50 protein-coding genes are annotated in these 50,925 nt (G+C 63.2%); 38 read left to right on the forward strand and 12 right to left on the reverse strand.

Annotation, left to right across the window (positions count from 1 at the left end; translation table 11 throughout):
• Positions 1–1,589 (forward strand): response regulator (locus QZ609_RS04220; RefSeq protein WP_295491496.1); only part of this gene is annotated, 1,589 nt, incomplete at its 5' end.
• A gap of 79 nt (positions 1,590–1,668) precedes the next feature.
• Here the strand turns inward: QZ609_RS04220 and QZ609_RS04225 are convergent.
• Positions 1,669–2,337: a hypothetical protein gene (locus tag QZ609_RS04225; protein ID WP_295491498.1), complete on the reverse strand. Its 669-nt coding sequence runs from the start codon at positions 2,335–2,337 to the stop codon at positions 1,669–1,671.
• A 123-nt stretch (positions 2,338–2,460) separates the two neighbouring features.
• On the opposite strand from QZ609_RS04225, the gene QZ609_RS04230 reads away from it, so the two are divergent.
• From QZ609_RS04230 to QZ609_RS04260, 7 genes are all read left to right on the forward strand, one after another.
• Positions 2,461–3,213: a 16S rRNA pseudouridine(516) synthase gene (locus tag QZ609_RS04230; protein WP_295491501.1), complete on the forward strand. Its 753-nt coding sequence runs from the start codon at positions 2,461–2,463 to the stop codon at positions 3,211–3,213.
• An 82-nt stretch (positions 3,214–3,295) separates the two neighbouring features.
• Complete coding sequence (locus QZ609_RS04235) at positions 3,296–3,868, forward strand: YqgE/AlgH family protein (protein WP_295491503.1); 573 nt, start codon at positions 3,296–3,298, stop codon at positions 3,866–3,868.
• Complete coding sequence (ruvX, locus tag QZ609_RS04240; RefSeq protein WP_295491505.1) at positions 3,861–4,295, forward strand: Holliday junction resolvase RuvX; 435 nt, start codon at positions 3,861–3,863, stop codon at positions 4,293–4,295. The genes QZ609_RS04235 and ruvX overlap by 8 nt, the downstream gene beginning before the upstream one ends.
• Positions 4,292–4,810, forward strand: a complete 519-nt coding sequence (gene pyrR, locus QZ609_RS04245; protein WP_295491508.1) for a bifunctional pyr operon transcriptional regulator/uracil phosphoribosyltransferase PyrR — start codon at positions 4,292–4,294, stop codon at positions 4,808–4,810. Before ruvX ends, pyrR begins: the two co-directional genes overlap by 4 nt.
• 54 nt (positions 4,811–4,864) lie before the next feature.
• The gene (locus QZ609_RS04250) at positions 4,865–5,836 is read left to right on the forward strand and encodes an aspartate carbamoyltransferase catalytic subunit (RefSeq protein WP_295491511.1); all 972 of its coding nucleotides are present in this window, start codon (positions 4,865–4,867) and stop codon (positions 5,834–5,836) included.
• A gap of 8 nt (positions 5,837–5,844) precedes the next feature.
• Positions 5,845–7,122 carry a dihydroorotase gene (locus QZ609_RS04255; RefSeq protein ID WP_295491513.1) on the forward strand — a complete coding sequence of 426 codons (1,278 nt, stop codon included), beginning with the start codon at positions 5,845–5,847 and terminating at the stop codon, positions 7,120–7,122.
• Positions 7,109–7,921, forward strand: a complete 813-nt coding sequence (locus QZ609_RS04260; protein ID WP_295491515.1) for a 1-acyl-sn-glycerol-3-phosphate acyltransferase — start codon at positions 7,109–7,111, stop codon at positions 7,919–7,921. The genes QZ609_RS04255 and QZ609_RS04260 overlap by 14 nt, the downstream gene beginning before the upstream one ends.
• A 10-nt stretch (positions 7,922–7,931) precedes the next feature.
• Here QZ609_RS04260 and QZ609_RS04265 read toward each other — a convergent pair whose 3' ends face one another.
• Complete coding sequence (locus tag QZ609_RS04265) at positions 7,932–8,783, reverse strand: symmetrical bis(5'-nucleosyl)-tetraphosphatase (protein WP_295491518.1); 852 nt, start codon at positions 8,781–8,783, stop codon at positions 7,932–7,934.
• A gap of 212 nt (positions 8,784–8,995) precedes the next feature.
• Between QZ609_RS04265 and rfbB the strand changes: the two genes are divergently transcribed.
• The 22 genes from rfbB (at position 8,996) to rffA (ending at position 31,816) form a co-directional block, all read left to right on the forward strand.
• On the forward strand, positions 8,996–10,060 hold the full coding sequence (rfbB, locus tag QZ609_RS04270; RefSeq protein ID WP_295491520.1) for a dTDP-glucose 4,6-dehydratase: 1,065 nt from the start codon (positions 8,996–8,998) through the stop codon (positions 10,058–10,060).
• Positions 10,050–10,964, forward strand: coding sequence for a dTDP-4-dehydrorhamnose reductase (gene rfbD / locus QZ609_RS04275; protein WP_295491522.1), 915 nt, complete (start codon positions 10,050–10,052; stop codon positions 10,962–10,964). The genes rfbB and rfbD overlap by 11 nt, the downstream gene beginning before the upstream one ends.
• Before the next feature lie 12 nt (positions 10,965–10,976).
• A complete protein-coding gene (gene rfbA / locus QZ609_RS04280; RefSeq protein WP_295491525.1) occupies positions 10,977–11,855 on the forward strand; it encodes a glucose-1-phosphate thymidylyltransferase RfbA in 879 nt (292 codons plus the stop codon).
• 15 nt (positions 11,856–11,870) lie between these two features.
• Complete coding sequence (rfbC, locus tag QZ609_RS04285; RefSeq protein WP_295491528.1) at positions 11,871–12,422, forward strand: dTDP-4-dehydrorhamnose 3,5-epimerase; 552 nt, start codon at positions 11,871–11,873, stop codon at positions 12,420–12,422.
• Positions 12,423–12,589: 167 nt separating this feature from the next.
• Positions 12,590–13,633, forward strand: coding sequence for a hypothetical protein (locus tag QZ609_RS04290; RefSeq protein WP_295491532.1), 1,044 nt, complete (start codon positions 12,590–12,592; stop codon positions 13,631–13,633).
• Positions 13,634–13,821: 188 nt separating this feature from the next.
• Positions 13,822–15,099 (forward strand): flippase, encoded by a 1,278-nt coding sequence (locus QZ609_RS04295; protein ID WP_295491534.1) that lies wholly within the window; start codon positions 13,822–13,824, stop codon positions 15,097–15,099.
• Positions 15,089–16,267, forward strand: a complete 1,179-nt coding sequence (locus QZ609_RS04300; protein ID WP_295491537.1) for an O-antigen polymerase — start codon at positions 15,089–15,091, stop codon at positions 16,265–16,267. The genes QZ609_RS04295 and QZ609_RS04300 overlap by 11 nt, the downstream gene beginning before the upstream one ends.
• A 29-nt stretch (positions 16,268–16,296) precedes the next feature.
• On the forward strand, positions 16,297–17,517 hold the full coding sequence (locus QZ609_RS04305) for a glycosyl transferase (RefSeq protein ID WP_295491539.1): 1,221 nt from the start codon (positions 16,297–16,299) through the stop codon (positions 17,515–17,517).
• 64 nt (positions 17,518–17,581) lie between these two features.
• A complete protein-coding gene (locus QZ609_RS04310) occupies positions 17,582–18,724 on the forward strand; it encodes an NAD-dependent epimerase/dehydratase family protein (RefSeq protein WP_295491627.1) in 1,143 nt (380 codons plus the stop codon).
• The gene (locus QZ609_RS04315; RefSeq protein WP_295491542.1) at positions 18,721–19,281 is read left to right on the forward strand and encodes a serine acetyltransferase; all 561 of its coding nucleotides are present in this window, start codon (positions 18,721–18,723) and stop codon (positions 19,279–19,281) included. Before QZ609_RS04310 ends, QZ609_RS04315 begins: the two co-directional genes overlap by 4 nt.
• Complete coding sequence (locus tag QZ609_RS04320; protein WP_295491545.1) at positions 19,278–20,294, forward strand: hypothetical protein; 1,017 nt, start codon at positions 19,278–19,280, stop codon at positions 20,292–20,294. Before QZ609_RS04315 ends, QZ609_RS04320 begins: the two co-directional genes overlap by 4 nt.
• 15 nt (positions 20,295–20,309) lie before the next feature.
• Positions 20,310–20,870, forward strand: coding sequence for a sugar transferase (locus QZ609_RS04325; protein WP_295491548.1), 561 nt, complete (start codon positions 20,310–20,312; stop codon positions 20,868–20,870).
• Positions 20,871–20,878: 8 nt separating this feature from the next.
• Positions 20,879–22,858, forward strand: a complete 1,980-nt coding sequence (locus QZ609_RS04330) for a nucleoside-diphosphate sugar epimerase/dehydratase (protein ID WP_295491552.1) — start codon at positions 20,879–20,881, stop codon at positions 22,856–22,858.
• 163 nt (positions 22,859–23,021) lie between these two features.
• The gene (locus QZ609_RS04335; RefSeq protein ID WP_295491556.1) at positions 23,022–23,390 is read left to right on the forward strand and encodes an EamA family transporter; all 369 of its coding nucleotides are present in this window, start codon (positions 23,022–23,024) and stop codon (positions 23,388–23,390) included.
• Positions 23,387–24,268 (forward strand): class I SAM-dependent methyltransferase, encoded by an 882-nt coding sequence (locus QZ609_RS04340; protein ID WP_295491558.1) that lies wholly within the window; start codon positions 23,387–23,389, stop codon positions 24,266–24,268. The genes QZ609_RS04335 and QZ609_RS04340 overlap by 4 nt, the downstream gene beginning before the upstream one ends.
• Positions 24,269–24,464: 196 nt before the next feature.
• Positions 24,465–25,202: a WbqC family protein gene (locus QZ609_RS04345; protein ID WP_295491630.1), complete on the forward strand. Its 738-nt coding sequence runs from the start codon at positions 24,465–24,467 to the stop codon at positions 25,200–25,202.
• Positions 25,199–25,816 (forward strand): class I SAM-dependent methyltransferase, encoded by a 618-nt coding sequence (locus QZ609_RS04350; protein WP_295491559.1) that lies wholly within the window; start codon positions 25,199–25,201, stop codon positions 25,814–25,816. The genes QZ609_RS04345 and QZ609_RS04350 overlap by 4 nt, the downstream gene beginning before the upstream one ends.
• 3 nt (positions 25,817–25,819) lie before the next feature.
• A complete protein-coding gene (locus QZ609_RS04355) occupies positions 25,820–26,494 on the forward strand; it encodes an acetyltransferase (protein WP_295491562.1) in 675 nt (224 codons plus the stop codon).
• A gap of 14 nt (positions 26,495–26,508) precedes the next feature.
• Entirely contained in the window at positions 26,509–27,417 is a 909-nt protein-coding gene (locus QZ609_RS04360) for a hypothetical protein (protein ID WP_295491565.1), read from the forward strand.
• Positions 27,418–27,462: 45 nt separating this feature from the next.
• A complete protein-coding gene (locus QZ609_RS04365) occupies positions 27,463–28,452 on the forward strand; it encodes a glycosyltransferase family 2 protein (protein ID WP_295491568.1) in 990 nt (329 codons plus the stop codon).
• Positions 28,416–30,539 carry a hypothetical protein gene (locus tag QZ609_RS04370; RefSeq protein ID WP_295491571.1) on the forward strand — a complete coding sequence of 708 codons (2,124 nt, stop codon included), beginning with the start codon at positions 28,416–28,418 and terminating at the stop codon, positions 30,537–30,539. The genes QZ609_RS04365 and QZ609_RS04370 overlap by 37 nt, the downstream gene beginning before the upstream one ends.
• 128 nt (positions 30,540–30,667) lie before the next feature.
• Complete coding sequence (rffA, locus tag QZ609_RS04375) at positions 30,668–31,816, forward strand: dTDP-4-amino-4,6-dideoxygalactose transaminase (RefSeq protein WP_295491573.1); 1,149 nt, start codon at positions 30,668–30,670, stop codon at positions 31,814–31,816.
• Between the two features lie 83 nt (positions 31,817–31,899).
• Here rffA and QZ609_RS04380 read toward each other — a convergent pair whose 3' ends face one another.
• The 5 genes from QZ609_RS04380 to QZ609_RS04400 form a co-directional block, all read right to left on the reverse strand.
• Positions 31,900–33,183: a sugar transferase gene (locus QZ609_RS04380; RefSeq protein ID WP_295491576.1), complete on the reverse strand. Its 1,284-nt coding sequence runs from the start codon at positions 33,181–33,183 to the stop codon at positions 31,900–31,902.
• A 35-nt stretch (positions 33,184–33,218) separates the two neighbouring features.
• Positions 33,219–34,343 carry a glycosyltransferase family 4 protein gene (locus QZ609_RS04385; RefSeq protein ID WP_295491579.1) on the reverse strand — a complete coding sequence of 375 codons (1,125 nt, stop codon included), beginning with the start codon at positions 34,341–34,343 and terminating at the stop codon, positions 33,219–33,221.
• A 107-nt stretch (positions 34,344–34,450) separates the two neighbouring features.
• Positions 34,451–35,551, reverse strand: a complete 1,101-nt coding sequence (locus tag QZ609_RS04390; protein ID WP_295491582.1) for a glycosyltransferase — start codon at positions 35,549–35,551, stop codon at positions 34,451–34,453.
• On the reverse strand, positions 35,548–36,765 hold the full coding sequence (locus QZ609_RS04395; RefSeq protein WP_295491585.1) for a hypothetical protein: 1,218 nt from the start codon (positions 36,763–36,765) through the stop codon (positions 35,548–35,550). The genes QZ609_RS04390 and QZ609_RS04395 overlap by 4 nt, the downstream gene beginning before the upstream one ends.
• Before the next feature lie 27 nt (positions 36,766–36,792).
• The gene (locus QZ609_RS04400) at positions 36,793–37,599 is read right to left on the reverse strand and encodes a glycosyltransferase family A protein (RefSeq protein WP_295491587.1); all 807 of its coding nucleotides are present in this window, start codon (positions 37,597–37,599) and stop codon (positions 36,793–36,795) included.
• Positions 37,600–37,864: 265 nt separating this feature from the next.
• Here QZ609_RS04400 and QZ609_RS04405 point away from each other — a divergent pair, with 265 nt between their 5' ends.
• From QZ609_RS04405 to QZ609_RS04420, 4 genes are all read left to right on the forward strand, one after another.
• On the forward strand, positions 37,865–39,253 hold the full coding sequence (locus QZ609_RS04405) for a phosphomannomutase/phosphoglucomutase (RefSeq protein WP_295491590.1): 1,389 nt from the start codon (positions 37,865–37,867) through the stop codon (positions 39,251–39,253).
• Between the two features lie 39 nt (positions 39,254–39,292).
• Positions 39,293–40,291: a lipopolysaccharide heptosyltransferase I gene (gene waaC / locus QZ609_RS04410; RefSeq protein WP_295491593.1), complete on the forward strand. Its 999-nt coding sequence runs from the start codon at positions 39,293–39,295 to the stop codon at positions 40,289–40,291.
• Positions 40,291–41,607 (forward strand): lipid IV(A) 3-deoxy-D-manno-octulosonic acid transferase, encoded by a 1,317-nt coding sequence (gene waaA / locus QZ609_RS04415; RefSeq protein ID WP_295491596.1) that lies wholly within the window; start codon positions 40,291–40,293, stop codon positions 41,605–41,607. Before waaC ends, waaA begins: the two co-directional genes overlap by 1 nt.
• A gap of 100 nt (positions 41,608–41,707) precedes the next feature.
• Entirely contained in the window at positions 41,708–42,433 is a 726-nt protein-coding gene (locus QZ609_RS04420) for an META domain-containing protein (RefSeq protein ID WP_295491599.1), read from the forward strand.
• A 7-nt stretch (positions 42,434–42,440) separates the two neighbouring features.
• Here QZ609_RS04420 and QZ609_RS04425 read toward each other — a convergent pair whose 3' ends face one another.
• From QZ609_RS04425 to QZ609_RS04440, 4 genes are all read right to left on the reverse strand, one after another.
• Positions 42,441–43,865, reverse strand: a complete 1,425-nt coding sequence (locus QZ609_RS04425) for a TolC family outer membrane protein (RefSeq protein WP_295491601.1) — start codon at positions 43,863–43,865, stop codon at positions 42,441–42,443.
• 101 nt (positions 43,866–43,966) lie between these two features.
• Positions 43,967–44,299: a rhodanese-like domain-containing protein gene (locus QZ609_RS04430; RefSeq protein ID WP_295491603.1), complete on the reverse strand. Its 333-nt coding sequence runs from the start codon at positions 44,297–44,299 to the stop codon at positions 43,967–43,969.
• A gap of 25 nt (positions 44,300–44,324) precedes the next feature.
• Positions 44,325–44,975, reverse strand: coding sequence for a protein-L-isoaspartate O-methyltransferase (locus QZ609_RS04435; protein WP_295491605.1), 651 nt, complete (start codon positions 44,973–44,975; stop codon positions 44,325–44,327).
• Positions 44,976–45,070: 95 nt separating this feature from the next.
• Entirely contained in the window at positions 45,071–45,814 is a 744-nt protein-coding gene (locus tag QZ609_RS04440) for a TetR/AcrR family transcriptional regulator (RefSeq protein ID WP_295491607.1), read from the reverse strand.
• A 188-nt stretch (positions 45,815–46,002) separates the two neighbouring features.
• On the opposite strand from QZ609_RS04440, the gene QZ609_RS04445 reads away from it, so the two are divergent.
• The 4 genes from QZ609_RS04445 (at position 46,003) to QZ609_RS04460 (ending at position 49,178) form a co-directional block, all read left to right on the forward strand.
• Positions 46,003–46,260, forward strand: a complete 258-nt coding sequence (locus QZ609_RS04445) for a YkgJ family cysteine cluster protein (RefSeq protein ID WP_295491611.1) — start codon at positions 46,003–46,005, stop codon at positions 46,258–46,260.
• Positions 46,261–46,267: 7 nt separating this feature from the next.
• Positions 46,268–46,882, forward strand: a complete 615-nt coding sequence (locus QZ609_RS04450; RefSeq protein WP_295491614.1) for a DUF1439 domain-containing protein — start codon at positions 46,268–46,270, stop codon at positions 46,880–46,882.
• Between the two features lie 176 nt (positions 46,883–47,058).
• On the forward strand, positions 47,059–47,940 hold the full coding sequence (locus QZ609_RS04455; protein ID WP_295491617.1) for an undecaprenyl-diphosphate phosphatase: 882 nt from the start codon (positions 47,059–47,061) through the stop codon (positions 47,938–47,940).
• 125 nt (positions 47,941–48,065) lie between these two features.
• Complete coding sequence (locus QZ609_RS04460; RefSeq protein WP_295491621.1) at positions 48,066–49,178, forward strand: NADH:flavin oxidoreductase/NADH oxidase; 1,113 nt, start codon at positions 48,066–48,068, stop codon at positions 49,176–49,178.
• A 25-nt stretch (positions 49,179–49,203) separates the two neighbouring features.
• On the opposite strand, the gene trmB is transcribed toward QZ609_RS04460, so the two are convergent.
• On the reverse strand, positions 49,204–49,977 hold the full coding sequence (gene trmB, locus QZ609_RS04465; protein WP_295491624.1) for a tRNA (guanosine(46)-N7)-methyltransferase TrmB: 774 nt from the start codon (positions 49,975–49,977) through the stop codon (positions 49,204–49,206).
• Positions 49,978–50,925 lie beyond the last annotated feature (948 nt).

Below are 50,925 nucleotides of genomic sequence, written 5' to 3' on the forward strand. Positions count from 1 at the left end.
CCGAGTCCGTCAACGACGTGGCGACGGTGCAGCAGAACTTGTTCCGCGGTTTCGACCAGGCTTCGCTCGATCTGGAAACGCAGGCGCGCCTCACGCGTGGCTTGCAGCGCAGCCTGATGCGTGCGCGCATGGTGCAGTTCGACACCGTGGCTGATCGTCTGTACCGCGTGGCTCGCCAGGCCGCGTCCGAGACCGGCAAGGAAGTCCGCCTGTTCATCAAGGGCGGTACGGTGGAACTGGACCGCAGCGTGCTGGACCGCATGGGCGGCCCGCTCGAGCACATGATCCGCAACTCGGTCGCGCACGGCATTGAGCTGGCCGACGAGCGCCGCGCCAAGGGCAAGTCGCCCGCCGGCGAGCTGACGCTCGAAGTGCAGCAGGAAGGCAACGAGGTCGTGCTGCACTTCGTCGACGATGGTGCCGGCCTGAACCTCGAGCGCATCCGCGCCCGCGCGCTGGAGCGCCAGCTGCTGGCCCCGGACGAAGAGGCGAGCGACGCGCGCCTGACCGAGATGATCTTCACGCCGGGCTTCTCCACCGCCGAGCAGGTGTCGGAGCTGGCCGGCCGTGGCGTGGGCATGGACGTGGTGCGTGCCGAGACCGTGGCCCTTGGTGGCCGTATCTCGCTGCAGACCACGCCGGATGTCGGCACGCGCTTCACCATCCACCTGCCGCTGACCACCGCAATTACGCAGGTGCTGCTGGTGCGTGTGAGCGAGCGTGTGTATGCGATCCCGTCGGGCATGATCGACCACGTGCAGCAGCTGCGTCCGCAGTCGCTGGCGGAAGCCTACAACGCGGCCCAGCTGCAGTTACCGGCCGGCCCGGTGCCGTTCCACTACTTCGGCGCGCTGCTGGAGGAGGGCAAGGTCGTCGCCGGCGGGCGCAAGTATTCGCCGGCCGTGGTGGTGCGCAACGGCGCCGAGCGCGCCGCCGTGCACGTGGACGAAGTGATCGGCAACCGCGAAGTGGTGGTCAAGCACATCGGCCCGCACCTCGCGCGCCTGGAAGGCATTGCCGGCGCGACCACGCTGGGCGACGGCGAGATCGTGCTGATCTACAACCCGGTGGTGCTCACGCAGCGCTTCGAGCGCGAAGCGGCCGCCCTGGGCCTGCCGCAGAACGCTCAGGAGACCACCGGCGCGGTGGCCGAGCTGCAACGCAACGGCAGCACCGATGCCGTGCCGGGCCTGGCCACGCAGCCGATCATCATGGTGGTCGACGATTCGCTCACGGTGCGCAAGGTCACGCAGCGCCTGCTCACGCGTTCGGGCTACCAGGTCGTGCTTGCGCGCGACGGTGTGGACGCCCTGCGTCAGCTGCAGGAAGTCACGCCGGACGCCATGCTGGTCGACATCGAGATGCCGCACATGGACGGCTTCGACCTCACGCGCAACGTGCGCGCCGACGAGCGCATCGGCGCCACGCCGATCATCATGATCACCTCGCGTACGGCGGACAAGCACCGCCGCTACGCCGCGGACATCGGCGTGAACGTCTACCTCGGCAAGCCGTACAACGAAGAGGAGCTGCTGCAGCACCTGCGCAACCTGATCGGCGCACGCGCGCCGGCAGCCAACGCCGGCTGATCGCGCCAACCGCAGAAAACACGACGGGCCGGTGCGATACCGGCCCGTCGTGTTTTCGGGGGGCGCCTGCGTCAGGCGATCAATTCGGCCTGGCCAGCTTGGCGCCGCACTCCCAGTTGCGCTCGCGCAGCTTGCCGATCTGCTCGACGGGCGGCGAGCGCCATTCGGCGGGCAGCGTGCAGGCGCGGTGCGAGGGGCGCTTGCTGTGCGTATCACCGGGTTCGGGCTCTTGCGGCGGGATGTAGTCGTTGCGGATCTCGCCGGAGAGGGCGTTCACGCTTTGCGTCTGCGTCATGCCGGTCATGGTGTCGGCGGAGAGGATGTCCCACCCGGCGACGATCCAGCGGCCCTCACGCTGCGTGAGCACCCACTTGTCGCCCCATTTGTCGCGCGAGCCGCCGTAGTTGCCGGCAATCAACGAGCCGCGCTTGATCTCCAGCGTCTCGAACGGGTCGCCGTACACGCCGCCGCATTGCTTGCACAGGATGATGTCGTCGCTGGCCAGCGCCAGCTTGTCGCCGGTGTAGATGCGCAGGCGGCGCCCGGCGTCCGGGTCGGTCTTGGCGCTGAGCACGTCGATGCAGGCATCGACCGCGTCGGGCTTGCCGATCGGGCCGCGCACGCTGCGCTCGATGGTGTAGCCGGTATCGGGTGCGGCACACGGCTTGGCGCTGTCGTCAGCGCTGGCGAGCAGCGGTGCCATGGCGAGGCAGGCGGCGGCAAGACGGATCAGGAAAGTGGGGCGCATAGGGCAACCGACCGTGAGATCACAAGCCTTGCAGTATGGTGGCCCCCGCAGCCGATTGCCATGGCTTTGATCGGAGGGCATACAATCCGCCCGGTTTCTTCAATCTTCTATCTTGTTGCTGTCATGACTGCTGCTTCCGCCCGTCTTCCGCTGTACCGCATCCTGCAATCCCAGGGTTTCGGCACGCGCCGCTATTGCAAGGACCTCGTGCTGGCGGGGCTGGTGTTCATCGACGGCGTGGAGATGGAAGACCCGGACGCCCAGGTCGACACCGCCGGCCTGGTCTTGGACGTGGATGGCGACCGCTGGACCTACTACGCGCGCGCCTACGTGATGCTCAACAAGCCGGATGGCGTGGAGTGCTCGCAGAAGCCGAAGCACCATCCGAGCGTGTATTCGCTGCTGCCGGTGCCGCTGCGCGAGCGCGGCGTGCAATGCGTCGGCCGCCTGGACCAGGACACCACCGGCTTGCTGCTGCTGACTGACGACGGCCAGTTCGTCCATACGCTCACCAGCCCGCGCCACCAGGTGCCCAAGGTGTACGAGATCACCACCGCCGAACCCGTGACCGACGCGCAGATCGCCCAGTTGTGCGCCGGTGTGCTGCTGGCCGACGAGAATGAAAACGTTGCCGCGGCCTGGGCCGAGCGCGTGGACACGCACCATCTGCGCATGGCCCTCACGCAGGGCAAATACCATCAGGTGAAACGCATGGTCGCCGCGGCAGGCAATCACGTGGCGGGGCTGCACCGCAGCGCCATCGGCGGCCTGTCGCTGGGCGAAGATCTGGCCCCGGGCGAGTGGCGCTGGCTGGAGGCCGCCGACCTGGAAGCGCTGAATACCACACCGGTACACATCGCCGGGTCGGGTGCTTAAGCCACCACAAAAAGCCCCACGAAGGTGGCGACTCCTCCAAATGAAAGGGCCACCTGCCGGGGGCTTTTGGTAAACTAACCGCATGGCCTCGCCGGACGCACACATCAATCTCACGAATCAGTTCCTGATCGCTATGCCCGGCATGGCGGATTCCACGTTTTCGGGCACGGTGGTGTACCTGTGCGAGCACAACGAGCGCGGCGCGCTCGGCCTCGTCATCAACCGGCCCATCGATATCGACTTGGCGACGCTGTTCGACAAGATCGATCTCAAGCTCGAAATCCACCCCCTCGCAGAACAACCCGTGTATTACGGCGGCCCGGTGCAGACCGAGCGCGGCTTCGTGCTGCATGACGCGATGGGTGCGTATTCGTCGTCGCTGGCGGTGCCGGGCGGGCTGGAAATGACCACTTCCAAGGATGTGCTGGAGGCCGTTGCCCACGGTGGCGGGCCGCAGCGTTTCATCCTGACTCTCGGGTACGCCGGCTGGAGCGCCGGCCAGCTGGAAGAAGAAATCAGCCGCAATGGCTGGCTGACCGTCCAGGCCGATCCCGACATCATCTTCAACGTGCCCGCCGAGGGGCGCTTTGCCGCCGCGCTGAACCTGCTCGGCATCAGTCCCGCCATGCTGTCGGGCGAGGCAGGGCATGCCTGAGCCGGCACGTCCGGCGATCGCCTCCGTGCCCGCAGAAGGCACCCTGCTGGCTTTCGATTACGGCGAAAAGCGCATCGGTGTGGCGCTGGGCAACTCCATCACGCGCTCGGCGCGGGCGCTGGAGACCATCCCCAACCGTTCGGTCGACTTCCGTTTTGCGCAGATCACGCGGCTGGTGAGCGAATGGCAGCCGGTCGGCTTCGTGGTCGGCATGCCTGTGCACCCCGATGGGGAAGAGCAGCCGATGATCAAGCTCGCCAAACGCTTCGGCAATCAGTTGCACGGCCGCTACGGCCTGCCTGTCACCTGGGTCGACGAGCGCTATTCGTCGATCGCCGCGCAGGACGCCGGCGCCACCGATGACGTGCTCGACGCCGAGGCTGCCTGCATCATCCTCCAACAATACTTCGACGAGTCACACGCATGACATCGCAACAGATCGATGCCGAGGCGCTTTACCAGAGCCTCGTCGCGCAACTGCGCACGCGGATGGCCGGTGGCCACACGTGGTCGGTGGCCGGAATCGTCAGCGGCGGCGCCTGGATCGCCAAGCGCCTGGCGCACGACCTCGGCCTGCCGGAATACGGCGTCGTCAACGTGTCGATGCACCGCGACGACTACGCCAAGAAAGGCCTGCACGCCCAGGCCCAGCCGACCACGCTGCCGTTTGACGTGGCAGACAGCCGCATCCTCCTGGTGGACGACGTGCTGGCCAGTGGCCGCACCATCCGCGCGGCCATCAACGAGCTGTTCGACTACGGCCGCCCGGCCGCGGTGGAGCTGGCCGTGCTGGTCGACCGCGGCGAGCGCCAGTTGCCTGTTGCGCCCGACTACATCGGCGAGCGCATCACCTTGCCGGCCGACGAGTCGCTCGTGCTGAGCCAGGCGGGCGAGGGCGCATCGGCCCGCTTCACCTTCACGCGCGAGCCCAAGGGTGCCTGACCCTGTGCGCCGCACCGCTTTTGTTTTGATCGCTTCCGTTCGCCCACGTCTGTCATGACCAAGACTTTCGCCAACCCGCAGCTCACGAAAAACGGCGAGCTCAAGCACCTGCTGTCGATCGAGGGGCTGTCGCGCGACATCCTCACGCACGTGCTGGACACCGCGCAGCAGTTCGTCTCCGTATCGGATTCCGACCGCGAGGTGAAGAAGGTGCCGCTGCTGCGCGGCAAGAGCGTGTTCAACCTGTTCTTCGAGAACTCCACGCGCACGCGCACTACGTTCGAGATCGCGGCCAAGCGGCTGTCGGCGGACGTGATCAACCTGAACATCAACGCGTCGTCCACCAGCAAGGGCGAATCGCTGCTGGATACGATCAACAACCTGTCGGCGATGCAGGCCGACATGTTTGTCGTGCGGCATGCCAGCTCGGGCGCGCCGTACCTGATTGCCGAGCACGTCGCGCCGCACGTGCACGTGATCAACGCGGGCGATGGCCGGCATGCGCACCCCACGCAGGGGCTGCTCGACATGTACACCATCCGCCACTACAAGAAGGATTTCTCCAACCTGACGGTGGCGATCGTCGGCGACATCCTGCACTCGCGGGTGGCACGCTCCGACATCCATGCGCTGACCACGCTGGGCTGCGCCGAGGTGCGCGCGATCGGCCCGCGCACGCTGCTGCCGACCGGCCTGGAGCACATGGGCGTGCGCGTCTTCCACAACATGGAAGACGGCCTCAAGGGCGTGGACGTGGTCATCATGCTGCGCCTGCAGAACGAGCGCATGAGCGGCGCGCTGCTGCCGTCCGCGCAGGAGTACTTCAAGGCGTACGGCCTGACGCAGGAGCGCTTGGCGCTAGCCAAGCCGGACGCCATCGTCATGCACCCGGGCCCGATGAACCGCGGCGTGGAGATCGACTCCGCCGTGGCTGACGGCGTGCAATCGGTGATCCTGAACCAGGTGACCTTCGGCATCGCGGTACGCATGGCCGTGATGGGCATCGTGGCTGGCAACAACGACTAAGAAGATCGATGAAACTGCATATCAAAGGCGGCCGCCTGATCGACCCGGCCAACGGCATCGACGCGCAACAGGATCTGTATATCGCTGCGGGCAAGGTGGTCGGTGTCGGCCACGCGCCGGCGGATTTCAACGCCAACAAGACCGTCGACGCGACTGGCCTGATCGTGTGCCCGGGGCTGATCGACCTCTCCGCCCGCCTGCGCGAGCCGGGCTTCGAATACAAGGCGACGCTCGAATCAGAAATGGCCGCGGCGATGGCCGGCGGCGTGACCTCGCTGGTGTGCCCGCCGGATACCGACCCGGTGCTGGATGAGCCCGGCCTGGTCGAGATGCTCAAGTTCCGCGCGCGCAACCTGAACCAGGCGCACGTGTATCCGCTCGGCGCGCTCACCGTCGGCCTCAAGGGCGCGGTGTTGACCGAGATGGCCGAGCTGACCGAATCGGGCTGCGTCGGCTTCTCGCAGGCCGATGCGCCGATGACCGACACACAGGTGCTGATGCGCGCGCTGCAATACGCGCAGACCTTCGGCTTTACCGTCTGGCTGCGTCCGGAAGACCCGTTCCTGGGCAAGGGCGGCGTGGCGGCAAGCGGCCCGCTGGCCTCGCGCCTGGGCCTCTCGGGCGTGCCCGTCATTTCCGAAACGGTGCGCTTGCACACGATTTTCGAACTGATTCGCAGCACCGGCGCGCGCGTGCATCTGTGCCGCCTGTCGTCGGCTGCCGGGCTGGAGCTGGTGCGCCGCGCCAAGGCCGAGGGCCTGCCGGTCACCTGCGACGTGAACGTCCACCACATCTCGCTGACCGACGTCGACATCGGCTACTTCAACTCGCAGATGCGCTTCGTGCCGCCGCTGCGTGCCGGCCGCGACCGCGACGGCATCGTGCGCGCGCTCATCGATGGCACCATCGACGCGATCTGCTCCGACCACACGCCGGTGGACGACGACGAGAAGCTGCTGCCGTTTGCCGAGGCTTCGCCCGGTGCCACCGGCCTGGAGACGCTGCTGCCGCTGACGCTGCGCTGGGCTACCGAGCACAAGGTCGAGCTGCCAAAGGCGCTGGCCCGCATCACCAGCGAACCGGCACGCGTGCTGGGCTTGCACGCCGGCTCACTGGAAGTGGGCGCACTGGCCGACGTGTGCGTGTTCGATCCGAACGCAACGTGGAAGCTGGAGCCGCGCAGCCTGCGCAGCCAGGGCAAGAACTCGCCGTACCTGGGCTTCGAGCTGGCCGGCCGCGTGCGCGCCACGCTGGTCGCCGGCCACCTCGCCTATGACGGGCATTGACCAGCGCGCGCAAGGCGCGCCGGCCGAGATGGGCGCGCAGTCGCCATCTCAACCGCAACGCAAGCACGTGCTGCGCAAGCTGCGCCTGCTGGTGCATCTGGCCGAAGGTATTGCCACCTGCGCACTGCTGTTCTGGTGGGTGCGGCCGCGCGCCAAGCAGGCGCTGATCCAGCGCTGGTCGCGCAAGCTGCTGGCGTTGTTCCGCGTCTCGCTGGTGGTGCATGGCGAGCCGGTGGGCCCGGCTGACCTGGCCGGCTCCATGCTGGTGTCGAACCACGTGTCGTGGCTCGATATCTACGCCTTCAATGCCTGGCACCCGCCGCGCTTCGTCGCCAAGTCGGAGATCCGCCAGTGGCCGGTGATCGGCTGGCTATGTGCGCAGACTGGCGTGCTGTTCGTCGAGCGTGGCCGCAAGCGCGATGCGCACCGCATCATGCACGTCATCGCTGACGCGCTGCGCAGCGGTGAGGCGATCTGCGTGTTTCCGGAGGGGACGACCTCCAGTGGCATGCAGCTGCTGCCGTTCCACGCCAATATGTTCCAGGCCCCGGTGACAGCCGCCGCGCCGATCCGCCCGCTGGCGCTGCGCTACCGCATCGCTGCCACCGGCGAGCTCACGAGCATTCCCGCCTATATCGACGATCTGTCGCTGCTCGATTCAGTCAACGCGATCCTGAATGGGCCGCCGCTGACCGTGGAGGTGTTTGTGGGCCCGTCCGTGGCGCCGGAGATGGACCGCCGCGCGCTGGCCGAGCACAGCCGCCAGGCGGTGGCCATGCTGATGGAGCGGGCCGGGTAGCCGGCGCCCGCTACGTCTTGTGCGCGAGCGGGTCCTGCACCTGCTCGCACGCCACCTGCACCACCTCGCGGCCGGCCGGCGCCAGCGTCATGCGCGCCGCCGTCAGCTTGCCGCCCCACACGCAGCCGGTGTCCAGGCCGAGCAGATCGTCTCGCATCACCAACCCTTTCGTCGACCAGTGGCCGAATGCGATCGGCGTGCCGCGCGTACGGCGCCCTGGCGCGTCGAACCAAGGTATGTGGCCATCCGGGGCGCCATCGGCGTCCTTGGTCTCGAACTCCATCGCGCCATCGGGCGTGCAGAAGCGCAGGCGCGTCAGGGCGTTGATGGTCAGACGCAGGCGGTCCATACCGGTGAGATCGTTGCTCCACTTGGCGGGGTGGTTGCCGAAGGCGTCGGCCAGGAAAGTCTTCCAGTGGGGGCTGCGCAGTTCGCGCTCCACGGCGCCGGCCAGTTCCAGCACGTCGCCCGTCGTCCATTGCGGCAGCACGCCGGCATGCACCATCAGGAAGCCGTTTTCGAAGATGGCCAGCGGCTGGTGGCGCAGCCAGTCGATGAGTGCGTCGCGGTCGGGTGCGGCCAGGACGTCGGCGAGGGTGTCGCGCTTGCCAGGCTTGCGCACACCCGCGGCCACGGCCAGCAGGTGGATGTCATGGTTGCCCAGCACCGTGCGTGCGCGCCCTTCCTCGCACAATGCGATGACGCGGCGCAGTGTGCCAAGCGAATCCGGGCCGCGGTTGACCATGTCGCCGACGAAGCGCAGAGGGGTGTCGGCGGGCAAGGCGGCCAGGAGGGTCTGGAGGGGGGAGCAGCAGCCTTGGAGGTCGCCGATGGCGTGGGGGACGGTTGAGGCGACGGTCATGTGAGGCGGGCGGCGCACGTCGTGGCTGGTTGAGACGCACGCGCCTCAGTTGTTACAACGCGCTACAAAAAGATGGGGCCTATTGGCAGGGCATACCCCGGGGTCGGATAGAATACGCCACTTCTCACCGTACTTAACAATTCCGCCGCCACCCAAGGGGGCTCAGAGCGGATCCATGCGCGGGCGTTGGCTCGCGACAAGGAGCATAGAGTTTGTCCCATATTCTCGTCACCGGCGGTGCCGGCTTTATTGGCGGCAATTTCGTCCTGAACTGGCTGGCGAATCCCAGTGCCGATGGCATCGTCAACGTCGACAAATTGACCTATGCCGGCAATCGTAAGACCCTGGCATCGGTCGAGAACGATCCGCGCCATGTGTTCTCCCAGACGGATATCTGTGATCGCGCCGCCTTGGATAACCTGTTCGCCAAGTTCAAGCCGCGTGCCGTGGTCCACTTTGCCGCCGAGAGCCACGTGGATCGCTCGATCCACGGCCCGGGCGAGTTCATCCAGACCAATATTGTCGGCACGTTCACCCTGCTTGAAGCGGTGCGTGCGTACTGGAGCGAACTCGACGAAGAGCCCAAGGCCGCTTTCCGCTTCCTGCATGTCTCGACTGACGAGGTGTTCGGCTCGCTCGGGCCGACCGACCCGCAGTTCTCCGAGACGACGCCCTACGCGCCCAACAGCCCGTACTCGGCGTCGAAGGCTGCATCGGACCATCTGGTGCGCGCATATCACCATACGTATGGCCTGCCGGTCGTGACGACCAACTGCTCCAACAACTATGGGCCGTACCACTTCCCGGAAAAGCTAATTCCTCTGATGATCGCCAACGCGCTCGGCGGCAAGCCGCTGCCGGTCTACGGCGATGGGCAGAACGTGCGCGACTGGCTGTACGTGGGTGACCACTGCGCCGCCATCCGCGAGGTGCTGGCAGGGGGGCGTTTGGGTGAGACATACAACGTCGGCGGCTGGAATGAGGAGACCAATCTGGAGGTCGTGCATACGCTGTGTGACTTGCTGGATCAGCTCAAGCCAAAGACAACCGGGTCATACCGTGACCAGATTACCTTCGTGAAGGATCGGCCCGGGCATGATCGACGCTATGCCATCGACGCCCGCAAGCTCGAGCGCGAGCTTGGCTGGAAGCCGGCTGAAACGTTCGAAACTGGGCTGCGCAAGACGGTGCAATGGTATTTGGACAACCAGGCGTGGGTGCAGGACGTGATGTCAGGTGAGTATCGGAACTGGGTGGCAAAGCAATATGCAGCGTAAGGCGCGTGCCGTGCCGAAGCTCCTTGTTACCGGGAGCAATGGCCAAGTCGGTTTCGAGCTCCGTCGTAGCTTGGCTCCGCTCGGCGAGGTGATTGCACTGGATCGTGCCGGCTGTGACCTGTCTCAGCCCGACGCATTGCGCCGGGTGGTTCGCGAGCATTGCCCGGATGTCATCGTCAATCCGGCTGCTTACACTGCGGTGGACAAAGCTGAAAGTGATGTCGAGACTGCTTTTGCCGTCAACTGCGCTGCCGCAGGTGTGCTGGCCGAAGAGGCGCGTGCGCTTGGGAGCCTGATGGTTCACTACAGCACCGATTACGTATTCGACGGCACTAAGGCTGGTGCCTACGCCGAGGCAGATGCGACCAATCCGCAGTCCATCTATGGCAAGAGCAAGCTCGCGGGTGAGCAGGCCATCGCCGCTTCGGGTGCGACAGCGCTGGTGTTGCGCACGTGCTGGGTGGCAGGGGCTCATGGTGGCAATTTCGCCAAGACCATGCTGAAACTGGGTCGCGAGCGTGACAGCCTGCGTGTGATCGCGGACCAGTTTGGCGCACCAACTACGGCAGCATTGATCGCCGACGTCACTGCGCAAATTATTGCCCGCTACTGGTTGTCGGCAGACCGTTCGGCCTTTCCTGGCGGCGTCTATCACCTCGCCGCTGCTGGCGAAACCACCTGGCATGGCTACGCCACCGAGGTGCTACGCTATGCCGCAGTCTGTGGCGTAGCGCTTAAGGTTGACCCGGAGACAATCACTGCCATCCCCGCGACCGAATATCCACTGCCGGCACCGCGGCCCGCCAACTCGCGCCTCGATACGACCAAGCTGCGCGAGACGTTTGATGTTCACCTTCCGGACTGGCGCCAGGGTGTGCGTTTCCTGCTCGACCAGATTCTTTGAGATTCCCTGATTATGCGTAAAGGCATCATTCTTGCCGGTGGCTCCGGCACGCGGCTGTATCCGATTACCCGGTCGGTCTCGAAGCAACTGCTGCCTGTCTATGACAAGCCGATGATCTACTACCCGCTGTCCACGCTGATGCTGGCCGGGATTCGCGACATCTTGGTGATCTCCACCCCGGAAGACACGCCGCGCTTTGCCGAGATGCTGGGTGATGGCAGCAAGTGGGGCCTCAACCTTCAGTACGCGGTGCAGCCTTCGCCGGATGGCTTGGCGCAGGCCTTCATCATTGGTCGTGACTTCGTCGGCAATGATCCGTCGACGCTGATCCTGGGCGACAACATCTTCCACGGCCATGATCTCGTGGCACAACTGCACCGCGCCAGCAATCAGGACGACGGTGCCACGGTGTTCGCTTACCACGTGCATGATCCAGAACGCTACGGCGTGGTTGAGTTCGACGGTGACTTCCGCGCGCTTTCTCTGGAAGAAAAGCCTGCCAAACCGCGTTCCAATTACGCTGTCACGGGTCTGTACTTCTACGATAGGCAGGTCTGCGACATTGCTGCCGACATCCGGCCGTCCGCACGCGGTGAACTGGAAATCACGGACGTGAACAAGCGCTATCTCGAGTTGGCGCAGCTCAACGTCGAGATCATGGGGCGCGGATACGCCTGGCTGGACACCGGCACGCACGAATCCCTGCTCGAGGCGGCCAGCTTCATTGCGACACTGCAAAACCGACAAGGATTGATGGTGGCCTGCCCTGAGGAGATTGCCTACCGAAGCGGCTGGATCAGCGCAGACAGCGTGGCGGAACTCGCCAAACCGCTTTCAAAGAATGCCTATGGCAGATACCTGCAGCGCGTGGTGTCGGAATCCATCAGATAGACAAAGACGTCAACAATGAATCTTAAAGCTATCCCTACCTCGCTTCCGGAAGTTCTGATTCTGGAACCCAAGGTGTTCGGTGATGACCGCGGCTTTTTTTTCGAGAGCTTCAACGCTCGTGCCTTTGATGAGGCTACCGGCCTGAACCGAACTTTCGTTCAGGACAACCATTCTCGCTCAGCACGCAATGTTCTGCGAGGGCTCCACTATCAGATTCAGCGGCCCCAGGGCAAGCTGGTGCGCGTGGTTTCGGGGGCGGTTTTTGACGTGGCGGTGGATATGCGTCGCAGCTCACCCAATTTCGGCAAGTGGGTCGGCGTTGAGCTGTCTGCGGAAAACAAGCGCCAACTGTGGGTGCCGGAAGGGTTCGCTCACGGCTTCGTGGTGACTTCTGAAAGCGCAGAGTTCCTCTACAAGACCACCGACTATTGGTTCCCCGAGCACGAACGTAGCCTGCTGTGGAATGACCCCGAAATCGGCATCACCTGGCCGCTCAATGGCACGCCAATCCTGGCGGCAAAGGATGCCGCTGCGGCAACGCTGGCCGCAGCGGACACCTTCGACTGAGCACGCCTCAGTGGACGAGGCGCGGGCGCGACTGCTCCATTGTTTGCTTCGATCCGTTTGTCGAGCGTTTGGTGATCCTTCACTTCGTATTTTGCCCTCGGAATTCAATGAAGCACGGGTGCCAATACGCCAAGGGAAATTGAGTAGATAAATTCGTTGCTATGGGAATGGATAAAGTTGACCCTGCATCCGCACGGGCATTGAGCGAATGGCGGACATTCGGCCGCGTACTCGCCAAACACAAGCGCTTGTTGGTGGCCGTGCCTTTGCTGGCGGCGGTGGTTGCGGCGGGGGTGTTGCAACTGGTGCCGAATCAGTACACCGCAGTGCTCAAGATCGCTCCGTCGCCCTCCGCACAACTCTATATGTGGGCGTTGCGGGAGAACGGTCTGACGCGTTCGATCGTCGAAAAATTCGACCTTACCCGTCATTTCGGCGGCGTATCGCCAGTGATGGCGCGCCGCGAACTGGAGTCCGAGGTTCAGCTCGTCGCCAATTTGCAGGACAACTTTGTTGATGTGCGGGTGACAGATAAAGATCCCGAGATGGCAAAGAACCTCGCCAACGCCTATGGCGACGGAATGATTGATCTGCTCGTCGGCTTGCATCTCACAGATGCGTCGAAGGCAATCTACGCGTTGCAATCGAGGCGCGAGCGGGCCGTGAAGAGCGTCGCGGAGGCGCGGGCGAAAATGGAGCGGCCGGACATCAAGTCCGCGCTGCAGTTTGTCTCGACCTCGACGCGTGTTGGTGTGATCGGCATGGCTGGTGTCCAGGCGGAGACGACGCTTTCGATGGGATTGTTGCAGCCAACGACCCTGCAGAATCAAAACGACCTGGCGCGACAAACCTTGGACCAGAACGAAATCGTTCGCTTGCAGGAGCGGCTGGCCGGAATCCAACGGGCTCTGGCCGACGACATGCAGTTCAAGAATGCGGGTGTCCCGGTTGGCAACGTGGTGTCAGCGGTTGATGCCTTGCAGGACCAGGCGTACTGGGAGGCGATGGTCGATCGTATTGACCGCCGTATTGACGTGCTGCGGGCGACGGCGCGCGACGAGATTCGGGTGATTCGTGCGACGACCCCCGATAGCCCTTCCGGGCCACGGCGTCTGATGCTGGCAGCGGCGGTTGGTTTGGCCTCGTTGTTGATTGCCGTTATTTACGTGTTGGGTCGGGACCAATTCCAGCGTCAGCGCGGTGCCGATTGAGCGGTAGCTCGAGCGACTGGACATGTGGCTCGGCAACCTATGGGTTTTGCCGTGTAGGGAATCACCATGCCAAGTCCGTTGTTGAGAGCGGAAAGAAGCATGGAGCCAAGACCGGCAGATGGAGGCTCCAGCAATTCCCAACGATTCTGCGCCCAGTCGCTGCAATTTGATGCGGATGTTTATCACGGATGTCTCTTAGCAGGAATACCATTTGGAATCTCGCGGGCGCGGGGTTACCGCTATTGATCGGTGCGGCCACGATTCCGTGGTTGATGAGTCGGCTGGGGGTGGAGCGCTTTGGGATTCTGACGCTGCTGTGGGCCATCATTGGATACTTCAGCCTGTTTGATTTCGGTCTTGGCAGAGCGCTGACCCAGCAGGTCTCAGCGAGTCTTGGGGAGGGGCACGAGGCGCAGATTCCGGGGTTGGTCCGCTCAGGGATCAAGTTCACATTTGCCACTGGGGTACTGGGCGCGCTCCTTCTGGTGGCAAGCGCACATCCTCTCGGATATTCCATCCTCAACGTATCCGCGTCCTTGCAGAAGGAGACCTTTGTCAGCCTATTGATCGCAGCCATCGGCATCCCGTTGGCCACGGTCAGTGCGGGCCTGCGGGGCGTGGTGGAAGGGTATGAGCGTTTCTTGGCGAGCAATGTCGCCAGAATCTTTCTGGGCGTCTCAATCTTTGCGTTCCCCGTCTTCGGTGTGCTATTGAGCGGGCCGTCGCTGGTCGCTGTGACGATCTGGTTGATCATTTCCAGATTCGCTTCAATGGTGCTGTTCTGGTACTTCGTCGGACGCCTGCCGTACCATCGCCTCCCGGTGTTGCCGCGTGAGGCGGGCGCCACGCGCAAACTTCTGTCGTTCGGGGTCTGGATGGCGTTGAGCAACCTGATCAGCCCCTTACTGGTGAATGCGGACCGATTTGTGATTTCCCATTTGCTTGGCGCAGCAGTGGTGGCTTTCTATACGGTACCGTTCGAGTTTCTCGTGCGCTTGCTGATCCTCCCTGGTGCCATCGGCTCCACGCTGCTGCCCCGCATGGCGCGTGACCACCAGCAGGATCCGGCCAAGTCCCACGCGCTCTTCCGGCAGGGATTGACGATCACGTTCCTTGTCATGGGTGGCTTGGCGCTCCTGTGCTGTGTGATCGCCTACCCATTGATGAACCATTTCCTTGCGCCCGGTTTTGCTGCGCGCTCAATCTGGGTCGTGCTTATCCTATCGGTGGGCGTCGTCGTCAACGGGGTTGCGTACATGCCTTACACCGCGCTGCATTCCATGAAGGTGGCCCGGCCCGTCGGCATCCTGCATAGCGCGGAGCTCGTGATCTACCTGCCGCTGTTGGTCGGTTGTGTCTATCTGATGGGGTTGGAGGGCGCTGCGGTCGCGTGGACGCTGCGTGCTTTCTTGGACTGCTTGGGTCTGTTCTATCTCTATCGTAGGGCGACGCTTGATGCTGTTTGATCCGAGACTCGTCTTCCTGCTGTTGTGGAGCACTCAGATCGCAGGGCAACTGCTTGCCGGAGACGTCTTCGGCCAATATTCCGTCCTGACCTGGTCGGCGATTGCGTGCGCCGTCCTGGGCTTTGTGGCGGGCTCGACGCTGGGTGCCAGCTTGCCAATCCTGGAGAATGGGGCGCCGGGTTCGACACCGGATCGGCGTGATCCGTTCGTGCGTCGGGCTTTCCACTGGTTTGTGGTTTTGTATGGGATCACCGGGGTGCTCGTGCTCGCGAAGGTGTACCTGATCCTACGCGCGCAACTGGGCGGCGCGGTGACACTGCCGGGCATTCGGCAGGCGATTGTTTTTGACTTTGTCGGGCCGCGGAACATCTTCAGCCTGTTGCGGGTGTTCTTCTTTGGCGTGGGCGTGTGCATCTACTTCGTTGCCCACGCACGTTCGCTGTCCCGCTGGGAGTTGCTGTTTGTTCTGATGATTGGCCTGTTGTCAGCGTTGCTGACGACAGGGCGCCTCTACATGCTGATGCTGTTCGTCGCGGTGACGGCCTTGCTTTATCGGCAGCGTATTGTGACGCTGCGCGGCGTGCTGAGCGCGGCGGTGGGATTCATGGCGCTGTTTTTTCTCGTGGCTGTCTTGCTAGGCAAGGGAACCTCGGGCGGAGGCGTGCTGAGGCAGGTGATTTGGAATGCCCAGATCTATTTGTTGAGCAGCGTGGCCTGCCTGGATAATTACATCCAGACCGGCTTGCAGGAGATTCCGGGTGGCGCGTTGCTGCCCAACAGCGTACGCGGTCTTCTGCATGGCTTCGGCGTGAACATCCCGTTGAGGCCGCCGCTGATGCCATTTGTCAGCGTTCCCATGACTTGCAACACCTATACAGCATTGTTCCCCTTGTATCACGATGGGTCGCTGCTCGGTGTGCTTGCCGGATTTTTTGGGATCGGCCTGTTTCATCAGCTCTTATACAAGTGGAATCTGTCCAGCGAGAACCCCGTTGCTTGGTATTTCTACGCGGTCTCTCTTTACCCGCTATGTATGTCGATTTTTGAGGATTCGTATTTCTCCTCGCCGGGCTTCTGGATTTTGTTGTGGCTTCCACCCGTGCTGTATTGGCTCTGCCAGCGCGCATTTCGTGTGCCGGACAAGCGAGCGATGTGGACAGCTAATTGAACACAGAGATTATTCGAACGAACAAGCTTATGCAAAATTCCGCAGCGTTCACCATTTGCGCAATCAACTACCTTCCCAAGGCGTTGGTTCTGTTTGAATCCTATCGCCGACATCATCCGGATCACGCGTTCTACATTGTCCTCGTTGACCGTAAGGCAGACGATCTCGTGATAGATCGCCCGGGCCTGACCGTGATCTGGGTAGAGGACTTGGGCGTCGAGAATTTTCGGCAGCACGCGTTTGCATTCGATGTGATCGAGTTGAGCACGAACGTCAAGCCGGCCTCCCTTCTGTACTTGTTGAGTCGCTACGACGTTGCCTTGTATATCGACCCGGACATCAAGATCTACGCGCCGCTGGAGCCTGTCTTCAGTGCTTTGCAGACGGCGTCGGTCGTGGTAACCCCGCACACCAACCTGCCGGTGATCGACGGTAACAAGCCCGACGATGTGGATCTCCTGCGATTTGGCGCGTTCAACCTGGGCTTTGTTGGCGTGTCGCGCTGCGAGGAGGGTATCGCCTTCGCGAAGTGGTGGTCCGACCGCTGCCTGGCCTTTGGCTTCTATGAGCCTCAGCTTGGTTTGGCCGTCGATCAGAAATGGGTGGACTTGGCGCCGGCGTTCTTCCCCGCACTCCAGATTCTTCATGATCCCGGCCTCAACGTCGCGTTCTGGAACCTGCACGAGCGCACGCTTGCGCAACGCGATGGGGCCTGGCGGGTGAATGACAAGGTGCTCTTGCGCTTCATCCATTTCAGCTCGTTCGATGCAAAGCGTCCGGACGTGATTGCCTACAAGCAGAGTCGGTTTGCACCGGGTTCCCGGCCGGATTTCCAGGAGCTTGCCACGGAGTATGCGGCGGAGCTCCAAAAAGAGGGTTCGGATGATTTTGTCGGACGCAAATATGGGTTCGATTATTTTTCCGATGGTACGTACATCACCCCCGCGCTGCGGCGCTTTTATGCTGGCTTGAAAGCGCAATTTGCCGATGTCGCAGATCCGTTTGATCCGGCCGGCAAGGTGATGGCGTTCGCTAAGCGCAAGCGCTTGCTGGTGCGGGGGAATGCGGCCGCCAAACGTCACACGTTCCATGACGTTGATCGATTCCGCGGTTCGATCAAAATCATTCATGTGTTGCTGCGCGTGGCGCTTAGGGTGCTCGGGCCGAATCGCTACTATATGCTCATGCGTTATCTCAGCCACATCTCGTCGCTGCGCAATCAGACTGACATGTTTGGCCGTATCGATTAATCATTGCCAAACCGTTGCTCCGTTGTTTTGAGCGACAAGCATCTCAGAGCAAACTAAATTGAAGATGGAAACCATACTGATCACCGGCGGCCTCGGCTTTATCGGCCTGAACCTTGCAACCGAGTTGGTGGCTACTGGGCACCGCGTCAGGCTGTTCGATAATCTCAGCCCGCAGATTCATGGTCCTTTGCCTGTGGTCGACCATCCGGTCCTGGCATCTGATCGGGTCGAGGTGATGCGAGGGGATGTGGTCTCCCGCGCGGACCTGGAGCGAGCCATCGCAGGGGCGGATGCGATTGTCCATCTTGCCGCCGAGACAGGGACTGGGCAGTCGATGTACCAGATCGCGCACTACAACTTCGTCAACACGCAGGCCACCGCTGTGTTGCTGGAGGTGCTCCAGCAGGCAGCGAGTCCGAGCGTGAAGAAGATCATCCTGGCGTCCAGCCGCTCGGTTTACGGGGAGGGTGCATTCACATGCCCCGCGTGTTCGCCGGAAACTGTCCGCTACCCAGACCCGCGCACACGCGAGGCATTGGCGGCGCATCGCTGGGAGCCTGCGTGCCCCATATGCGCAGCGCCGATGCAGCCGGTCGCGACGAGCGAAAGTGCGCGCATCAATCCCGCGTCCATCTACGCCGCGACCAAGTTTGCGCAGGAGGAGTTGATCCGGATCGGGGCGCAGGCCCTGGGTATCCCGAGCGTGGCCTTGCGCTTCCAGAACGTCTACGGCGAAGGGCAGTCACTCAACAATCCCTATACTGGCATCCTGTCGATCTTTTCCACCCGTATTCGTCAGGGCAAGTCGCTGCCGATCTTTGAGGACGGCCTGGAAAGCCGGGATTTCGTGCACGTGACTGATGTGGCACGTGCGGTCGCGGCTGCGTTGAAGACCGATGTGGGGATGTTCGATGTCTTCAACGTCGGACTCGGCAAGCCCGTTTCGGTCATGGAGATTGCGACCAAGCTGATGCACAAGCTGGGCGGCACGATCGCGCCGCATGTGACGGCGGAGTATCGCGTGGGCGACATCCGCCACTGTTATGCCGACATTACCCGGATCGGCGAGGCGCTCGGCTACCAGCCGCAGGTCGATATTGACGCGGGCCTGGATCGCTTCGTCGCCTGGGTGCGCACTCAGCCGTTGCCGGCTGACCGGCTCGATCAGGCGAATGAAGAACTGCGTCGTCGCAAGTTGATGGCATGACCATGTTTCGATTGGTGCGCTCCGACATCGAGCGAATGCGTGCACTAAGCGGGACGCCGGGCCCTGCATCGGTCCTTGCAGTGCCGCTGGCGTTGCTGAATCCGCGGCTGTGTCCTGCCGTTCTGATCCGGTTGGCAGCGTGGTTGGCGCGTTGTCGGCTTGGCGTGCTGGCCAAGCTGGTTGCGCTCGTCAATCTTGTGTTGTTCGGCATTGAAGCCTCGCCGCGAATCGAGATTGGGGCCGGTCTGTTTCTGCCTCATACCTCGGGCACTGTGATCGGGGCGGCGCGCATTGGTCGGAACGTCACGATCTTCCAGGGAGTGACACTCGGGGCGAAAGAGTTGGACATGTCATTCGTGCCGGAGTCGCGCCCACGGGTTGAGGATGACGTTGTCATCGGGGCGGGTGCCAAGATTCTTGGTGGCGTGCGCATCGGTACCGGTGCCCGTATCGGCGCCAACGCCGTTGTCATCAGCGATGTGCCGGACGGCGCCCTGGCGATCGGTATTCCAGCAAAGATCGTCTACGCCGATCGCGCCGAACAGGTGATCGAATGAAGCTTGATCACTACTTCATGGGCAAGCGAATCCTGTTCATCGGGCCGCGCACCTTTGGCTACGAGCGGGAGATCACAACGCGCCTGCAGCAGCTCGGGGCCATCGTCGAATATCACGACGACCGGCCTTCAGCGAAGGCCTCCATGAAAGTTGCCATCCGGTTGTTCCCGACGCTGGTTGAGCGGCAGATCCGCGGCTATTTCGAGTCAATTCTGGCGCATGCCCAGGATGACTTTGATTTCGTCTTCATCATCAAGCTGGAGTGCATGCCGCTGGATATCCTGGCCAAACTGAGGCAGAAGCTGGCGCGCGCTCGTTTCATCTACTATTCCTGGGATTCCGTCCGCAATAATCGGAACTTCGAGGGTGCGGCCAGCTATTTCGACAGGCTGTTCACATTCGATACGGAAGACGCCAAAGCGGACGCCTGCCTCAAGCTGCGCCCTTTGTTCTTCCTGAACGAGTACCGGAATCTCCCGCATCCGCCGTCAGCCTATGACTTGTGTTTCGTCGGCACGGTGCATAGCGACCGGTTTACCTTGATCAAGAAGGTCAAGGCGTTGATCGAGCAGAGCGGGGCCCGCACGAAGTTCTACATGTTCGTGCCGCACAAGCTGATCTACTGGGCCAATCGCGTGTTTTCTCGCGCATTCTGGGGCAGCAGACCCTCCGATTTCGCGTTCGAGCCGCTGAAGAAGGCCGATGTGCTTCAGATGATCGCGCAGTCTCGCGCCATCCTGGATATCCAGCACCCTGGCCAAACGGGTCTGACGATGCGCACGATCGAGATGCTGGGTGCCCGCAAGAAGCTGATCACGACCAATCCGCTGGTGCGCGGCTACGAGTTCTTCAGGCCGGAGAATATTCTGGTCATTGATCGGGGTGATCCCGTCATCGATCCCGGCTTCCTCGGGGTGCCGTATGTCGAGCTTCCGGAGGATCTGTACGAGCGGTATTCCCTGGATGGATGGATTCGAGAGGTCTTCTCGGTTCCCGCCTGCGTCGTCGAATAGATATCCTGGCCTCATATGAAAAGGTTGTTTGATTTCACGGTTGCCTTGCTGGCAGGGCTGGTTTTTCTGATTCCGCTGCTGCTTGTCGCCGCGATGGTCCGAATCACTTCGCCCGGCCCTGCGCTGTACTGGTCCGATCGCGTCGGCAGGAAGAACCGCCTGTTCAAGATGCCGAAGTTCCGGTCCATGCGCACCGATACGCCGGCGGTTGCCACGCATTTTCTGGGCAATCCCGAGGTGTATCTGACGCCGATTGGCGGCTTCTTGCGCAAATCCAGCCTGGATGAACTCCCGCAGCTATGGAGTATCTTGAGGGGCGATATGAGTTTCGTCGGCCCGCGTCCGGCGCTGTTCAACCAGGACGACCTGGTCGCCTTGCGTACGCAGGAGGGGGTCGATGCGCTTCGCCCTGGACTCACCGGCTGGGCCCAGATCAATGGGCGAGACGAATTGCCGATCCCGGAAAAAGTCGCCTTCGATGTCGAGTATCTGCGCAAGCGGTCGCTCATGTTCGACTTCCGTATCCTCGTGATGACCTTCCTCAAGGTCGTGCGACGGGACGGGATTTCTCACTAGGACTCGCCATGATCAAGCGATTCGCTCGTCTGCCGAGGTACCTGAAAAGCCTCGTTATCTTGTGCGCGGATTTCGTGCTGCTGCCGCTCGCGTTGTGGTCGGCGATTGCGCTCAGGCTGGGCAGCTTCAGCGTTCCCATCATGCATCCATGGTGGATCTATTTCCTGCCATCGATCATCGGCATTCCGATTTTTGTGCGCTTGGGGCTGTATCGCGCGGTGATTCGCTATATCGAAGACCGGGCCATCATCGCGATCTCGATCGCGGTGACGTTGTCCGTTCTCATTTTTGCGGGCGTGCTGGCGATCTTTGCGTTGCCGAATGTGCCGCGTGGCGCCATCCTGATCTACTGGGTGCTTGCGATTGTCTACATCTGCAGCAGTCGGTTCCTGGCCCGCGCGCTACTCAGGCAGGTCGTTCAGGTGACGCCCGTGCGCCAGCGCGTGCTGATCTATGGTGCAGGCAGTGCAGGGCGGCAACTGGCCATGGCGATGCGCGCAGGCCAGGAATACAGGCCCGTGGCATTTATCGACGACGATCCCGTGGTGCAGGGCCTGACCGTGTCCGGCGTGCGCGTCTATCCGCCAGGCGACCTCGCGCGCCTGTTGGCACGCCTGGACGTGAGTCTGGTGCTTCTTGCGTTGCCCTCGGCCAGCCGCTCCCGCCGCATTGACATCATCAACGAACTGGAAGCGCTCGAGGTGGAGGTCCGCTCGGTGCCCGGTATCGCAGATCTGGTCGGCGGTGGGGTAGAAATCGCCGACGTGCGAGAGGTCGGTGTCGACGAGTTGCTCGGGCGGGACGTCGTGCCACCGAACGAGAAGCTCCTGCGAGAAAACATTGCCGGTAAGAATGTGCTCGTGACCGGGGCGGGTGGTTCGATTGGCGCCGAGCTGTGCCGCCAGATCATCCTTCAGCAGCCCCGCATGCTTGTCCTCTACGAGTTGTCGGAGTTCGCGCTGTATTCGATCGAAAGCGAGCTGGCAACGGTGGTGCGGCAGTCGAAGCTGGAAACCCAGCTGGTGTCGGTGCTGGGCTCTGTCCAGAACGAGCAGCGCATGGTCCACATCATGAATCGTTATGAAGTGCAGACCATCTACCATGCCGCCGCTTACAAGCACGTGCCAATCGTCGAGTTCAACATTACGGAAGGGTTGCTCAACAACGCATTTGGCACGCGCGCTACCGCTCGCGCGGCGATCGCGGTCGGCGCAGAGACCTTCGTACTGATCTCGACGGACAAGGCCGTACGCCCGACCAATGTGATGGGTGCCAGCAAGCGGATGGCAGAACTGGTGCTGCAAGGGTACGCCCAGGATCGCACAGTCAAGACCCGGTTCAGCATGGTCCGGTTCGGTAACGTACTGGGCTCGTCGGGCTCGGTGGTGCCGTTGTTCAGGAAGCAGATCAAGCATGGCGGGCCGGTCACGGTGACGCACCCTGATATCAATCGCTATTTCATGACGATTCCTGAGGCGGCTCAACTGGTGATCCAGGCTGGCGCGATGGGGGACACGGGGCAGGTCTTCGTTTTGGACATGGGGCAGCCGATCAAGATTCAAGATTTGGCAAGGCGGATGATTCACTTGAGCGGGTTTTCCGTTCGGGACGACGACAATCCGGACGGCGACATCGAAGTGCGGTTCACTGGCTTGCGGCCGGGCGAGAAGCTGTACGAGGAATTACTGATCGGCGAGGATGTGATGGGGACCGATCACGCACGCATCATGATGGCAAACGAGTCGTTCCTGACGCGGCATGAGGTGGAGGTGAAGCTGGCGGTGCTCTACCAAGCGTGCATGGACAATGATCATGCGACGATCATGAGCGTTCTGCACCAGTGTGTCTCGGGGTTTGCGCCCGAGAGTTGCATCCGCGATCACCTATATGACCTGGAGCCGAACAGCCGTGACGTCGAAGCCGTCGCCACGCCCAAGCTTCCTGGCTCTGTGACACCGATTGCGCGTGCGCTTGGGGATCGGCGCTAGCAGGGGCTCCTGAGCCGGTGGGTGGCAGGCGGCCTTGGATGAGGGAGCACCGGAGCCGCTGCGGCCAAGCTGCGCTGCCGCTTATGTCGATACGAGTCTTTCCGGGAGGAGTGAAGCCGATGCGCATCGGATCGCCTCCCGTTATTGGTAGAGGAAACAAGTAATGGATGTGATTGTGCGCGTTCTTCCGACGGTGTTGCTCGTCGCTTATAGCCAGGTGATCGTCAAGTGGCGCGCGGAATATCTCCAGCCGGTTGTGAGCGGCTATGCCGAAGGCTGGCAGCGCTACCTTGCATATCTGACGGACCCGTTTGTCCTTTCGGCGTATTTCGCAGGTTTGGTGGGGTCGTTCTTCTGGCTGTACACGGTGTCGCGGCTGCCGCTGGCACAGGCATTCCCGATTTATCAGGGCCTCACGTTCGTGTGTGTCGTTGCCGCCAGCGCTTTCATGCTGAATGAACCGATGAATATGCCCAAACTGCTGGGCGCCGCGCTGATTTTGGTGGGCGTAGCCATTGGAGCCCAGGGATGAGCCAGCGGATGGCGGGCGAGGCGATGCAGGAGGTGGATATCCTGCAGCACCTGCGCGAAGTCGTGGGCGAAGCGGCGCCAGACCTGCTGGCCATCTACGATATCTACGCCGGTGAGGCACGTTTTGGCCGTGCGCTGATTGCCGACGACCTGACACGTTTGCCCGCTGGGGCTGCGGTGCTGGAAGTCGGGGCTGGCGCGCTGCTCCTCAGTTGTCTCCTCAAGCGCGAGGGGTTCGACATGTACGCATTGGAGCCGATCGGCGACGGATTTTCGCACTTTGCCAGGTTGCAGGAGATCGTGATGCGGTATGCCCGCCAACACGGATTTCTGCCGGCAATGATGCGTTGCACCGGCGAGCAACTCGATGCCCAGGGGCGCTTCGACTATGCCTTCTCCGTCAACGTGATGGAACATGTCGGCGATGTTGGCCTCGTTCTCCAACGAGTCCACGCTGCACTCAAGCCGGGCGCCACCTACCGGTTCATGTGCCCAAATTATGCGTTTCCCTTCGAGCCGCATTTCAACATCCCGACCTTGGTGAGCCGGTCATTGACCGAACGGCTGATGTGGCGCTGGATCGCGGGCTCCAAGCACGTGCTGGATCCGGAGGGGACCTGGGCGTCATTGAATTGGATTACGGTGAGTGAGGTACGTCGCACCTGCCGGCAGCGTTTGGGTATCGAACCAGCCTTCGAGCGGGGGATCTTGCAGACGTTCTTCCGGCGCGCGGTGGAGGACGAGCAATTCAAGGCGCGGCGTGGCCCCTTCATCCGCGCGGTGGCCACTGGGCTCCAACGTTCGGGATTGGTTTCGCTGACGCGATGGCTTCCTGTCGGGCTTCTGCCCGTCATGGACTGTAAAATTCGTCGACAGTAGGCGAACTGCCGGGCAGTCTGTCTGCGCCGAGTCTCGCGTCGACTTCACTGGTGCTGTGCGCCAAGTGCTGCTTGGGCGCCGACCGGGGGCGCAGGGCGCGTTGATGTAGTTGATCGATCGTGGCAAGCACGGCTTTGCCCGGGCACAAGATCTGCCCGGCGGGTCTGGGCAGCCGCGGGCGAAGATTGGAAAACCGATGCCTCAAAAGAAAACAGTTGCGATCGTGCAGTCCTGCTACATACCGTGGAAGGGCTATTTCGACATGATCGGTGCCGTCGACGAGTTCATTCTCTACGACGACATGCAGTACACGCGCCGGGATTGGCGCAACCGGAATCTCATCAAGACGCCGCAGGGTCTTCTGTGGTTGACGGTCCCGGTGAAGGTGAAGGGGAGATACTTCCAGACGATCCGCGAAACCGAACTCGAGGGGGGGCGGTGGTGTGCCGATCATTGGAAAACGATCCAGCAGAACTATCGGCGTGCTCCGTTTTTCGAACAGATTGCGCAGACACTGGAGCCTTGTTTCCTTGAGCGCGAGTACACGCACCTGTCAGATCTGAACCGCGCCCTGACCGAGACACTCTGCGGCTTGCTGGATATCCAGACCACCTTGAAGTGGTCGTGGGACTACGAACTCGCCGATGGCAAGACGGAGCGGCTTGTGGACTTGTGCCGGCAGGCCGGCGCGACTACCTATATTTCCGGACCAGCGGCTCGCGACTACATCGAGCCCGAGCTGTTTGAGGCCGCTGGAATCGAATTGCGCTATTTCGACTACAGCGGCTACCCCGAGTATCCGCAATTGTGGGGCGCATTCGAGCATGGGGTCTCCGTGATTGACCTGCTTTTCAACTGTGGGCCCGATGCGGTTCGCTACATGAAATTTCCGTCCATGCGTAGTGCCTGGACACTTCAATCGCCCTTGTCATGAAAGACTTGCTTTCCCCGGTTGCTCGTTACTACACCGAGAAGCTCCAGCAACATGGCACGCAACCACGCGGTGTCGACTGGAATGGTGTGGACGGCCAGTTGCTGCGTTTCTCACAGTTATGCAAGGTGCTCGATGTTGGGCGGCCGTTTTCGGTTGCGGACATTGGTTGTGGCTATGGCGCGCTCTTCGATTTCCTTGAGGCACTGGACAAGCGGTTCGAGTACGTCGGTGTAGATATTTCTGCTGCCATGATCGATGCGGCGAAGGCCCTGTATGCGGGCAAGCCGCAGGCGAGCTTTGTTGTCGGCACCGAACCGCTGGCACCCGTCGATTTTGCGATCGCCAGCGGTATCTTCAATGTCAGGCTCAATAGCGATGCTCATGAGTGGCGCACCTATATCGAGACCACGCTGGACATGATGCATCGCGTCACCCGACATGGTTTTTCCTTCAATTGCCTGACTGCCTACTCCGACCCTGACAAGATTCGGCCAGACCTGCACTACGCAGACCCCTGCGCGCTCTTTGATCTGTGCAAACGCAAGTTTTCACGCAACGTCGCGTTGTTGCATGACTACGACCTTTATGAGTTCACCATCCTCGTGAGGAAATAAACCGTGACGCAACCGTCTACCCCACTGATTATCTTTGGCGCGGGTCAGATCGCCGAGCTTGCCTGGTTCTACTTCACGCATGATTCCGCATACACGCCCGTCGCGTTCACGCTGGATCGGGCGTTCATGACGGATGACCACTTCCATGGGTTGCCAGTGATTCCGTTTGATGAGCTGGCGCAACATTTCCGGCCCGACCAAGTTGAGGTCTTCGTGGCGCTCAGCTACGCGAAGGTCAACGCGCTGCGCGCGCAAAAGGTTGCCGAAGTGCGCAATGCGGGGTATCGACTGGCGAGTTACGTTAGCAGCCGGGCCACGGTATTCCCTGGTTTTCAACCGGGTGAGAACAGTTTCATCCTCGAAGACAACACGATTCAGCCTTTTGCACATATCGGCAACAATGTCACCTTGTGGAGCGGCAACCATATCGGGCATCACTCGGTGGTCGAAGACAACTGCTTCATCAGTTCGCACGTGGTGATATCCGGTGGCGTTCGGGTGGGTGCGAACACATTCATCGGCGTGAATTCGACGATTCGGGATCATGTCAAGATCGGGGCGCGCTGCGTGATTGGTGCGGGGTCGCTGCTACTGGCCGATGCCGAAGCGGACGGCGTCTATATGGCACCGGTGACGGAGCGCTCCCGTGTTCCCAGTTCCCGGCTGCGCAATATTTGAGAGGAGTGCCGCCAATGCGGTGGAGCAAACTCGGCCGGATCTTCTGCGCCAATGGTGAGTACCCGTGGATGCAGACACATGCCGCAAATCCTGTCGCCGAGCACAGGCATGCAGACGTGTACCGCATCTATTTCAGCGTGCGGGACGCACAACGCCGCGCGCATATTGCGTTTGTCGATATCGATCTGAACCGCCCGCAAACCGTCCTCGCATTGTCCGAAGCGCCGGTGCTTGCTCCGGGTGAGACTGGCACGTTCGACGACAGCGGCGTCTCGATGGGATGCTTGGTCAAGTATGGCGGCAAGCGCTATCTCTACTATCTTGGCTGGAACCTTGGGGTGACCGTGCCTTGGCGTAACGCTATTGGGCTGGCGGTCAGCGAGGGCGATGATGGCCCGTTCATCAGGGTTTCACAGGCACCCACGATGGATCGACATCATCATGATCCATTCTCGATCTCCTATCCGTGGGTCTTGGTTGAAGACGGGCGCTGGCGCATGTGGTACGGCTCCAATCTGTCTTGGGGTTCCGGCGAGCGGCAAGAAGAGATGAGCCATCTCTTCAAGTATGCGGAGTCCGCTGATGGCCTTACCTGGCACCGCGATGGGCGGATCGTGCTGCCGTTCAAGGACGAGACCGAGTATGCGATGTCGAAACCCGCTGTGGTGCGGGACCCCGACATGTATCGCATGTGGTATTCGTATCGCGGTCATGCCTACCGTATCGGCTATGCCGAATCGCCAGATGGGTTGGTCTGGACCCGGCGCGATGAGTTAGCCGGTATCGAACCTGCCGTCTCAGATTGGGATGTGGGGGCAGTGTGCTATCCCTGCGTGTTTGATCATGAAGGTCAGCGCTTCATGCTCTACAACGGCAGTCGATACGGTGATACGGGGTTCGGACTCGCGGTTCTCGAAAAATGATCGGCGCCTCCCTAATCGCGGCGCCGTCGGGCCGGCGCATTTGCGGTGCGCCCGCCTGAGCAACTCACCAAATTTTCTATTGTGAACCCGGAAATCAGCGTTGTTGTGCCCTCCTATGGCTGCCTAGGTTGCCTCGAGGAGTTGTGTGTCCGTCTGGACAAGGTGCTGCGCAGTCTCGTTCCTTCGTTCGAGATCGTGATCGTCGACGATCGCAGTCCAGACAACTCCTGGCCATTGGTGGAGGCGCTGGCAAGCCGATTCGAGCACGTGAGGGGGGTCCGGCTGAGTCGCAACTTTGGACAGCAGATCGCGATCACGGCGGGCTTGCAAGCGTCCCGGGGCAACTACGCTGTCGTGATGGACTGCGATCTGCAGGATCCACCTGAGCGCATCCCGGATCTCTATCACGAAATCAAGAAGGGCTATGACCTTGTATTGGCGAGACGCGTGGCGCGCTCGCATTCTGCTTTCCGGGTGTACGCAGCCCGGGCTTACTTTGCGCTGATGAGTCGAATGACCGGCCAAACGCTGGATGGCAGCTACGGCGCGTTCAGCATTCTTTCGCGCAAGGTAGTGGATGCCTTCTTGCGTTTCAGTGAGCGTGAGCGTCATTTCATACTGATTCTCCGGTGGCTTGGTTTCTCCAGCGGCACCATCGAATACGCGCATGAGGAACGGCATGCGGGACGGAGCTCTTACAACCTCATCAAGCTGATTCGGCACGCTTTTGGTGGCATGTTCTTTCACACCAGCATCTTGCTCACCTGGATCATGTATGCGGGGTTGTTTTTCACGTTTACCAGCTTTATGACGGGTGGATATTTCATCTATCGCCATCTGGCATCGACCTCGTTACCGGGCTGGACGAGTCTATTTGTGGCCGTCCTGTTTTCGACGGGATTGATTCTGGCGAGCCTCGGTGCTGTAGGACTGTATGTGTCGCGCATTTTTGAAATGGCGAAAGGTCGTCCGATGTATATCGTCGACAAGGAGTGCGGGTGCACCGGCAATTCCTCAGAGGGGGTGGCGAATTGAGCCGTGTAGCCATCCCTTACGAACTCAAGGCGTTTGCCGCATTGATGGCTGCACTGGCCATGGCACTGCTACTCCCTGTGTGGTTTGGGGCGGGCAGCGCAGGGCTGCTGCAGGCTCTGGCCGTGGTCGTGATATCGCTGCTCTCCACGCTGGCGGGCAGCTTGCTGGCGAGCTGGAACCCTTGGCTAAAGCGACAGGCGCTCACCGTCCCCGTGATCGTCGTGGGCGGCTTCGTGGCGCTCAGCCTGTTGCATCTGACGGCAACGGCTGCGTTGCAACTGGATGCACGTGGTGCGCTGCTGGTCGATGGGCTTGTCATCACGGGTCTTGCTGCGCTGACTTGGTATCGGCAGGTCAAAGCGGGGCACGTCCCCGACCTGCATGACGTCTCGGAGCAGCGGGCTGCCTGGCGCGCGCATGTCGTTGACATCGGGATGCTGTTGTTGATCTCATGCATTGTCACGCTGTGGACAAGAGAAGCCCTGCGCTCTGTTCACGAGGCACAGGTGACCGGCATCCTGCGCGTGTGGAACGATTTTCTGCTGCAGGCCTCCGAGATCAAGTATCTCGAAAACTACCCTGCGTTTGCTGGGCATTCTCCCTACCTTGCCGATACGGCACAGCCCTTCTACCACCGGGCAAGCTACGCGTTGTCCGCGGTTTATTCGTGGATCAGTGGCGATGGTCCGCTGGAAACCGCGACCTACTTCTGGACGCCGGCGGGCATCATCCTACTTGGGATGGGGGCCTATGCTTTCGGCATAGCGCTGGCAGGACGGCGCGGCGCGGCGCTGGCGGTGCTAGCGCTGTTCCTGGCACCCGATGCGTCGATGTACGGTCTTCGTAACGGCTATTTCGCGTTCCACTGGTTGATACAGGTTGCGCCAGGCGCGGGTTATGCCATGGCGATCGCATTGCTGGCGCTGGGAATCTACGTTGTCGCTGCCCAGCACGCCCGCCTTGGGTTTGTCGTGGCGGCCGCGGCATTTGCCGGGTTTTCGGTTTTTTTCCGCGTACACGTTGCGATTCCGGCCGTTGGGATGTTCGCAATCTTGGTGCTGGTGGGTTGGCGACCCGCGAAGATGTGGCATTGGTTCGCCGTGGCCCTGTGTGGGCTGGCAGGGGCAGTGGGCGCTGTTTTTGCGTCAGAGCACATCGCGTTGGCCCCGCATTTGCTGACCGGCCAGAAAGACTATCTTCGCTACATCGAGGCTGTGCATGCAGCAACGCCGACTGCATACGAAAGGCTGTATGCGGCCTGGACGGTCGGCGCAAGCGAAGCCTACAAAGTGTGGTTGGGTTATGCACTCATGCTGATGGCGGAGCTGGGCGCCCTACTGCCGGCGTTGATTCTGACGACGCTGTTACGAGTCAGGGCTGGGGTCTCATCTTGGCGTATCGATTGCATTCCCTACGTCCTCCTGTGTGTACACGCTGGCATCACGTTCCTCCTCCCCACCGCGGCAAACGGAGATATCACAGAATGGAGCCACCGTTCATTTGTGCTGGTTTACGCCGTGATATTGGTGTTCGAGGCGGCCGTGCTGGCCGGCTGGTGGCTTAACCGGAAGGCTGCGATTGCCGTCAGGTGGCCAACCCGGCTTGCCGTTCCTGCGGCGTTGACGATAGCAGGGCTCATGGTGCCGTGGTTCTACGGCAAGAACATCCAGTATGGGTCGCTGCGCGACGGGCCGACCGCCTGCGCAACGCCGATGTCGCCCGACATGTTTCGCACTACGCAATATCTGCGTGAACATGCACAACCTGCGGATAGGATGCTGGCATCCGACACCGACCCATTGGCAGTTGCTGTCGCGTTGACAGGCTTGCAAGCCTACGTCTCGCGTGTTGATCTCTATGCCAAGCTTGGCGGACAGCTCGGTGCCATCGCCATCACGCGTTGGAAGGAAAATGCCATGCTGCGGAATGTGCGTTCCTTCCATGAGCTTGCTGCATTCGGCAGGTACTCGGGTGTGCGGTGGTATCTGTTGCGGCAGCAGGATATGCCGTGGTGGCCCCAAGCGGTGCTGGACCGCGCCGTGTATGTGAGCGGCGGCATGCGCGTATTCGACTTGCAGGCAGAGTAGGCAGGGCAGATAGGCCTGATGGGGTGCCGATCGGGTACGCTGCCGGCCCAACGCCTTGTCAGGAGACCAGTATTCAGGCGGCATGAAGGCGAGCACGCGTCCGCTCGACCAAGAGGAGCATCAAGACAATGGAAAACATGCACATCCCGTTCAATTGGCCGAATATGACGGGAAAGGAACTGCACTACATCGCCCAGGCCCATTTCAACGGGAAGCTTGCCGGCGATGGTCCATTTACCAAGCGTTGCCACAGTTGGATTGAGGCGCGCAGCGGGTGTGCCAAGGCGCTCCTCACGCACTCGTGCACAGCCGGGCTTGAAATGGCGGCGCTGTTGCTGGATATCCAACCCGGCGACGAAGTCATCATGCCGTCCTACACGTTTGTGTCGACGGCCAATGCTTTCGTGCTGCGTGGCGCTGTGCCTGTCTTCGTCGACATACGCGAAGACACCCTGAATCTGGACGAGACGTTGATCGAATCGGCGATCACGAGTCGCACGCGGGCCATCGTGCCGGTCCACTACGCAGGCGTCGCTTGCGAAATGGACGCCATTATGGCGATCGCGCGTAAGCATCAACTGAAGGTTGTTGAAGACGCAGCGCAGGGTGTCATGGCGACGTACAAGGGCCGCGCCCTGGGCAGCATCGGTGATCTCGGTGCCTATAGTTTCCACGAGACGAAGAACGTGATTTCGGGCGAGGGCGGCGCCTTGCTGGTGAATGACCCTGCGCTGGCATTGCGGGCTGAGATCATCCGTGAGAAGGGCACAGACCGCAGCCAGTTCTTTCGTGGCGAGGTCGACAAATATACGTGGCAGGAAGTCGGCTCGTCATTTCTGCCGGGCGAACTGGTGGCGGCATTCCTGTGGGCGCAGCTTGAGGATGCTGATGCGATCACGCGCGAGCGGCTTGCAACCTGGCAGCGCTACCATGCGTTGCTCGAACCGTTGGAAGCAAAGGGCTATTTGCGTCGACCGATCGTCGCGCAAGGGTGCGAGCACAACGCGCACATGTACTACGTCCTGGTGGCCGAGGACATCAACCGGCAAGCCGTGCTGGACGAATTCCGTCGCAACAGCATTGCTTCCGTGTTCCACTATGTTCCGTTGCACTCGTCACCCGCGGGCCAACGGTATGGTCGTGCCCACGGCGATCTTCGCGCGACGAACGTGGCCTCGGAGCGCCTGATCCGCCTGCCGCTCTGGGTGGGGCTGACCGATCAGCAGCAGGACCGCGTCGTAGAAACGCTGGACAACGCGTTGCGTGCGCAGCGCTGACGCAAACCCCGCCAAGGGGTAGCGGCGGCGCCGTGCACGTCGCCTTAGCCGGAGTATCCGGCAACGCCAATGGCAGGGTGGAATCAGCGAGCGCCGAATCCCGTCAGAATCGTCTGGACGGTCTTTGCGCCGATCAGCAGATCGAGCGCCAGCGAGCAGTGCTTGACGTAGTAAAGATCGTAGCTCAGCTTGGTCACCGTTTCCTCTTCGTTGCTCACGTAGCCTTGCTGGACCTGCGCCCAGCCTGACAGGCCGGGGCGTACCAGGTGACGGTAAGGATAGAACGGGATCGTATCCGAGAACTGCTTGACCATCGGTACCTGTTCCGGCCGCGGTCCGATCATGCTCATGTCGCCTTTGAGCACATTCCAGAGCTGAGGCAATTCGTCGAGCCGGTACTTGCGGATCCACCGACCCACACGGGTGATACGCGGATCAGCGCGGCTGGCGAATTGCGCGGGGGCCGAATCGTCCATCGTCATGCTGCGAAACTTGTACATCGTGAATGGCGATCCATTTAGGCCGGCGCGAACCTGGCGGAAGATTGCCGGCCCTGGGGACTCAAACCGGATGACCAACGCAACGAGAACCGACAGGGGCAGGGCGATCGGCGCAAGGACCAGCACGGAAGCCACGTCGATCACCCGTTTCATCAGGCTGTAGAAATAGTGATCGGCGTAGTCGTCCAAGAAGTTGTCATCGACATGGGACAACCCCACGCGTCCGGTCAGCAGTTCGGCCAACTTTTCGATCGAGTAGATGCGGACGTGGCTGAGTTTGAGCCTCGCCAGTGTGCGCGTGCGTTCCGGATCGGACGCGGAGAAGCGGTCGACGAGCAAGCCGTCGCACCCCACTGCGCCATCCAGGGATTCAAGTTGCTGCAGTTGGCAGATGGAATGGGGCGCGCTGGCGCCGGCAACTTGCAGCAGGCTTTGCAGGTGCGCAAAGTCGGCCGGATTGGTGTACCCGTAGACTGGAACGTAGTCTTCCACGAAGCGGCGATATCCCTTTTGCACCCACAGCAAGGTTGTGAGATAGCCGAGTAGGATCGCACCCCGTGAATAATCCATATGGAAGATTGCAAAAGCGATCAACAGGATAACGAACGGCACCAGCGTAACCGTCACCACGATGCTATTGCCTTCAATAGGCGGAATGTGCAGCGTATTGTCCAGCAGCACGAATGAGAGCCAATAGGGCGCGATCGTCCAGAGTACAGTGTGCGCGAACACCGGCGTGACCCATCCCAGCTGATGCGCCAGCATCGACGCGGCCAGATTGACAGCGATGACTGCGTGGCCGATAACGGCCCAACTGAACATTCGGCTGCGACGTCTGGCGGTCTCGGATCCTGCGGAGTGGAACATGCGTGACAGAGTGTTCATGGCATGCGACGGACTGTCTATCGTGAGTCTTGTGATTGTTGCAGCAGCACTTGCTGATATATCGCGTAGGTTCGCTCTACCATCGCGGTTGCCTCGAACTGCGCTTCATAGCGACGGCGAGCGGCGACGCCGAGAGTCTGCCGGCGGGAGGCATCGGTGGCCAGCATATGCAGCGCGTCGCGGACCGCAATTGTGTCATGGTGATCGACCAGCCAACCAGATTCGCCGTGCTGGATCTGCTCCCGGATGCCGGGCAGATCACTGGCAAGAATCGGCAGACCTGCCCGCATGGCCTCCAGGACAGAGATCGGCAGCCCTTCATGGTCGGAGAACAGCACGAAGAGTTGGGCGTCCGCCAGGAGCTCGGGCACGTTGTCGACGTTGCCGGCGAAACGGACCGTCGCGGGTGAGCCAGCGGCCTGGTGCTCCAGTTGGCTGCGCTGTGGCCCATCGCCGGCCAACACGACCTGGGTGTCCGGCGTGAGGGCGCCATCGGCTGCAGCCTTGATCAGGATATCCGGGCGTTTCGGGGCTGCCAGCCTGGCGGTCATGATGACCCGGCTGACAGGCGCATCCGGCTGGCTGCGCAGCGGCGTGTCCGCAATGCCGTTGCGGATGACATGAACATGTGAGCGCCGGATTGGCAGTGTCCAAGCCATGCGCGCCTCTGCATCCGATACGCAGATCATCTGAGCAGTCAGGGGCGCCAGCGCGAATTCCGCCAGCCTTGCCGCCCAGCGCTGAGGCCAGGGCGCGGCGGCCTTGAAGCCGAAGCCGTGCACGGTGTACACGACGGGAAGCCCCAGCGCCACCCCCACCATGCGTGCGACCGCGCCGCCTTTTGCGCTATGCGCATGGATGAAGTGGGGGGGATCGTCGCGAAGCGCCGCGGCCACGCAGCGCACGGTGTGCAGCAGATGTATTGGCGACAGCGAGTTGTCCAACGCATCGACGCGAACGGTCCGGGCGCCAAGCCCCTCCATCTGCTCAAAGAGGGGGCCGCTGCCGCCGGCAACGAGGGTGGCGTCGATGCGATCGCGCAGGCCAGCGTAGAGGTCGCGCACATGGGTCTGCGCCCCACCGATCTCACTCTCCGTAATGATAAAGGCGACGCGCGGCCGCCGGACACCGTATTGCTTCATGGGCTTCGTGTTGGAATCTGCGCCAACCTGTCCTGTTGCTGGACTTGCGGCTTGTACTGACGCGCCTTCTGGTTTTGGTCTTGACGAGATGGGGCGAGAATCCTGACTCAATCGGCCCGCTCAAGTCCGAGTCGCCGATATTCCAATGCCCACCGGCTGAGAATTGTGTCGCGACTGAAATTCTGGACGATATGATTTCGTCGGCCGCACCGCTGCTCGGCGTCGTCCGGTGTATCGGCGCATCGCAGCATGGCCGTACTGATCGCATCGATATCGTCCGGGGCCACGAGCGCACCCTTCGAGCCTATGACTTCTCTCAGGCCCGGCACATCCGCGCCGACGATTGGCAGGCCTACCGCCATGGCCTCGGCCGCCGCCAAGCCAAAACCTTCGTAATGCGAGACCAGCACAAACGCATCGGCGCTGTGTAGTGCCGCGACGACATCGGCGTTGCCGCCGGCAAACGTCACGGCCTGCGCGCACCCAAGCGCATGCGCAAGCGCTTTGCATTCGCGGAGCATGGGTCCTTCGCCCAGCAAGAGCAGTCTCGAATTGGGCCTGGCCGCGTAGGTCCTAGCGAAGGCCGCCAGAAGCGACCGGTGATTCTTCTCGGGGCGGAACTGCGCCACACAGACATAGGTGAACGTTCCCTCCGTCCGGGCATGTGGGTCTTCACGCAGGCGGAACTTGTTGACATCGACGCCATTGGGAATGCATTTTGCTGTCCGCGAATTGAAGAGCCCATGCGAAACATAAGCTGCGGTCGCGGCTTCGCTGACGTTGGTTGCAAGGTCGGGGGCGCGGCGTGTGAGTCGCTGGAGCAGGTAAAGCATGCGACCACCTTCGTGAAGGCTATGCGCAGTGACGACCAATTTGACACGGGGGAGGGTCCACTTGATCAGCGAAACGAGAATGGTGGCGTGGATCATATGCGAGTGCACGATCCGAGGGCGCCACTTCCTGAGCATGCGGCAACAGCGCAGTAGGGCCTGCGGGAGTGAGTAGAAGGACCGCATGCCCAAACAGACCGTTTCCGCACCAGCGGCTTCGAAATCCGGGACCAGTTGGTCGTGCCCCTCCACCAGGTAGATGACGCCCACGCGATACCCAAGGCTGGCGAAGTAGGTAACCTGGCTCAGGCAGACCAGCTCGGCGCCAGCGCGGTTCAGGCCGGTGATGACGTAGACCAGGTCCTTGGGATGATTCATCTTTTCTCTTGAATGCGTTGACCGAATTGCACGGCTAGCGCGACCAAGGCCAGATCAAACAGGCTCAGCACTACCAGGAGCAAGACAACTGACGAAAAGGCTTGGAGGAGGATGGCGGCGAAACCGGCGCTGACTGTTTGGGCAGCAAGCAGACGCGACGCGAGGACGAAGTCACCACGCGCAAGCACGCGCGTGTACAACGTTGCCGAGAACGCGACCCGGGTCCCGGTCAGGATAGCGGCAGTGGCGAGTAATGCGATGTCGCCGGAAAAGAGCGCAGCCAGCGGCGCATGAGACACGTGGATGTAGACGGCCAGTGCCGCTGCCGTGGCTGAGGCAACTACCGCCGCAGCGAAGAGGTTGATCCCGAAGACGTGCACGGCGCGTCTTTCGCGAAAGCCTCTGCCAAGCGCCGGCAGGATGTACCCCAGTACTGCGGACACCACACCCGTCGCGGCTCGCGAAACCTTTTCGGCGGCAAGTGCAGTGCTTGCGATCGGTGCGGCCACGATGGCGCCGACCGATACCGGCAGGATATTGCGGCCGACTGCCAGGATGACGGCTGAGCGGTAGGCGGCAACGTGGCGCACGTGTATGCGCACTCGTCTGAAGCGCAACGCCGGCATGGCCGTCAGCAGACCTGTGCGGCGCGCCACAAACAGTTGCAGCAGTGATTGCGCTGCGCCGGACAGTGCCAAGCACAGCAGGGCTGTATCCGCAGACTTGACGGGGATCACCAGGAACGCCGCCAAGCCCGTTACGCGGGCAACACCCTCGGTCGCAGCCAGGGGCAGGTAATGCTCTGTGGCGATGAAGATCCAGCCAAAACTGAATGCCATCGACGCCGACATGAGCAGCGTCACACCAAAGTGGCTCCAGCCCACGAGCGTGTAACGCGCGGCCAAGGCAATCAACAGGGCTTGCACCGCAAACAGCGGCAAGCGCACGGCTATGGCGTATCGAGACAGTGCTGTCAGGCGCCGCGGTGTGGCACATGTGGCCAGCCGCTGAGCTGCCCACAATGACAGGCCAGCCTCTCCGACCGCTGCCAACAATGCCGCCGCGCCTTGCGCCGCCAGCACCACGCCCAGTTCGTGCACCGGCAGCCGGCTGCCGAGCGCCCACAACTCAAGCAGCGCGCAAGCCGACGAGACCGCAGTGATGAGCGATGCGCGGCTCAGTCTGGCAAGGATAGAAAGAATACGTTGGGGCATGGGCTGCTCGATGCGTGTGGAGCCGCCTCAATGGTTGACTTGCGGTGCCCTGCTGCCAAGCCGCTTAACTGCCTGGAAATAGCAGCATTGCAGCGAGCGTATGGCGTACTTGAGCTTCACGAACGGCGATGTTTCCCGGCCGATCTGGTCGGCGTAAAAGAGCAAAAATCCTTTCGGGTTCTTCTTGAGCGTCGACATGAAGTTGTGTGTGTAACCGTCCGGCAGGTATTCGCACAGATAAATGACCTGCTTTGGGAAGAACACGATCTGTCCCGTATCGCCGATCTTGTTCCAGATATACAGCTCCGGCACAAACTTCTCCCCCGGGATTTGCGGGAACGGGTGACTCGCCATCGCCGCCTTCGTGAAGACATAGGCCAGGTCGCCGCGAAACGTCTTGGCGGCTTCGGTTGGGCTGAGTTCAATGGCCTCGGCGTCGACGCTTCTGCCCAGCATGTCTCCATTGAGGAGGGCCTTCCGGAAGCAGAGGCCCTTCACGCCTTCACGCGTGTACAGGGTGAACTTGTCCGCGATCTGCTGGATCGCGCTCTGGACGAGCGCATCGTCGCTATCAACAATCAGGATCGTGTCCCCCCGAGCCTGCAGGGTGCCGGTGTTCAGGGCGACATGCTTGCCAGCGTTGGGCTGGAAAACGTACCGAATGCGTACATCGTCTTGTTCGATCAGCCCGGCGACCAGCTCGCGCGTACCGTCCTCGCTGCCGTCGTCGACGACCAGCCACTCGAAATCCTGGCTAGTCTGGCGCCGCAGACTCTCATACAGCCTTGGCAGCGTATGGGCGCGATTGTAGGTGGGCGTCAGGACGGTGATCACGGATGGGGACTCCGAGGTGTGAGCAGATGGAGGCCCGAAGCGGAACCTGAAGCATCAAAGCCGGGTAGTGCGCAAATGCACGCCATCTTGTCATCACGCAAGGCGGGTCGATTGGAGGCCGATCGGGGTGGCCGCGATTAACCCGGCATTATATCGTCGACGCGTGTGACGAACGCTCCCTCCCGTGCGCTTTGGGAGGTGCCTTCGAGGCGACCCGGCGCAGCGTTTACAATCGGCAATGTTGAACATTCTTTTAGGCACTCCCATGCGCAGCATTGACCCCTCCATCTTCAAGGCCTATGACATCCGCGGCATCGTCGGCAAGACCGTCGATACCGACACCGCTCGCCTGATCGGCCGGGCATTTGGCTCGGCGGCTCGCGCCAAGGGCGAATCGGCCGTAGTGATCGGCCGCGACGGCCGCCTGTCGGGCCCGGATCTGCTCGCGGCGCTGGCCGAGGGCCTGCGCGCGGCCGGCGTCGACGTGATCGACCTGGGCCTGGTCGCCACCCCGATGGTCTATTTCGGCACCAACATCGAGCTGGCCGGCCGCCGCGCCACCTCGGGTGTGATGGTCACCGGCAGCCACAACCCGCCGGACTACAACGGCTTCAAGATGGTCCTGGCCGGCCAGGCCATCTACGGCGAGCAGATCCAAGCGCTGCGCCAGCGCATCGAGCAGGGCGACTTTTCCGAGGGCGCCGGCAGCTACGTCCAGGTGGACGTGCACCAGCAGTACATCGACCGCATCGTGTCGGACGTCAAGCTGGCCCGCCCGATGAAGATCGCCGTGGACTGCGGCAACGGCGTGGCGGGCGCGTTCGCGCCGGCGCTGTTCCGCGCCATGGGCTGCGAGGTGACGGAGCTGTTCTGCGAGGTGGACGGCCACTTCCCGAACCACCACCCGGACCCGGCCCACGTCGAGAACCTGCAGGACCTCGTGCGCACGCTGCAGACCACGGACTGCGAACTCGGCCTCGCCTTTGACGGCGACGGCGACCGCCTGGGCGTGGTCACCAAGGACGGTCAGGTGATCTTCCCCGATCGCCAACTGATGCTGTTCGCGCAGGAAGTGCTGTCGCGCAACCCGGGCGGCGAGATCATCTTCGACGTGAAGTGCACCGGCAAGCTGGCGCCGTTCATCCGCGAGCATGGCGGCAAGGCCACGATGTGGAAGACCGGCCATTCGCTGGTCAAGGCCAAGCTGAAGGAAACCGGCGCGCCGCTGGCTGGCGAGATGAGCGGCCACATCTTCTTCAAGGACCGCTGGTACGGCTTCGACGATGGCCTGTACACGGGCGCGCGCCTGCTCGAGATCGTCTCGCGCCTGGCTGACCCGAGCGCCGCGCTCAACGCGCTGCCCAACTCGCATTGCACGCCGGAGCTGCAACTGAAGTGTGCCGAAGGCGAGGCCTTTACGCTGCTCGACAAGATCAAGGCCAATGCCACGTTTGATGGCGCCAAGGAAGTCAACCGCATCGACGGCGTGCGCGTGGAATACGAAGACGGTTTCGGCCTGGCCCGTCCGTCCAACACCACGCCGGTGGTGGTGATGCGTTTCGAGGCCGACAACGATGTCGCCATGGCGCGCATCCAGGGCGAGTTCCGCCGCGTGATCCTGGCCGAGAAGCCGGACGCGAACCTGCCGTTCTAAGCCGGCGGCATTGATGAAGTTGGGGGAAAGGAAGACGGCATGCGTGTGCTGATCGTCAAGGTCTCGTCGCTTGGCGATGTGCTGCACTGCACGCCGATCGTGGCGGACATCCTGCGCGCGCATCCGGACGCCGAGATCGACTGGGTGGTCGAGGAGGGCTTCGCCGGCCTGGTGCGCATCGTGCGCGGGGTGCAGGGCGTGATCCCGTTTGCGCTGCGGCGCTGGCGCAAGTCGCTGGGCTCCGGCAAGACGTGGGGTGAGGTGGCGGCGTTCCGCCGTGCGCTGCGCGCCAAGCCGTACGATGTTGTGCTCGATACGCAGGGGTTGATCAAGACGGCGTTGGTGGCCGCGCAGGCCCGCCTGATGCCCAACGGCTTTGTGGCCGGGTTCGGCAACCGCACGGAAGGCGCCGGCTACGAGCCGCTGGCGCGCCTGTTCTATCAACGCAAGGTCCACATGGAGCCGCGTGTGCACGTGGTCGAGCGCTCGCGCCGTCTGGTGGCCGAGGTGCTCGGCTACACGCTGCCCGACACCATCGATTTCGGCCTGCAGCCGCCGGCCGCGCTGCCGTTCACGTTGCCGCGTCCGTACGTGGCACTGGTGCACGCGACGTCGCGCGCGGACAAGGGGTGGCCACAGGCGGCCTGGGTGGATGTTGCCCGCGAGCTGCTGGCGCGCGACTACGCGCTCGTCCTGCCGTGGGGCAGCGAGACCGAGCGCCGCACCAGCGAGGCCATCCGTGAAGCCATCGTCGCCGCGGTGCCGGGCACGGTGGGGCGCGTGGTGATTCCGCCGCGCATGTCGCTGCCGGAGGTGACGACGTTCCTCGATCTGGCGACGGCGGTGGTGGGCGTCGACACGGGCCTCGTGCATATCGCCGCCGCGCTGTGCAAGCCGACCGTGGCGCTCTACAACTTCTCCACGTCGTGGCGCACGGGCGGCTACTGGACGCCCCAGGTGCACGATCTCGGCAGCACCGAGGCCCATCCGACCAGCGCCCAGGCGCTCGATGCGCTGCGCGCGCTGGGTGTGCTCTGATGCTGCGCATTCTCTATCGCTGGCTCTGGCGCATCGCCTTGCCGTTCGCGCTGCTGCGCCTGTGGTGGCGCGGCCGCAAGGAGCCCGGTTATCGCCAGCATATCGGCGAACGGCTGGGCTTCTATCCGCCGCGCGCGAACCCGGATCGCCCGCTGCTGTGGGTGCACGCCGTCTCTGTCGGCGAGACGCGCGCCGCGCAGCCGCTCATCGATGCGTTGCTGACACGCTTTCCCGAGCACGATGTGCTGCTGACCCACATGACGCCGACCGGCCGCCGCACCGGCGCCGAGTTTGCGGCGCAGCGCAATGGCCGCGTCATCCAGGCGTATCTGCCGTACGACCTCTCGGGCGCCGTCGATCGTTTCCTGCGGCACTTCCTGCCGCGCCTCGGCCTGCTGATGGAAACCGAAATCTGGCCGGTGCTGATCGAGCGTGCCTACCATGCGGGCGTGCCGATGGTGCTGGTCAACGGCCGGTTGTCCGCGCGCAGTCACCGGCGCACCGCGCGCCTGGGCGAGGCGGCGCGCGAGACCTACGCGCAGCTCGCCGCCGTGCTGGCGCAGACGCCCGATGATGCTGATCGCTACCGTTCGCTCGGCGTGCCGCGCGTGCGCGTGACGGGCAACCTCAAGTTCGACATCACGCCGCACGTCGATCAGATCATGGCCGGCCGCGCGTTGCGCGAGGCGCTCGCCGGGCGCGCCGTGTGGGTGGCTGCCAGCACGCGCGAAGGCGAGGAGCCCTTGCTGCTCGACGCGTGGCATGCGCATCGCGCACAGCATGCGGGGCGGCGTCATCCGCTGCTGATCCTGGTGCCGCGCCATCCGCAGCGCTTTGACGAAGTGGCGCAGTTGGCCGAGCGCATCGGCTTCCGCGTGGCGCGGCGCAGTGCGCTGTCGTTGTCGGCGGCAGGCGTTTCCAGCGGCGCCGATGCGCTGGAGGCCGACATCCTGCTGGGGGATTCGATGGGCGAGATGGCGCTGTATTACGCCGCCGCGCAGGCTGCCTTCATTGGCGGCAGCCTGTTGCCGCTGGGCGGCCAGAACCTGATCGAGGCCTGCGCGGTCGGCACGCCGGTGGCGATCGGCCCGCATACGTTCAACTTCGCGCAGGCCACACGCGATGCGGTGGGCGCCGGTGCGTGCATCCAGGTGGACGATGCGGCCTCGGCCGTGCGCGTGATCGACACGTGGCTGTCCGATGCCGACGCGCGCGAGACCGCCTCGCGCGCGGCACTGGCGTTTGCTGCCACGCACGGGGGCGCGACGGCGCGCACGGTGGAGGCGGTGGCCGCGCTGGTGTTGCCGACGTTGTAGCCGCGCGCAGGGGCGCCACGAAAACTGCGAACTCATGACGTGGATGGCTGACTAATCCGCTTCGCGTCGTTTGCAAACCGTCACCGTTCACAACCCGTTCATGTCACACCCCGACCGTTCCAAGCCCAGCCTGCTGCACACGCCGCGCCGCGTGGTGCTGGTTGCAGCAGCCCTGGCGGCGCTGACGGCCGCCACCATCATCGGTGCCGGCTGCATGACGCCCACGGTAACCAGCAAGCCGGCCGCTGCCCCCGTGGCGGCCGTGCCCGCTTCCGCGCCGGTTGCCGCAGCCTCCAGCCCGGCCGCGCCGACACCTGCGCCCGCCGCCGCACCTGTCGCCGCCACGCCCAACGCTGGTCAGGCCTCGCCGGCACAGGCGCAGGGCGAGGGCCGTTCGCGCTTCGTGCTGGTGCGCTGGCAGGAGTCTGGCGCCGCGCCCAAGGAGCTGCCCTCCGCTGAAGAGGAAGGCGCAGACCCCGCCAACCAGCCCCTCTTCATTGAATTCAGCGCCGGCCTGGAAGCGGCCAGCGGCGTGGCCTCGGGTTACGCCGGCTGCAACCGCTTCACGGGGCCGTATGAGAAGCTCGTCTCGGGCATGCGCTTTGGCGCGCTGGTGGCAACGCGCATGGCGTGCGACCCAGCCCGCATGCAGCTGGAGACGGATTTCCTGGAGGCGTTGAAGTCGCCGCTGGCGACCGTTGGCATGCAGCCATCGCCGGCGGGCAAGCAGGGCCGTCAGGTGGTCTGGAAGACCGCCAGCGGCGCGCTGCTGCAGTTTGCCGAGCGGCCTTTGTCGGCACCGTCGCAGCCCGGCCAGTCGCACTGACGTCGCGTCAGCGCTTTTTCTGCGTGGTTGCCGGGATCTTGGTGGTGGCGACCGGGCGAGGCAGGGCGGTGATGCTGTCCGCGGCGTTGGCGGTCAGCAGCGTGTTGACCTGCACCACGTCCGCCTCGCTCAAGGCGCCTGCGGCAGATTTCAGCCGCAGGCCATTGACGATGGTGTCGTAACGCGCGCGTGCCAGATCGCGCCGGGCCTGGAACAACTGTGCCTGCGCGTTCAGCACATCGGTGCCGATGCGCACGCCCACGCCGTAGGCGAGCTGGTTGGAGTCGTACGCCGTGCGCGCCGACACTTCCGCCGCCTCCAGCGCCTTGACCTGCGCCAATCCCGCAATCACGCCAATGTAGGCCTGCCGCGCGCCTTGCTCGGCGCCGCGACGGGCAAACTCGAGATCGCTCGCGGCCTTGGTCTCCAGCGCGATGTTTTCGCGCACGCGCGACTGGATCGCGCCGCCCGCAAAGATCGGGATCGACACCTGCACGCCGATCTGCGAGCTGTCAAAGCGGGCGCCGCCCGGCAGCGACGGCAGGTACTGGTTGCCGCTGGCATTCGTATGGCCGGTCTGCGCGACGAGGTCGACGGAGGGCAGGTGCCCGGCCTTGGCCTTGTTCACGTCGTGCGCGGCGCTTTGCAGGTTGAACTGCGCCAGCGCCACCTGCAGGTTGCCGGTGCGCGCCTGATCCACCCAGCGCTCTTGCACCGTCGGCTCCGGCTGCGGCAGCGCCACACCATCGCGCACGCCCGCCAGCCGGCCGATGGGCTCGCCAGTGATCTGCTTGAGCGCCGATTGCTTGACCTCCAGGTCGCTCTGCGCGGCGATGACGGTGGCGTCAATTGCATCGCGTCGCGCCTGCGCATCGTTCGCATCGGTGATGTTGGCGTTGCCGACGTCGAAGTTGCGGCGTGCCTGCTCGTACTGCTGCTGGATCGCATCGCGCTGCGCGGTCGCGAGCTGCAGCGTGTCCTGCGCGTTGAGCACGTCGAAGTAGGCTTGCGCGGTGCGCGTGATCAGGTCCAGCTGGGCCTGCGCGAGGCTGGCCTCGGCGGCGGCGGCGGCGATTTCGCCTTGCTTGTAGGTCTCCCACCGGTCCCAACGGAACAGCGGCTGCGAGAGCGACAGCGTCCAGCCCGTCGACGAGAAGGTCTTGTTGAAGTCGACTGGCGCGTTCTGGTCGAAGATGACGCGGGTCGAGCTCCACGCGCCGCCGATCTGCGGCAGGAGGCCGGCGCGGCCTTGCGTGAGCTTCTCGCCCTGGGCGAGCGACTGCGCGCGCGCCGAGGCGAATTGTGGATCGTTTGCCAGCGCGGCACGGTAGGCCGACAGCAGATCGGCGGCGCCCGGCGAGGGCGTTTGCGCCCACGCGAACACCGGCACCAGCGAGCAGCACAGCACAACAAGCGAACCGCGTGCGGCCATCCGCGCGCGGCTACTGCGAGCAACACTCATAAAGCCCCCAGACGAGGAAAACGTCGGAAGGCAGCGCGGGCGCGTAAGGCGGCGCCCGGCGGCTTCCCCAATCAGTACGTCGCCATCTGCGGGTCCACCTGGCCAGCCCAGGCGTGGACGCCGCCTTGCAGGTTGAACACGCGTGCCGGGTCAAAGCCCGCACGCACGATCAGGAACTGCGCAACCTGCGCGCTGCGCCCGCCGTGGTGGCAGATGCAGACGATGTCTTGGTCAGCATTCAGCTCGCCTGCACGCAGCGGGATCTCGTTCATCGGGATGTGCGTGATGCCGGGCAGGGCGCAGATCTGCACTTCCTCCGCCTCGCGCACGTCGAGCAGGACGGGCTGCGCGCGCGATGCGTCGGCGAGCCATTGGGCGAGGGCGGTGGGAGCGAGCTGTTGCATGATGATTGGGGAGAGCCGGGGTGGGTCAGAAGCGGAACTGCGACGGTGCGGGCACGCCCACCAGCGGCGTCACGTAGGTCTCGAACAGGTTGCGCGTCTGGTATTCGGTGTTGGAGATGCGCGTGATGAGCTGCGCTTCCATGACCGGCGCCGTGCCGACGAAGATCGACAGGCGGCCGCCCACCTTGAGCTGCTTGAGCAGGGCTTCCGGCACAGCCTGCACCGAACCCGATACGCAGATCACGTCGTACACTTCTTGGCCCCAGCCTTGCGCGCCGCTGGCCTCGACCACATCGACGTTGGTCACGCCGTTGCGGGCCAGGTTGTCGCGGGCGAGGGTGATCAGCTCGGGCACGATGTCCAGCGTGGTGACGTGGCGGCCGCGGTGGGCCAGCAGCGCCGCCATGTAGCCGGAGCCCGCGCCGATTTCCAGCACGTCTTCGTGCTTGCGCACGGTCAGCTCCTGCAGCACGCGGGCTTCCACGCGCGGGGCCAGCATGTTCTGGCCGCCGGCCAGCGGGATTTCCATGTCGACGAAGGCCAGCGCGCGGTAGGCCTCGGGCACGTAGTGCTCGCGCTTGACCACCGCCAGCAGGTCGAGCACGTCGAGATCGAGCACGTCCCACGGACGGATTTGTTGCTCGATCATGTTGAACCGGGATTTTTCGATGTCCATGGGCATGCCTTCCATGCGGAGCGAGTGATGCGAATGAGGGTTTGACGACAAACCCGGCATTTTAGCAAGTCCGGAGGACATTCCGGCAGCGATCGTCATGATTCGGTGTCTCCGCTGGCGGGGGCATCGCTTGGGTGCGGCGTACGCCACGGCTGGGCGGTCAGCGGCGGGGGCGGCGGGGCCACGATGCCCGGCACCGGATTGCGCAGCAAGCCGTGCAGCATCAGCGAGACCACGTGGGTGACGAAGGCCTTGGGCTCCAGCGGCCGCGTCGCGCAGGGGCCGAAGGAGTGCTTCCACATCATCAGGAACAGCATCGGCGCGGTCATGGCCAGCGTGGTCATGTCCACGTCGGTCTGGCGAAACTCGCCGCGCGCCCCGCCGCGTGCCAGGATGCGCGCGAACAGGCGGTCGCAGCGCTCGATGACTTCCTCGTTGTAGTACTGGGCCAGGTCGGGAAAGTTGCCCGATTCGGCCATCAGCAGCTTGGTCAGGCCCGAGGCGGGCGATTCACCGATCAGCTCCCACCAGCCCATCAGGATCTCGTGCAGCAGCGCCTCGCTGGTGCCATCGAACGTGTCGATTAGGGCTTCGCCCTCGGCCAGTGCGGGCACCAGGTTCTCCTGCACCACGGCCTTGAACAGTTCTTCCTTGTTGGCGAAGTACAGGTAGACCGTGCCCTTGGACACGCCGGCGGCCGAAGCCACGTCTTCCAGGCGCGTGGCCGCATAGCCGCGCGCCACGAACAGGCTGAGCGCGGCCGCCACCAGCTCCTGCGGGCGGGCTTCCTTGCGGCGGGTCCAGCGTTTGGCGGAAGAATCGGATTCGCGATCGGTCACGGCGGGTGCGGCTCAGAGTGGAATCAATGGACGGGTGCCACTGACTCGCGGATAACTTACTTTCCGGTCATTAATGTACGCATGCCGCATGGGTGGGTCAAGCGGCATCGGAACCGTCAATCGGAATTGGCCTCGAATGTGCTGGTGCACAATAGCGGCTTCAACTAGGAAACTTCGCTCTGACGGCCATGGATTGCCGACCCCAATGTGGCGCGTGCTGCATCGCGCCCTCCATCTCCAGCCCGATCCCCGGCATGCCGCATGGCAAGCCGGCCGGCGTGCGCTGTGCGCAGCTGGATGCAGCCAACCGCTGCCGCATCTTCGGCCAACCGGAGCGCCCAGCGGTGTGCGGTAGCCTCCAGCCCGAGCCCGACATGTGCGGCGGCACGGCCGCGCACGCCATGCACTTCCTGACCCGACTCGAAATCGCCACTGCGGCGCATTGAACCGCTTATGCCTGACATCGCCCCCACGCCCCCCTCGTCGTCCATGTCGCCCAAGCCTTCGCTCCGCCTGCGCTGGTGGGGCGGGGCGGCTGCCCTGGCGCTGGCCATTGCCGTGGTGCTGGTCGCCTGCATGCCGGCCGGCTGGACCGGTAACGGCTACACCTTCTCGCGCGGCCAGATGCAGGAAGCACTGGCGCGCAAGTTTCCGTTCCAGCGGCGCTTCCTGGGCTTCTTCGACGTGACGCTTACCAACCCGCAGATCACGCTGGACCCGGCGCGCAACCGCATCGCCATCCAGACCGATGCACAGGTGGAAAGCGGCCTGTTCCGGCAACCATTGACCGGCCCGCTGGCGGTGTCGAGCGGCCTGCACTATGACGCGCCCACGCGCTCGATCCGTCTGGACCAGCCCAGCGTTGATCGCTTCGACCTGCAGAATGTGCCGGGCGGCCTCGGCCCGCAGATCAGCGCGATTGGCTCACTCGTCGCGGGCCAGTTGCTCAACGACTACGCGGTCTACACCTTCAAGCCCGAGCAGCTGCAAGTGGCGGGCATGGCGGTCGAGCCCGGTACAATCACCGTTTTGCCCGAAGGCGTACACGTCCAGGCCAAGCGGCCGTAGAACCGATTCACGATCCTACTGCGCGACCCGATCTTGGCCCTGCGATGCTCGCCGTACCCATGTACGGCTGCGCTTCTCGGGCCAACCTCGGGCCGCTCGCTATGGATCGTGAACCGGTTCCAAGACGCGGCGGCCAACGCGTTTTCCCCTTTCGTTTCCACCCGCCCCCTCACTGCATGGACATTGCACTCGCCATCAAAGCGCTGATTCTCGGCATCGTCGAAGGTCTGACCGAATTCCTCCCCATCTCCAGCACGGGCCACCTGATCCTGGCCGGCCAGCTGCTCGACTTCAACGACGAGAAGGGCAAGATTTTCGAGATCGTGATCCAGTTTGGCGCGATCCTGGCGGTGTGCTGGGAGTTCCGCCACAAGATCATCGATGTGATCAAGGGCCTGCCGAACGACCCGCGCCAGCAGCGCTTTGCCATCAACGTGATCGTGGCGACGATTCCCGCCATCACGCTGGCGTTGATCTTCGGCAAGGCAATCAAGGCGCATCTGTTCAACCCGATCGTGGTGGCGTCGGCGTTCATCATCGGCGGCTTCGTGATCCTGTGGGCCGAATGGCGCGAGCGTCATCGTGGCCAGACGCACGATCCGCGCGCCAACGCGCTGCTCGAAGCCGCCAAGGCCGGCGCGCCGCGCATCGAGACGCTCGATGACCTGCGCATCTCGGATGCCATCAAGGTCGGCCTGGCGCAGTGCTTTGCGCTGATCCCGGGCACCTCGCGTTCGGGCTCGACCATCATCGGCGGCCTGTTGTTCGGGCTGTCGCGCAAGGTGGCCACCGAGTTCTCGTTCTTCCTGGCGATCCCCGTCATTTTCGGGGCGACGGTGTACGAGTTGTATAAGTCGCGCGCGCTGCTGTCGGCGGATGATCTGTCGATCTTCGGCATCGGCTTCGTGGCGGCGTTCATCTCGGCGTTCTTTTGCGTGCGCTGGCTGCTGCGTTTCATCGCCACGCACGATTTCCGCGGCTTCGCGTGGTACCGGATCGTGTTCGGCGTGATCGTGCTGGTGACGGCGTACACGCATCTGATTGCCTGGCAGGCCTAAGCCACCAGCGATTTCCCTAGCTCGGCGCGGGCTTTCGCGCCGTCTGCACGATCGGGCGGATTCGGACACACTGGCGGTTTCTTCCGCCAGCCGCTGTCAGACGCTACCAGCTGAATCCCCCGATCATGAGTGCACTCTTCCAGCCTTTCTCCCTGCGCGGGCTCGCGCTCGACAACCGCATCGTTATCTCGCCGATGTGCCAGTACTCGGCTGACCACGGCCAGGCGACGGCGTGGCACCAGTCGCATCTGGGCAGCCTGTCGCTCTCGGGCGCCGGCCTGCTGATGATCGAGGCGACCGCCGTGTCGCCGGAAGGGCGCATCACCAACGGCTGCCTGGGCCTGTGGGACGACGCGACGGAAGCCGCGCTGGCGCGCACGTTGGCCGCCATCCGCCAGAACTCGCTGGTGCCGATCGGCATTCAGATCGCCCACGCCGGGCGCAAGGCGTCGAGCGCGCGCCCGTGGGAGGGTGGCGCACTGCTGCCGCTCGACGCGGGCGGCTGGGAGACGATGGGCCCGTCCGCGCTGCCGCAGCGCCCGGAAGAACGTGCGCCGCGCGAGATGGCCGAGGCCGATCTCGCCCGCGTGCGCGATCAGTTCGTCGCCACCGCCCGCCGCGCGGTGCGCCTGGGCTTGGCAGCCATTGAGCTGCACGCCGCGCACGGTTATCTGCTGCACGCGTTCCTCTCGCCGATCGCCAACCAGCGCACCGATGCCTACGGCGGCTCACGCGTGAACCGCATGCGCTTTCCGCTGGAGGTGTTCGATGCCGTGCGCGAGGTGGTGCCGGAGCACATCCCGGTGGGCGTGCGCGTGTCGGCCAGTGATTGGGTGGAGGGCGGCTGGACGCCGGAGGATTCGGTGGTGTTTGCGCAGGCGCTGCGTGCGCGCGGCTGCGACTGGATCGATGCGTCGTCGGGTGGCGTGTCGCCGCTGCAGCAGATTCCGCTGTCGACCGGCTATCAGGTGCCGTTTGCCGAGAAGATCCGTCACGAGGCGGAGATCCCGACCATCGCCGTCGGCCTCATCAACGAGGCGCACGAGGCGGAGGCCATTGTTGCTGAAGGGCGTGCCGACCTGGTCGCCGTCGGCCGTGCCTTCCTCTACAACCCGCACTGGGCTTGGGCCGCGGCGGCCGAGCTGGGCGCGACGGTCAAGGCGCCGCCGCAGTATTGGCGCGCCTTCCCGCGTCACGCCAAGAACCTCTTCGGCGAGACGCATTTCGGCGCGCGCTAATTCACGCCAGGGCGCGCCGGCGTGGTCAGGCGCGCTTGCGGAAGACCACGTCCCACACGCCGTGCCCCAGGCGCAGGCCGCGCTTCTCGAACTTGGTGACGGGGCGGTAGTCGGGGCGCGGCGCGAAGCCGTCGGCGGTGTTCTCGAGCTGCGGCTCGGCGGACAGCACTTCGAGCATCTGGTGGGCGTATTCCTCCCAGTCCGTCGCGCAGTGCAGGTAGCCGCCCGGTTTCAGGTGGGCCGCCAGCTTGGCGACGAACGGGCCCTGGATCAGGCGCCGCTTGTTGTGGCGCTTCTTGTGCCACGGGTCGGGGAAGAACACGTGGATGCCATCCAGCGTACCCTCCGGAATCATCTGCGCCAGCACTTCCACCGCATCGTGCGAAACGATACGGATGTTGCCGATTTCGCGTTCGCCGATCAGCTTGAGCAGCGCTCCAACGCCCGGCTCATGCACCTCGACGCCTAGAAAATCGTCGTCCGGGCGCAATTGCGCGATGTGCGCGGTGGTTTCACCCATGCCGAAGCCGATCTCGAAGATGCGCTTGGCGCCAGCGCGGCCGAAGGCGGCGTCCCAGTCCAGCGGCTCTGTGGTGTAGGGCAATTGGAAGCGCGGACCGAGTTCATCGATGGCACGCTGCTGGCCGGTCGACGTACGGCCGGCGCGGCGCACGAACGAGCGGATGCGACGCGGGTGGCCGGTTTCCGCACCGCTTTCGGCGCTCTCTGCGGTATTGGTGTCTTGCGATTCCGGCGTGATGTCGTCGGGGCCGGTGCCCGGCTGTTCGATGGGCTGCATGGAGATCCCGTGCCGGTTGCCCGTCGATGGAGCGACGGGCGCGCAGGCAACAAAAAAGCCGCCGAGGGCGGCTTCAGACTGTTCGGTGGAGCGGGCGATGGGAACAGAATCCGCCCTCTAACTCGTTGATTTACAACGAATTTGTCAGGTTTCGTCCACGTGCGTGGACTACTTTGTGGACTAATTTTCGCACACTTGCCGTCGAAAGGCACGTGGCACGTCCACCGAGGGCCAGGATGATCTACTGAAAGCTACCACGCGCGGGCGGTGTCGCCAAGGCGTGGCAGGCCGTGGCCAAGAGCACGCAGCCCACCGTGCGCGCACTGCGCAGCGGGGCTGTTCTGTTGCGGATGAGCTGTCGCGCGCTCGAAGCCCAGATGTTTTTTTCATCTGACAGCAGACGCCGAAGGTCTGAAGGCGACTCTATGCGCCCTACCGCCCTCGCGAAACCGCCCACGCAACCCCCGAACCCTGCGGTGATTCAGCTCAGACGCGAACGGTCAGAGCGGCTCTCGTTGCGGCCAGCGGAACAGGCAGATCAAATTCGTCTTTCGCAATTCTTGTCCCTGCCTAAAAACTGCTCTCCATCAGTTTTCTCGCTGGCCAGGCACTCTGTGTTCCCAGCATAAGCAAATGCTGCCCGGATTGGGAGAGGGGCAACGACGGATCGGTTGCGCATTCGCGACCACCGAATGTCGATTTGCGTGAGCAGGTCGCCCCCTCTGTTACAGCCTATCGGTCGGCCTAAGTCTGCGTCGCTTCCAGCGCCGCGCGTTCTTCCTTTGAGGAAAAGAAATGTCCTGAGTTGGCGTCGGTTGGGGAGGAGGTTTTTGCACATGGACAAGGCACGCGCTTCGGGCTCCCGCACCAAGGTCGCATATCACCCCATTGAGGCAGCCATACATTGGTCCGGCCTGTCTCGATTCGAGCGACGCATCCTCGATCTGA

Origin of the sequence: uncultured Ralstonia sp. (genome assembly GCA_913056305.1) — a bacterium.
In the GTDB taxonomy this organism is placed as follows: domain Bacteria; phylum Pseudomonadota; class Gammaproteobacteria; order Burkholderiales; family Burkholderiaceae; genus Ralstonia.

What these genes read in the sequence shown, in the direction of transcription:
- QZ609_RS04460 (WP_295491621.1), top strand. Translation starts at nt 48,066, where the DNA reads ATGAGTGCACTCTTCCAGCCTTTCTCCCTGCGCGGGCTCGCGCTCGAC.
- QZ609_RS04395 (WP_295491585.1), bottom strand. Translation starts at nt 36,765, where the DNA reads ATGCCCCAACGTATTCTTTCTATCCTTGCCAGACTGAGCCGCGCATCG.
- QZ609_RS04330 (WP_295491552.1), top strand. Translation starts at nt 20,879, where the DNA reads ATGATCAAGCGATTCGCTCGTCTGCCGAGGTACCTGAAAAGCCTCGTT.
- QZ609_RS04315 (WP_295491542.1), top strand. Translation starts at nt 18,721, where the DNA reads ATGACCATGTTTCGATTGGTGCGCTCCGACATCGAGCGAATGCGTGCA.
- pyrR (WP_295491508.1), top strand. Translation starts at nt 4,292, where the DNA reads ATGACATCGCAACAGATCGATGCCGAGGCGCTTTACCAGAGCCTCGTC.
- rfbA (WP_295491525.1), top strand. Translation starts at nt 10,977, where the DNA reads ATGCGTAAAGGCATCATTCTTGCCGGTGGCTCCGGCACGCGGCTGTAT.
- QZ609_RS04230 (WP_295491501.1), top strand. Translation starts at nt 2,461, where the DNA reads ATGACTGCTGCTTCCGCCCGTCTTCCGCTGTACCGCATCCTGCAATCC.
- QZ609_RS04430 (WP_295491603.1), bottom strand. Translation starts at nt 44,299, where the DNA reads ATGCAACAGCTCGCTCCCACCGCCCTCGCCCAATGGCTCGCCGACGCA.
- QZ609_RS04335 (WP_295491556.1), top strand. Translation starts at nt 23,022, where the DNA reads ATGGATGTGATTGTGCGCGTTCTTCCGACGGTGTTGCTCGTCGCTTAT.
- trmB (WP_295491624.1), bottom strand. Translation starts at nt 49,977, where the DNA reads ATGCAGCCCATCGAACAGCCGGGCACCGGCCCCGACGACATCACGCCG.
- QZ609_RS04390 (WP_295491582.1), bottom strand. Translation starts at nt 35,551, where the DNA reads ATGAATCATCCCAAGGACCTGGTCTACGTCATCACCGGCCTGAACCGC.
- QZ609_RS04450 (WP_295491614.1), top strand. Translation starts at nt 46,268, where the DNA reads ATGCCTGACATCGCCCCCACGCCCCCCTCGTCGTCCATGTCGCCCAAG.
- QZ609_RS04290 (WP_295491532.1), top strand. Translation starts at nt 12,590, where the DNA reads ATGGATAAAGTTGACCCTGCATCCGCACGGGCATTGAGCGAATGGCGG.
- rfbD (WP_295491522.1), top strand. Translation starts at nt 10,050, where the DNA reads ATGCAGCGTAAGGCGCGTGCCGTGCCGAAGCTCCTTGTTACCGGGAGC.
- rfbC (WP_295491528.1), top strand. Translation starts at nt 11,871, where the DNA reads ATGAATCTTAAAGCTATCCCTACCTCGCTTCCGGAAGTTCTGATTCTG.
- QZ609_RS04380 (WP_295491576.1), bottom strand. Translation starts at nt 33,183, where the DNA reads ATGTTCCACTCCGCAGGATCCGAGACCGCCAGACGTCGCAGCCGAATG.
- QZ609_RS04360 (WP_295491565.1), top strand. Translation starts at nt 26,509, where the DNA reads ATGCGGTGGAGCAAACTCGGCCGGATCTTCTGCGCCAATGGTGAGTAC.
- QZ609_RS04260 (WP_295491515.1), top strand. Translation starts at nt 7,109, where the DNA reads ATGACGGGCATTGACCAGCGCGCGCAAGGCGCGCCGGCCGAGATGGGC.
- QZ609_RS04445 (WP_295491611.1), top strand. Translation starts at nt 46,003, where the DNA reads ATGGATTGCCGACCCCAATGTGGCGCGTGCTGCATCGCGCCCTCCATC.
- QZ609_RS04235 (WP_295491503.1), top strand. Translation starts at nt 3,296, where the DNA reads ATGGCCTCGCCGGACGCACACATCAATCTCACGAATCAGTTCCTGATC.
- QZ609_RS04265 (WP_295491518.1), bottom strand. Translation starts at nt 8,783, where the DNA reads ATGACCGTCGCCTCAACCGTCCCCCACGCCATCGGCGACCTCCAAGGC.
- waaA (WP_295491596.1), top strand. Translation starts at nt 40,291, where the DNA reads ATGCTGCGCATTCTCTATCGCTGGCTCTGGCGCATCGCCTTGCCGTTC.
- QZ609_RS04325 (WP_295491548.1), top strand. Translation starts at nt 20,310, where the DNA reads ATGAAAAGGTTGTTTGATTTCACGGTTGCCTTGCTGGCAGGGCTGGTT.
- QZ609_RS04385 (WP_295491579.1), bottom strand. Translation starts at nt 34,343, where the DNA reads ATGAAGCAATACGGTGTCCGGCGGCCGCGCGTCGCCTTTATCATTACG.
- QZ609_RS04310 (WP_295491627.1), top strand. Translation starts at nt 17,582, where the DNA reads ATGGAAACCATACTGATCACCGGCGGCCTCGGCTTTATCGGCCTGAAC.
- QZ609_RS04340 (WP_295491558.1), top strand. Translation starts at nt 23,387, where the DNA reads ATGAGCCAGCGGATGGCGGGCGAGGCGATGCAGGAGGTGGATATCCTG.
- ruvX (WP_295491505.1), top strand. Translation starts at nt 3,861, where the DNA reads ATGCCTGAGCCGGCACGTCCGGCGATCGCCTCCGTGCCCGCAGAAGGC.
- QZ609_RS04250 (WP_295491511.1), top strand. Translation starts at nt 4,865, where the DNA reads ATGACCAAGACTTTCGCCAACCCGCAGCTCACGAAAAACGGCGAGCTC.
- QZ609_RS04425 (WP_295491601.1), bottom strand. Translation starts at nt 43,865, where the DNA reads ATGGCCGCACGCGGTTCGCTTGTTGTGCTGTGCTGCTCGCTGGTGCCG.
- QZ609_RS04255 (WP_295491513.1), top strand. Translation starts at nt 5,845, where the DNA reads ATGAAACTGCATATCAAAGGCGGCCGCCTGATCGACCCGGCCAACGGC.
- QZ609_RS04320 (WP_295491545.1), top strand. Translation starts at nt 19,278, where the DNA reads ATGAAGCTTGATCACTACTTCATGGGCAAGCGAATCCTGTTCATCGGG.
- QZ609_RS04345 (WP_295491630.1), top strand. Translation starts at nt 24,465, where the DNA reads ATGCCTCAAAAGAAAACAGTTGCGATCGTGCAGTCCTGCTACATACCG.
- QZ609_RS04420 (WP_295491599.1), top strand. Translation starts at nt 41,708, where the DNA reads ATGTCACACCCCGACCGTTCCAAGCCCAGCCTGCTGCACACGCCGCGC.
- QZ609_RS04225 (WP_295491498.1), bottom strand. Translation starts at nt 2,337, where the DNA reads ATGCGCCCCACTTTCCTGATCCGTCTTGCCGCCGCCTGCCTCGCCATG.
- QZ609_RS04295 (WP_295491534.1), top strand. Translation starts at nt 13,822, where the DNA reads ATGTCTCTTAGCAGGAATACCATTTGGAATCTCGCGGGCGCGGGGTTA.
- QZ609_RS04435 (WP_295491605.1), bottom strand. Translation starts at nt 44,975, where the DNA reads ATGGACATCGAAAAATCCCGGTTCAACATGATCGAGCAACAAATCCGT.
- QZ609_RS04405 (WP_295491590.1), top strand. Translation starts at nt 37,865, where the DNA reads ATGCGCAGCATTGACCCCTCCATCTTCAAGGCCTATGACATCCGCGGC.
- QZ609_RS04305 (WP_295491539.1), top strand. Translation starts at nt 16,297, where the DNA reads ATGCAAAATTCCGCAGCGTTCACCATTTGCGCAATCAACTACCTTCCC.
- QZ609_RS04455 (WP_295491617.1), top strand. Translation starts at nt 47,059, where the DNA reads ATGGACATTGCACTCGCCATCAAAGCGCTGATTCTCGGCATCGTCGAA.
- QZ609_RS04300 (WP_295491537.1), top strand. Translation starts at nt 15,089, where the DNA reads ATGCTGTTTGATCCGAGACTCGTCTTCCTGCTGTTGTGGAGCACTCAG.
- rffA (WP_295491573.1), top strand. Translation starts at nt 30,668, where the DNA reads ATGGAAAACATGCACATCCCGTTCAATTGGCCGAATATGACGGGAAAG.
- QZ609_RS04350 (WP_295491559.1), top strand. Translation starts at nt 25,199, where the DNA reads ATGAAAGACTTGCTTTCCCCGGTTGCTCGTTACTACACCGAGAAGCTC.
- waaC (WP_295491593.1), top strand. Translation starts at nt 39,293, where the DNA reads ATGCGTGTGCTGATCGTCAAGGTCTCGTCGCTTGGCGATGTGCTGCAC.